The organism is Candidatus Hydrogenedentota bacterium (assembly GCA_018005585.1).
Classification (GTDB): Bacteria; Hydrogenedentota; Hydrogenedentia; order Hydrogenedentales; family JAGMZX01; genus JAGMZX01.
This window is the reverse complement of record JAGMZX010000035.1, coordinates 1-44,595: the sequence shown is the minus strand read 5'-3', so window position 1 is coordinate 44,595 and position 44,595 is coordinate 1. Positions and strand designations below refer to the sequence as shown.

Below are 44,595 nucleotides of genomic sequence, written 5' to 3'. Positions count from 1 at the left end.
AGGCGGTAGATACTGTCGTTGTCATTCTGGTAGTTCTTCGCGGCGTTGATGCCGCCCTGCGCCGCAATGCTGTGGGCGCGGCGGGGCGTGTCCTGGAAACAGAACGCTTTGACTTGATACCCGAGTTCCGAGAGCGATGCGGCGGCCGACGCGCCGGCCAGCCCCGTGCCCACGACGATGACGGTGTATTTGCGCTTGTTCGCCGGGTTGACCAGTCTGAGATGGTCCCTGTGGCGGGTCCATTTCTCCGCGATGGGTCCGCCGGGAATATGCGACTCGAGCATGGGGCAGCCTCCTATCCCAACAGGTGCGACCGCACCAGCACGTAAAGGGGAATCGAACTGAACGCGACAGCCACAAGAGCGCCGATGACCTTCGCCGCCAAGTCTGCTCTTTCCACGAAGCGGTCGTTTTCGGCGCCGAGCGTGATACACAGGCTTGAAATGGCGTGGCTCAGGTGAAATCCGACGCAACACATGAATACGACGTAGGCGATGGCGCGCAGCGGGTTCGCGAACCCGTTCCATACGACGCCGTACAGCCCCAGACTGGCGCCGTCGATGAGTGACTTGGGGCCTTCCTTGTCTGCAAAGGTGAAATCGAGCAGGTGTATGCATGCAAACACAAAGATGAGGGCGCCGGTAATAATCATGGTGCGTGTCGCGATGGTCTTGCGCGTGCGCCGCACCGTAACCGCGTACCGCTGCGCACGGGTGTAACGGTTCTTCCACCAGAGCGAGGCCGTAATGACCACGTGCAACGTGAAGATGGCAATGAGGCCGATGCGCGCCACCCAGAGCAACGCGCCCAGGTCGTGCAGTTTCTTCGAGTAGGCGTTGAAGGCGTCGGGTCCCGCATAGATAAGCAGATTGCCTGCGAGATGCATCAAGATGAAGCCGACGAGGCCGATGCCGGCCAGCGACAGCGCCAGTTCACGCAACACGGTGCTCCGCCACAGGCTGCTTCGTGAAATGCTCATGATCCGTTTAAGGCCTCCTCGCGCCCGAGTTTCAGTACCTGTCCCCCGGTGACTCGACAGAGGGCGAAAAGACCGGATAATAACAATACCGGCTTTGCGTGTCCACACCTGCCGCCCGGAATAAGGCTCGCCAGGGAAACTGCGGCGAGTCTTTCGCGTGTTTTTGGTTTCACGAGGCTCCCCGACCGTTCATGGGCCCGCGCACAAGGCCTGTGACCATCGTCAGACCTTTACGGGGCGCTCGTAAACGTAATTCTGGAACACAGACCGGAGGGCTTATATTTCCGCGCATGTGCCTGACGGCGTTTATCAACGCGCTGCGTCCGGCGCCGCACTCCCGGCGGGAAGGGCCGTGCGGTTCAAGATGGCCGCGTCAGAGCCTGGAAAACAAAATCATTTGGGTTCCGTGCCGGCGCAATCCCAACATTCTCGCGTGAAATGCGGTCCGATGCCCCGTCTTCCCCTGGTATGTACTCAAAACGGAGCGCGAGTCCCGTCTCCTTGTCGAAGCATGCGGTAATCTCGTTCGCCGCACGCCATGTGTCTTCTTGGGATGCTCCGCGGAAAGTCCACGCGGCGCATTCACGGCGATCCGGCCTGCCTTCAAGGCCCGTTGTCATCCAGTCCGATGCCAGGGTCTTCTTCGCCTTCGCTTTCGAACAAAGCGTCCCCCCGCAATTGCAGCCTGGTTCCGGAGGATGGGCCAGACAAGGCGGATTCCGAATCGGCTTCCGCGACCGGGGCGGTTGCCTCCAATTCCAGGACCTCCTCAGCAGGTGGGAGAGCGGCCTGTGCTTCGGGCATGGCCTCGGCTGTGGGCGCGGCCTCCGCGGGCGCAGCGGCGGCTTCGGGTTGTGGCGCAGTTTCGGGCGCGGCTTCCGCGGGCGGAGCGGCGGCCTCGGGTCGTGGCGCAGTTTCGGGCGCGGCTTCCGCGGGCGGAGCGGCGGCCTCGGGTTGTGGCGCAGGTTCGGGCGCGGCTTCCGCGGGCGGAGCGGCGGCCTCGGGTTGTGGCGCAGGTTCGGGCGCGGCTTCCGCGGGTGGAGCGGCGGCCTCGGGTTGTGGCGCAGGTTCGGGCGCGGCTTCCGCGGGCGGAGCGGTGGCCTCGGGTTGTGGCGCAGTCTCGGGAACCGTACCGGCAGGCCGGGCCTCCAGGAGGGGCACACCTTCGGGCGCATGGAAAACGAACTGGGCCGGGTTCACGTCGCGGTTGAGTCTCACATTGCTGTACCGCACGATGATGGGGTCGCCCGTTTGCGGCGTGATTTCCATGCGCACAGCCACGCCCGTTTCCCGGTCGATGAAGAGGCGCAAGTGCGATACGCCTTCGGTCGTATCCTTGGGCGTGCATTCCAGTACGTGGCAATTCTTGCCGTGGACACGCTGCTGTTCGCCAACCGTGACCGTGAAATCCGCCTTCACCTGATCCAGCAGGACCTTCCCGCCCGGCGGAGGAATGTCGTCTCCTGCGCCTGGTTGCGTCTTCAGAACGGTCGTCTCACCCGAGACCTCGTTGATCACGTAGAGGTCCTGGCCATCAAAGATACAGTCCATGGCCATTTCGATGGGCGCCGGTTCCGCCACGCGCATAGTCAATTGTTCGCGATACTTGACGACATGAGCTTCGACCAGCATGACGATGCTTCCGGTCGCGCTCGTGGCGCCGCCGTCCTTCGCGGAAGTCTCCAGAGCGACGTCAGCCGTGAGCGTCTTCACGTTGCTCCATGTCTTGAGGATGGCGGCTTCGGTCTCCTCGAAAGTGGCTGCGGGAACCGAGCCGCACCAGAGCGTCAGGCACAACGAACTCATGATGGCAAGCGTACTCAATCGATACATGACAGATTCCTTCATCACATCCGTGCCGCGCGGGCGCGCACCAGAAAGACGGCGCCACAGGATTCCCTACTCTGCCGGTGGCGGCGCGGGCGCTTCTTCCACGGGCGTATCTTCGGCGTCCGGTTCCGCTCCCGGTTCCGTCGCCGGTTCCGGTTCTTGTGTGAGGTCCATGATTTCGACGCCGTCCGGCGCCGTGAACACGAACAGATCCGCTTTCAGTTCCGGGTTGATGACAATATTCGAATACCGCAGGATTGCTGGTTCGGCGCTGCTCTCTTCGAACAACTCCATCTTGACCGGCGCGCCGGTCTCCTTGTCAAAATACAGCCGGATCTTGTTGCCCGGCGCGTCTTCGCCCATGCTTCCTTCGATGACGTGGCAGGTCTTCCCATCGACTTGCGCTTCCGCCAACACCTCGAAGTTCTCGAAGTCCCTCTTGATGAACTCGAGGAGCAGCTTCGCGCCGGGCGGCGGGAAGTCATGATGGTTGGCCAGGCGGGTTTTCACAACACTGGCCTCTCCCATGCCTTCATTGAGGATATCAAGAAACGCGCCGTCGCACACCATCGTCATCTTCATTTCCTGAACGCCATCGGGCAGTTCCGCTTTCGCTAAGACGTGTTGCAGGAACTGTGACGTGTCCCCTTCCACCAGCAGGGCCAGATCTCCCGCGATGGCAAGCTTTATGTTCCCGAGTTGCTCGTCCAGCGGCACATCCATCATGAAATCCGCCGTCATGCTCTTGACCTTGCTGAAGGCTTCGAGAATGCCCGATTCCGTCTCCTCGAAGGAAGCGGCGGTGGCGGGGGCTATACTGCACGAGAGAAGAAGGGATGCTGCAAAGCATAGGCGGAACGGCTTCATACAGGCTCCTCTGCGGGGAACGGACCTGTGGGTCCGCGTGTTACGCGCCGGGAGACGGAACACAGGCGCATTCCTTCCATGCGCCCGGCGCCGAAACCATAACTCTACCTTTCCGGCGGGAATAGAGTCAAAAAAACCGTTTCTGCCAGGCGCGGGTGCCCCGGCTGAGTTGTAAAGTGCGGCCGCGCTGGGTTAGGGTGTCTCGATCCTTCCGGGGTCGAAAGGGATGAGTCATGAAGACGTTATCGCGCCGCGATTTTATGCGCAGGGGGGTCCACGCATCTTCTGCCCTGGCCGCAAGCGCTGCCCTATCGGGCTGCCCCGCGGCACCGCCGTACGCGCCGGTGAACAGCCGTGCGCTGGTGGCTGCGATTACGGGTTTGGACCTTGCCCAGATGGCCCGGGATGCGGTCGACGCCTGCGGCGGCATCGCGAGTATCGTCAATCCCGGCGAGAGCGTTTTCATCAAGGCCAACTTCTGCGCCGCGGGCCTGGTCCGGCACAACTCGGTCACCGCCGGCGACTCGACGAAGCCGGAGATCATTCTCGCCGTTGCTGAGGAGTGTTTGAAGGCGGGCGCGTCGCGGGTGACCGTCGGCGACGCGGCGCAAGTGCCCATGTACTCGTGGGAGGAGCTGCAAACCCTCGACGGGTCCACGAACATGCGGGCCGCGGCCAACCAGTTGAACGCGCGCTATGGCGGGCGCCTGCGTCTCGCGTGCCTCAACTCGGAATCGCCCGCGTGGCGTCCGGTGCCCTCCTGCACGCGCCTCGGGCATATCAAGGTTTCCAGTCTGCTCCTCGACGCGGACCGCGTGATTTCGCTGCCCGTGCTCAAGACGCACCGCTGGACCCAAATAACGGCATCCATGAAGAACTTCGTCGGCGTGACGTCCGTCAACGACTACGGCTTCGGCGGACCCTGGCGTTTCCGGCTGCACAACGCGGGCATCGAACAGGCATTTCTCGATATCGTCAACGCGGTAAGACCCGACTTCACAATCATAGACTGTTCCATCGGCTGCGAAGGCAATGGTCCCCACGTCCTTCCCGGTTATTGGGGCACGACCGTCGACATGCGCGAACGGCTCGGCGCGTGGGTGCTTCTCGCCAGCACAGACCTCGCCGCGGCGGACGCCACCGCGGCGCGTCTTATCGGCCAGGAGGTCACCGAAACGCGCCACCTCGCGATGGCGTACCATCAAGGCATCGGCCAAATCTACAGGCAACTCATCGACATCACCGGCGCGCGTCTCGAAGATATCCAGGTCGAATGGACGCCCGCCGAACCGACCGACGGATTCTGGGACATCCTCATCCCAGGCATTCACATGCTCCTGGAAGGCTGACCACTGCTTCGAAGGGCTTTATCGCGTAACGTCGGCTATAATGACGCTCCGAATTGACGAGGCCGAATCACGGTATGAGGAATTGCCATGCCCAAGCCGACTGATATCCGCCCGAAGGCCGCCGCCTTGTACTTCCTGCCCGTCGAGACGCGCGTGCCGCTCAAGTTCGGGCCTGAAACACTGACCAGCGTCACCTGTGCGCGCGTGCGGCTGCGTGTCGAGGACGCGAAAGGGCATAGCGCCGAGGGCTGGGGCGAAACGCCGCTGAGCGTGCAGTGGGTCTGGCCGAGCAGCCTCTCGTACGGGGAACGCCACACCGCCCTCATGGAATTCACGCGCCGGCTTGTCAGGGAATGGGCTGTCTTTGACGTCGCGGGACATCCGATGGAAGTGGGCCACGCTTTCATCGAGGGGCGCCTCCGAGAGATGCTCGCCGCGTTCAACGCCGAGCGTGGCGGCGAACCCGTGCCGTGGCTCGCGGCGCTGGTGTGTTGCAGCGCTTTCGACATCGCATTGCACGACGCCTTCGGCCGATTGCGCCAAGTCTACATCTACGATGCCTACACCGACGAATACATGAGCAGGGATCTTGCCCATTTCTTCGGGCCCGCCGGCGACGCGGGCGCCAGTTTTTCCGGCCGTTATCCCGAGCATTTCCTGGTGCGCCCGCGCCCGGACCGCATGCCCGCATGGCACCTTGTCGGCGGCAAGGACTGGATCGACGAGAGCGAGCGCGACGGCTCGGAACCCGAGGACGGTTACCCCGTGCTGTTGCGCGACTGGATCCGCACCGACGGCTTGAAGTGCCTCAAGATCAAGTTGCGCGGCAATGACCGCGCCTGGGATTACGACCGGCTCGTCCGCGTTGGCCAGATCGCAATCGAAGAGAACGTGAACTGGCTTTCTGCCGACTTCAACTCGACCGTCTCCGAACCCGCTTACGTCGCCGATATTCTCGATCAATTGCTGATCGAGCAACCACGCATATACGGCATGATCCTCTACGTCGAGCAACCGTTCCCCTATGAACTCGAACAAAACCGCATCGATGTGCATAGCGTATCCGCGCGCAAGCCGCTGTTCATGGATGAGAGCGCGCACGACTGGCGGCTCGTGAGACTGGGCCGCGAACTCGGCTGGACGGGCGTCGCGCTGAAGACGTGCAAGACGCAGACCGGCGCGCTGCTGGCCCTGTGCTGGGCCAAGGTCCACGGCATGATGCTCATGGTGCAGGACCTCACCAATCCGATGCTCGCGCAGGTGCCCCATTGCCTGCTCGCCGCGCACGCGGGGACAATCATGGGCGTCGAAACCAACGCCATGCAGTTTTACCCGGAAGCTAGCCTGCCCGAGGCCAGAACACACCCCGGCATCTACCAGCGCCGCAATGGCCAGGTCGACATCAGCACAATCAAGGGGACCGGTTTTGCCTACGGCGGCATTGTCGCCGCGCGCGAGCTTCCAGCGCCCGCCGCGCAATCTGAATAGGCGCGGCGGCCGCACGCGGTCCATTGACTCAAGACCTCCGGCTTGCATATGCTTCATTCATCGCCTGACCGCATGCGGAAAAACACGGTTGCCTCAAACATGCGGGAATTCGCGGCGCATATGGCGGCTCAGTGAAACCGGAACACCGCAATCGCAAGTCCACGCCGCACGTGGTAAGGCACGTCGTGGCTGCGGCCCCTGATGACGGCACGCCCGTGCGATTCAGGTACGCGCTTCACGACCGGTTCAGAGCAGGGCCTCTCTCTTTTGTTTCAGTCATCATCGCGAACCTGATACCCGTGTCCGGCGTGTTCTTCTTTCACTGGGACGTAACCATGATCCTGGTGCTGTACTGGCTGGAAAACGCCGTCATTGGTTTGTTCCTGGCCGCAAAAATCGCCTTGGTCCGGCACGACCTCACACTGTTGCGGCGGATCTCGCAGGGAATATCCGGCGTATTCCCTTACGCGGTGTTTACCGTCATTCATCTTCTCTTCGTGGTGGCGCTATGCACCGCATTTCAGGCCCAGGCCGAGGGGAAAACCACGGTTCGCCTGCATTTCGAGCAGACAATACCCGTATTGAAGATCTTCGTGTCGCCACAGGTTCTGGCAACACTCGCCCTGATGGCGGGACACCAGTTCTTCAGTCTTGTCTACGATTTCGTGGGGCGGGGCGAGTTCCGCCGGACCACCGCGGAGGCGCTTGTGAAATCCACCGCCTTGCGCGTTGTGCCGCTTCACATGTGCATCGTATTCGGCGTCACGGTCAGCCCGGCGTTCGACCTGCCCAAGGGATTCCTTCTCGTGCTCATGGCGGCAAAGACCATAGCGGACTTGGCAGGCCATACCCTGGACCGCGCGCGGGGCGCGGACCCAGTTCCCGAATTCCCCCTCACGCGGGCCACGCGGGGCCGGGTCTTCCAGCGGGTCCATCGTACTCTTTTATACATAAGCATTCTCGCAGTGCTCGCGATCGTGATAAGCTGGACCGCCGGCCTTCGCGATTGGGGCATTCTTCATGTTATACCGCTCACCATCGCGTGCGGCATCTGCGGCGTGCTGGCGGCATCGTTGCCCACGCCCGGGGACGACACGGCGCGTTTCTTTGTTGGCGCGCTCAGCCTGCTGCGTTTTCCAGCCTTGTTCGTGTCCTGCGCCGGTGTGCTGTTGAGTCCGGCAGGGTTCGCCAACCTTTCCACATTCCGTGCGCTTGGCTCGCCGGACAGCCGCGTTACGGACGGTCTCGTGACGCATATGCGCGAGAGGCAGGAGAGGAGCGGGCACTATTACCATGTCACGTTCAGCTTCACGCCGGCAGGTGCGCCGCCTCAGGCGAATACCCGGCGTTACGAGGCCGGCGACGACCTGCGGTTTGAAAATGCAAGCGGCGTGACCATCGGCGGGCCGGTTCGGGTGCGTTATCTGCAGTCGAATCCTGCGGTTGCACGACTGGACTCGGAATTCGCATTTGGCCGTTCGCAGATGTACAAGCTCACGTATTCGGGGCTTGCACTGGTGCTCAACGGCGTGATAATTGTGCTCCAAATCGCGCGGTCCTCAAGAGTCGGCTGGCGATGCCGCACGAATTGATCCCGCACGCGGACAACCGCGCGTCTCCCGCGCGCCGACCTCATAGACGGCTATGCTTTCCTTCGGGCAGAAGGGCTCGAGCCGCGCGGCAAGACATCAGAACAACCGGCCGGGAGACTCGAACATGCGTTTCGCATTCCGCGCGATTTTGCCCGGCCTGATGCTCTTGACCGGCGTTGCCCATGCCGCGGAAGAGGGCGAAGCCCGCTGGTGGCCGGTCCAGACAGCGCCCAGCGCGGTTATACGCGTTGTCTTGCCCGCCGCGACGGCCGCGTGCGCAGACAATATGCCCCTGCACATGCTGACCGAATCCTTGGCCGGGCTTGCGGCCAAGGCCGTGAATGAGGGTCGTGGCGACGAGATGGTCTGGCTCGCCTGGAATAATCCGGACTACGAAGACTGGTACGCGCACACGCTCGCGCGGCTCAACCTCGAGGTGCGCGGCGTCCTATCGCCGTGGGAATTGGCCGAGCGGTTCGCGCACCAAGGCATCGTCAAGGGTTATATCCTGTACCGCCGCGACACTTCGGAGGGCGAGACCGCCCAGCACCGGCACGGCATGGACTTGTCCATCAACGTCGCCACGAGCCTGGCGGGCCTGCTGGACGGCGCGGTCGTGGAGGAGTGCCTCGAAAGCGAGGCCATGGCGCGCGGTCTTGCGCTGCTCTTCGACGCGCGCGGCAAGACGCAGCAGTGGGTTTTCGATGCGTACCGGGACCGGTTCAGCAGGCACATGGTCTGCACGCAGGACCCGAGATGCCCCCACACGCGCGATTTCGCCATCGCCCAACGGGCTATCGCCGTGTACGGTTTCGAGGAACCCGTGCCGTCGATTCTGGCGTGGCTCGAACCGTTATCGCCCGTGCTCGGCTGGAACGGCGGCGACGAATACAAGGCCACGCTCATGACCAGTCTCGAGGGCCATATCCAGAGCGCCACGAACTGGTGCCTGAACCTGCCCCTGCTGATGGCCGCCTCGGACCAGTCGGCTGTCCCGCGCCCTCGTCACGTCGATCCCGCGCGCATAGACTGGAGCGACCGGCGCCCCGCGGTCAGTTTCGTCATTACCGACGGTGACAATGTGCAATGGTACCTGGGCGGGTTCGCGCGCGCGCAGGGAGACAGCTGGTACGGCAACCCCGGGCGCGGCCGTTTCCCTTTTGGCTGGTCCTGTTGTTTCTCGCAACTGGTCCAGCTTTGCCCGGAGATGCTGGCCTATTGCGTGGGCACGCAGTCGCGCAACGACGCATTCATCGAATGGGGAGGCGGCTACTTCTACCCCGACAAATTCGCGTTGAACCGCTCGAATGCGGAAGAACTGCTCGCGCGGCACGCGCGGCGCACCTGGGCGCACATGCGGAAAACGGGGACGCGCATCATCGCGTTCAACTTCGGCGATTTCTCCGCGCCCGAGGCCCGGCGCGCCTGTGAAACATATGCGCGCGAGATGGACGGACTGCTCGGCATCCTCGCGTTCCAGTACTACCCGTACGAAGGTGGCGCGGGCACGGTCCTATGGGTGCAGGACGCGCGCGGCTGGGACGTGCCCGTCGTTTCCGCCCGATACGCCATCTGGGAGCATTCGAACCAACGGCCGCGCGCGGGCACGCCCGCGAAGATTGCGCGCGAGATTGGCGAGTCGGCCGCGCAGGCGGCGCGGGAAGGCCGCCAGCAGCTCGATTGGGTGATCACTCATGCGTGGTCGTTCTTCCGCCATGCGCCCGGGCCCGACGAAGACGCGGAGAACATGGACCAGACGGACGCAGCGAAATACGGCGGTGTTCGGGGATACGAGCCCGTGGGCTGGTGCGTGGACCGCCTGCCCACCGGTATCCGCGTCGTGCTCCCTGAGGAACTGATCTGGCGCATCCGCATGCAGCACAACCCCTCACAGACGCAGGCCGCGATCGCGCGGTGGGGGACGCGCGAAGAATCATGCGGCGTGACGGAATAAGGGGCGCGGGCAAAGCTGACCTCGCTCTTCAAATGGTATTTTCGTGTCGAACGCGCGATTCTGCTCGTCGCACGGGTCTTGGGACAGCCCCTAGTCTCCACACACAAAGATCGCCAGCTTCCAAGCCCCGCCGCGTTTCTGGAAAATCGCGCGACAGGCGATTGGCGAGCGCACGTACTTCCCGTATACGTACCCAGTCTCTCCTGTGGGCAAGCCCACGCGAACCCACCCATACGTCTTCTCGCCCGCGGACAAGGTGGCTTCGGGACTATCTCCCCAGTCGAGGACTCTCACAATGGTGTAGCTCTTCTTCGCGACCACGCGCGTGTTGGTGCCCGGGCCTTGCCGGACATTGACGTCTTTGCCCGTGATGACCGCAAACTCGAATGCGTCGAATTCATCCGGGAATTGGGTGGTCAGATAGGGAGCGTGGAATGCGCCATCGCGAAACGTGCCGCCCAGAGCAAGAATCTCCTTCAATTCTTCCCAAATGAAGGATTCATCGTGACCAGTGTCCGTCTTTCCCGTGAGTCCGTAGAAGGAGATGAATTCTGGCAGGCCGAGGACTCCAGCCAGTTCGTTGCTCACATCGTCGGCAAGGTGTTCAATCAAGGACGCACGGTCACGCTTGGCCACAGCGGCAATGAGTTGCTTCCGGAACTCGAGAAAATCCGGCTGGTGCGCCGCTTCATCGGCCGGCAAGACCTGCGCTTCCTTGAACGGTGGGTTTTCGGGAGCCTCGCCCGGAACGGCGGGCTGTCCGCTCGCCGCAGGCGCAACACACGCCAACAGAACAACGAGAAACATCTTCATGAGCTGTCGTCCTATGCTTCAGGCAAGGGCATGGCCCAACCGGTTTCGGGCTGCCTTTGCCAGACAATTACCGCGGGATGGCGAGACCTGCATGCCCCGCAGGCGGAACCCGTTCGATTCTGCATTGCCTGGAATGGAAGTCCGGCCCATTTCTATCGCGCGGGCATGAGTTACGGCCATGGTGTCTGGAGCCTATCGGGGAGAGTATCCCTGACGCAACGTCACACCTTGCACGACGGGGTTGCCATCCACGATCTCGCCACTGAGCGTGAATTGTTCGCCGGTGAGATTGGTCCCGACGATTGTCAAGAGGTTTCCATCCAAAGACCAACTGCACGACATGTCCGTCTTGTTTCGAAAGAAAGTGAGCCTGACCCTTTGGTTTGGGGCAAACTCAAACGTAGTCTGACCGTGGACAGGCAGCGCGCCATTCCATGTCGTGTCAGAAAGAACTTCCAGGGCCAGGCACTTTGGACACGGAAGGTAGCCGGTGGAGAGCAGCGGTTCTTTCGACGCATAACCTTTTACGTCTTTGGGAAGGTCGGGGCAGTTGGAAGCATGGAAAAAACTGTCAACGGGAGGATCGCCTATCCAGTACTGTGCGTCGTCCGGCGCGCTTCCGAAAATGATGCGTACGCTCACGAAGGCCACGAAACTGCAGACTACCAGCATACCCACGATAGCAATGACAGCGAACAGCTTTCCTTTAGGCGTGCCGCGAATCCCGGTGGCTTTCATCCATTCATTGATTGATATAGCCATGAGCAGATAGAGGGCGAAAAAGATGATGCAGCCAACGGCAAGCTGAGCAAGTCCCAGAACCAGGCAGGTAAGCAGGCCCACAGCAAATGCGCCAACAATGAGGGCACAACCATAGGCTTCTTGCGTTTGATCATTCATGCACGGTACTCCTCACCAAACCCTTTTCCCCCTTGCCGCGTTCTGGCGCCGTGTCTTGACCTCGCTGCATCATACAGTGGCAAAAGATGCCGCACAGCAGTCGAGAACTGTGCGCATAGGCACGTCGGGCGCTCTTGCTCCCGCACGGCTCATTCTCTCGTGCGTCAACGCGACCGGCAAGGCCCCCATTTGCTGCGCGCCTCGTTCCCCATATATGGCGAAAAGCGTACCACCCCGGCAATCTGATGTCAAAGTGACGTTTTGTTCGGTGACGTTTGTTCGGGCGATGGATGCCTGCAATCCCTGCCTTGCAGGCGGCTGGTTCAACGGTGAGTTTGAAGAGCAAGAGACTCGCAACGCGTTTTGTCACGGCGCGAGTTCGGGGATCAGGCGCTCGGCGTTGGCGTGGTAGAGTTTCTCGAGCACGGAGCGCGGCAGGGCGAGGCACGCCGCCTCGCTATCGCCCGGATTCCTCGTGCCGGATCCCGCGAAATACGCGTATTCGTTCCGGTATCGCGCCTCCGCGGCCCAGAGGTATGCGTCCCGCTTCTCCGCGGCGATGGGCCCCGGCGCAGGGAACTGGCAGGGGTCGATGTCGGTGCCGTACAGAATGCGGTCCTGGTGCTTGATGAAAAAGGCGCGGATCTTCTCCACCGGCTGGCGCATGAGGTCGGGCAAGCGGGCCGAAACATCGACGTACAAGTTGGGGTGGCGGTCCAGCCACGCTCCCACGCGGTCCACGTCGTGGGCCATGTTGCCCAGATGGGCCGCGACCACGGTCAGGTCGGGGTGCTTCTCCAATAACCGGTCCACCGCGGCCAGAATGTCCTCGTAATCCGGGGCATCCGCACGGTCGTACATGTGCCACTCCGGATTCGACGAGAAATAGCGGTAATGGGCGCTCTCGGGGTCGAGCGGGCGCCACGCGTCGACGGGGTCTCCGGCGTGCAGCAAGAGCGGCTTGCCGCGCGCGGCGAGATGCGCGCAGACCGGGTCCAACACCGGATCGTCGGGCAGCAGGTACCTTCCGTCGGTCCCCTTTAATTGCATGCCAACCTCTTTCCACAGCTTCACCATCACCGCGCCCTCCGCGAACGTCTGGTCCAGCCACGCCGTTACCTCGTCCGCGTAGCCCGGCTGGTCGCGCCGGGTCAGGTCGAAGGTCGAAGCGAAGGAATACACGCGCGGGTAGAACCGGTGCAGGTGGGCTGCTTGCGCCTCCAGCGGTGCGAGCGCCTCGGGCCGGTTCCCGTACAGGCAGATGTTGATCAGGCGCAGGTTGTTCCGCTCCAGCCACGCCGCGAACTCCGGCATGTCATCGAACGCGTGCGCATGCGCGTCAATCTTGGGAATCGCCTCGAACGGCGGCGCTTCTTCGCCGGCTGTTTCCTCGGCTGGCGTCTCGCCCTTCAGCCACTTGTCGAAGAAGGCCAAGGTTCCCTGCGTCACAATGCCGACCTGCACGAGGTCCAGGCCATGGACACCGCCTTCGAATGGCACGAATTCGTGTTTCACGCCCGCCGCTTCCAGCCGCGCCTGCAGAGTCGCGGCCTGATCGAACGGCACAATCGCGTCTTTGGTCCCGTGATAGGTCAGGACCGGCGGGTCGCCCGCGTCGATATAGGTCACGGGCGAGGCCTGCGCGATCCGCGGGTCATTCCGGTCCGCCGTGCCCGCGAAATCGGCAAGCATCTGCTCGGAACTCTTGCCAAACGCCGCCGCGGCCGCCGCCTCCGCTTCCGGCAGCACGCGCCACGTGCGCAGGTCCACCGGCCCGTATATGTTCACAACCGCCTGTACCTTGCTCGAGACACCCTCGTTGCCGCCGTCGCCCTCGAGCCCGTCCTTCGCGTCCATCAGCCCGGAAAGCAGCGCAAGGTGCCCGCCCGCGGAATCACCGACCGCGCCGATCTTTTCCGGGTTGATGTGCAGTTCCGCGGCCCGCGCGCGCAAATAGCGCACGGCGCATTTGACGTCCTCGATTTGCGCGGGCCAGGGGTGCGCGGGCGCGAAGCGGTATTCCACGGCCACCGCCAGGTATCCGTCGGCGGCGAACCGGCGCAGCACCATTTCGTAGTCGTTCTTGCTGCCGCTCATCCACGCGCCGCCGTGAATGCAGACCACGGCGGGCGCGGGCGTCTCCGCCCGGGCGGGACGCGCCATGTCCAGCTTCAGGTCTACGCCGTCCGCGCGGCCGTAGACGAGGTCCTTCTCGAACGTCGCCTCCGCGGGGACCTGGGCCGCCGCCATGACCGCGAGACCAATCACCGCGCACAAGACCAGAATGCCTGCCCTTTTCACAATGCCGCTCCTTCTTGTTACGCTGCGCGCACAGGCTGCGCGGACTCACCCGCGCAGCACCAGTTCGAGCCGGTCCCCGGCGCATACCGTCAACGGGGGCTCGAAACGCACCACCGTCTTTGTGTCCCGCACGTCCACGGCAACCGGCACGGGCGCGGCGCGCAGAGCCGCTTCCGCCGACTTCGTGGCGGCCGCTTCGGGCGCGGCCGCCTCGGCCGAGTGCAGGCACAGGGCGTAGCCGTCGCGCTGTTCGTAGCGCGTCCGTGGCCTGATGTCGTACTCCAGCGCGTAGGCCCGCCCTGCGGCGTTCTGCAGCCAGCCCGACACGGCCGCTTCAACCGCCTCGCCGCGGATATTCTCCACGGTGATGTGAAAGACCGTTGCGGGCAGGCCGGAATCTTCGGCGTTGAGCGGAATGAACGGCGAGAAAGCCTCCATCGTGACGCACACGGGACACGCCGCGTCTGAATACCGGATCGTAGCGACCGGGTATTCACCGGTAAACGTGACCTCGGCGAAATCGCGCCGGTCCAGAGTCTTGAACAGCGGCGCACCGTCAGACGCCCGCACCGTGATGCCGAATCCCTGCGCTACCGTCTTCGCGACGCCGCGATGGGCATAGGTCGCGAACGTGCTATCCACCCAGTTCGACGCCGCATCGTTGAAAATACCCCAGCCGCCCAGTGTCCCGTCGCCGCAGACATAGAGCTGGCCCGCGCCGATGCCGCCGCACGGCATCGCTATGTTTTCGAGCGCCGCGCCCGCGAATACTTCCTTGTCTCCCCGTGCGCGCAGCGCGGCGAGCCACTCCGGCGACAGGTGCTTTTCCGCCGGGATGAGCTCCCCGTGCGCCTTGCCCGCGCCCGGAGTTCCCTCCGCCCACGCGGCCAGCCGCGCCTCGCCGATCATGCCCGCAAGCATGCCCGCGGCCTTCAGGAATTGCCGCCGTCCCCACGCGGGTCGTTTCCCGCTGCCGCATGCGTCCCCGCCGCACCCGCACGCATCCTTTCCCATCACGGCCGGTCTCCCCGGTCATCGCGGGGCGACGCGATGGCAGTCCCAACCCGCCTTGAACCCCCGCGACGCCTCATTCCTGCCCGTCACGCGCAGTTCTATCACGTTCCCGGCTTTTTCTATGGAGATCGGCGCGGCGCTGTCCAGCTTTCTGCGGACCACTCCGTCCGCGTTGTAACCATCCCAGGCACATGTTTTCTCGCCGTTGACCCACAGTTCGCACTGGCCGTAGTCCGGCCCCGCCGTGTACCACACGTCGAGGAGGTAGTTGCCCGCATCGCTCGCCGATGTGGGCAGATTCGCGCGAAAAACCGCCGGCCCGTCCGCATCGAAATACAAGTGTTCGCCGCCGCTCCAGAAATTGCCGAAGTCCAGCGTCGATTGCGCCGTCACCTGCGCGTTCTGAAACGCGGGCGCCAGCGTTTCCGCCTCGATAGCCCAGTCCTCGGTGAAGGTGACGGCCTCCGTAAACATCCGGTCTCCGGCCTCTGGCAACGGGGGGAAGGGCGCGTGCGGCTCCGTCTGGTACCAGTACGCCACCGAGGCGAAATCGTCCTTGCGCGTGTTCCCGTGACCGTGCTCGATCGTCGCGCGAATCGACTGCGCAAACGGGACCGGGTCCTCGAGATGGTAGCGGTACACGTTCCAGAGTGCGTTCTGCGTGTTGCCGCCCTTGTTGAACGGCAGACCGAAATAGGGATTGCTGAAGGTCAGCGTGCCGGACTCTCCGTAGCACCATGCCCCGCAGAAATAGTCTTCCGAACCCGTCCCGTGCAGCGAGGGCGCGGTTGCCCCGTCCACGTAGAACATGTCGTCCCCCTCGCCCCACCAACCCCCAGCCCGGTTGTGCACCGAGAGATTGCACCCCACGAAATGCCCGCGGCCCGTTGCCTCCAGGAAGACGTAATTGATGCCCGGCTCGCAGGGAAACGCCTGCCGGTACTGCGCGTGAAAGCGCCCCTCGTCCGCCGGGGCCTCGCCATAACGATGGTAGTCCACGTAGTAATAAAACGCCAGGCAGGGGAGCGGCCCGTCATTTGTCACCGTGATGCGCGCGCCGTTCCCGAATGGCATGCGCCAAAAACAGTTCAGCCCGCGGTCCGTGCCAATCTGAATCGGCAGGCTGCTGTACTGGTAGTACGTCGCGTGGCCCAGCCCGAAGAAATCGCCGATTGGCGACTCGACCGAAGGCTGTTCCTCGCCGTCCCAGTACATGCGCAGCACGAGATTGCGCAGGTGATGCTCGTCTTTCGACGCAATCGTGAACCACAGATGGGTGACCGCGCCCGCGCCCGCGATGTCGGCGATAGTGCGCGTCTCGCCCGGCTGGATCGGCCAGTCGTGGCGGCCGTCGGCGTTCCCTCCCGTCGGGTCATAGCTCGAAACCCGCCCGGCGGTGTAATCCTTGAGCGCGGGCAGACCGGCCAGGATGCCCCCGTCTGCCGGCGCCGGCCCCGCAGGTACTGCCGTGGCCGCAATCGCCCCGAGCACCAATGCGGTCAAAACGCGCACGCACTGCATTGCCTTCCTCCCGTGGCGGAATCCAGTTTCCGGCCCTCGAAAAACGCCTTGCGAGCAGATACGACCGTCACCTCCCCTGCTCGGCGCGGGATAGACGCCCATACGGCGCGTGGCGCTTGCCGGACACAGCGGACGACTGGCGGCATGCCGCCAACTGTCCGCATCTCGACAATAGTACCATCATGGCGACCGGGTCGGCGCGGTTTGTCACCGTCTTGTGCGCGCGCTTGCGGCCGGACGGCCGCCGGGCAACGGAATGAATCAGCTCATGTCGTCGTCGCCGAACAGACCGACCACCCTGGCCAGCGGGCCGTTGCTCGGCGCATCGCCACGTTCGTCGTAGCGGATGTAATCCACGTGTCCGTCCATGTACAGCACATTCGCGCCGCCCGGAATGTGGTTGTACGCGCTGGCCACCGTCGACACGGCATCCCACATGATGTACACCTCGCTCTGCGCCTGCGCGCTTGCGGCCGCGTTGTTGATGTCGGTGATCAAGAAGCGCTCGATGCCTTCCCGCAGACGGTACAACGTATCGGACCCCGAATTGCCGCTGGGGGCCGGCACCGGCATGTCCTCGTCCACAAACGGCACGAAGCCCTCCCGGCCGCTGGACACCTGCGCCGCCATCTGCGCCGCGCCAGGGCCGGTTAACATCACGTACAGCGCCCAGTTCACGACCTGCTGCGACGCACCCGCCGGAATCGTCACCGTGCCTAGCGAGATGTCGGCCGCCGTCTTCGGGTCATCGTCATCCGCTTGGTCGAAGACCCACCCGACGTAGCCGTAGCTGCCGTCGACGGCGCGCATGCACCGCGTGCCGTGCCACGACATGTACCCGAAGCAATTGTCCGTCGGCTCTTCCGACAGGTTGCCGTCAGGGTCTGCAATCCGGTCTTCCGCGCCCGCATCGGACGGACAGAACGCGATGTTCGGGTCGGTCAAGTATTCCGGATAGACCGTGCGCACGGCCGGCCCCAGACTGAAGTCGGACTCCGAACCGCTGATGAATGTGCCTGCCCCGCCATACCAGGCGCCCGCCTGCATCGGCGGAAACCTCTCCCCCGGATCCTCGTTCGAATACATCTTGTACACGATGCCCCATTCCTTCAGGTTGTTCTGGCAGCTGGACCGGCGTGCCGCCTCCCGCGCCCTGGCCAGCGCCGGCAGCAGGATCGCCGCCAGAATGCCAATGATGGCAATAACCACGAGCAGCTCAATCAGTGTGAACCCTTTCCCTTTCATGACCCATCCTCCTCGGTGTGTTGTGCGCGGGACCCGCATGACCGCGTCATTGGCCTCACGCATTGCGGCCGGCTATCCGGCTGCCATGGAAGAGTGCGGCTACAAAGTAACACACTGGCGGCAGAAAGTCAACATATGTTAATTATTTACATTCCAATATTTTAGACAAATGTCGCATATTCTGATGACACCGAAAGCCGCGCACACACTTGGCCTGGACTATAGCGCGCCCTCTTTCGGCCACATTCCCCGCCCAGCCTTCAACAACGCCGCAGGCGCATCCCGGAAGCGCAGCATGCTTACAGCGCGCGCACGGACCCGCGCTCGGTCAACTCTGATGGAATCCATGTCGTGGTCGCGCCGCGCCCGGCCTCGTTCCGGATTGCGCGGACGAGCACCTCGCCTGCCCTCCGGCCCATCTCGGTGGGGAAGATGTTCACGCTGGTCAGCGGCGGCCCGAACAGGGCCGCGAATTCGATGCCGTCGTAGCCGACGACGCTCACGTCGGCCGGGATGTTCATTTTGAGTTCGTGGCAGGCGCGGAACACGCCCATGGCGACCATGTCGTTGAAGCACAGCACAGCCGTGGGCCGCGTGGCCGGGTCGCGCAGCATTTCCAGGGCGGCCACGTATCCATCGGCCGCGGTTTCGCCCGCATCGAGGATATTAGCCTCCGACAAGGGCATATCGTGCTGGACCAGGCTTTCCAGAAAGCCAATTTTCCGTTCCCGCGCGCCGTGCGAAAACGACGGGCCCGCAATGTGGCCAAGCCTCCGGTGGCCTTTCTCGATAACATAGTCCGCCGCGAGTTTCATGGCCGCGCGCTGGTCGAAACCGACGACGTGGGTTTCCAGACCGTCAATCGGCATTTCACATACGAGCGGCACCCCCTCTTCCACCACCTTGCGCGCATGCTCCGCTTGCGGCCCCTCCGCCCCGCGCAGAATGATGAACCCTGCGGGACGGTAGGCGTGAATACTCTCAAGCGTTGCGGGGTCTTCCTGGTCCTCCGGGCGCACATTGTGAAAGAGCAGGTGGAAGTCTTCCTTTCCCAGGATGTCCTGCAGGCCCTGGAAATACATCATGTGATACGGACTGCCGAGATTCGGCGCAAGCACCGCCACGATCCGCGACAACTCACCCAGCAGCGTCCGCGCAATCAGCCCGGAGTCGTATCGCTGTTCCCGAATGCACGCGAGCACCTTCGCGCGCGTCGCCTCGCGCACGCTCCGCTTCCCGTTCAACACCGCTGAAACAGTGGAACGCGACACCCCGCTCAGCCGGGCCAGGTCGCTGGTCGTGATCTTCCGTTTCTGCTTGCTGCCCGCTCCAGTCATACTGCGTCTTCTCCTGGCCCTTGCGGGGCCCGCCTCCATATTATCGCATAGCGAGCCTCAGATTTCAACAAATGTATAAATTATGGATTCTACAAATAAACAATCGTTTATTGCCTGGATAGGCGCGGCTACACGAAACAGACACGCATCGCCGGTCTTGAGCCGTACCGGGCCGCCGCTAGTGGCTGCCGAAATCGACGCAGCCTTCTGCGCAGCGAATCTCGATTTCTTCCAGGCACTTCACGCTGCGCCCCACGTACTTGTCACTGGGAAAGATGATACGGAAGCGGCCTTCGCTTTCCGAAAGGGCCTTCGCGTCCGCGTAAAGCGCCACGAGCGCGCGGCGGCCCGTTTCGGCCAGGGTCAGCTCGGTCCACGAGGCAATGACCTGATAGCCGTCCGTGCCCCTGAACACGACATACATGTTTTCCTTGCGGTATTCGCTCGCGTTCATGGCGGCGGCCGCCTTTTCGAGGATGGCCGACAGGCGCACGCCGCCGTAGTCGAATATGCAAATGTAGCCGGCTTTCTGCCCGACGCAGATGCACTGCCACTCGGTCTCCTGCGGCATCTTCCGCATTTCTTCGAGGGTGATGGCGATTTTCGAGCCGTCCAGGTCGATGATGGTCAGCGTTTCCGAGAGACGTTCCGGCGCGGCTTTCACCAGCCCCGGCGCGAGAAATAGCGCTGGGACCATTAGTCCCGCCAGCCCAAAGCCCAGAAAAAGTAACCGGAATCTGTGTCCTCTCATGATGGCGCTCCTTGCATGTTCGTTCCGTCGGGAAGCTATCCCAAAACGTGATTCCTGTCTCTCGCAGGGGCCAGGCATTCCCCGCCCCTGCGAACCGCAGGCAAAGCCGGCCTTGCTCCCGCAAGGGTATCTTCGCGTCGCATGCGCGCTCCCGCCCGTCACCGGGTACTGGGATCGCCACTAGATGGAAGCCGGGACGGTGGGATCGGTGGGACCGCCTTTGCCGAGTTTACCCGCGAGATACTCCGTGCAGGGGAAATCTGAGGGATAGCGGAGGTAGTCCACGTGGCCGTCCAGGAAGAGGCAGTTCATGCCGCCGGGCACATGGTTGAATTGATTGCCGTCGCCGCCGGGGTTTGCGCAGACAATGTCCCAGATGATGGGAAGCGTGCTCTGCGCCATCGCGCTTGCGCCCGGGTTGTTGATGTCCGTCACCTGGAATCGCTCGATGCCCTCGCGCAGGCGGTAAAGCGTGTAATCGCCGTCCTGGATATCGGCCGTCACGAAACTCTCGGGAAGGATCTTGTCCGAGTTTCGGGCGTCGCCCGAGGCGGATTTCCAAAGGCCCCAGTCTTCATCCTGACGCATGGCCCAGCCGAGGTACATATATGAGTAGTCGCGCAACTGCTGCGCCACTTCCGGAAAACGAAGGCGGACGAGTTCGTCGATAACCGTCTTCTTTTCGAGTCCCGCGGGGTCGGACGGACAGAAGATGATGTTGTAGTCCGGCATGTACTCGGGATAGACCGCGGGCCCCCAGAAGAAACTGTGCCCGGGCACGGGCGCGCCGCCCAATTCCGGGTAGTACCCCGGAAACTGCGTCGGGAAGAATTCGCCGGGCTCCTCGTTCGCGTACATCTTGAACGAGAGCCCGATCTCCTTGAGGTTGTTCTGACAGGACGAGCGCCGCGCGGCCTCGCGGGCGCGCGCCAGCGCGGGCAGCAGAATCGCCGCGAGAATGCCGATGATCGCGATAACGACCAGCAGTTCAATCAGTGTGAAGCCGTGTAATCTGGTGCGGTTCTGCCGAATCATTTCTGTACTCCTTCCGCTTTGTTGGTAATGATGCCCTTATCGCCGGGACCCGATGGCTCCCGGCGTATGCGCGCGCACTTTGTCGCACTCATCCTGTTATTCTCCTATGAATCGGGCAGCGCTGGCTTTGAAGGCTGCCCACACGCTCAACCCTTCGCGCAGCTCCATATGCTCGACCGAACCGGGCGTGACGAGCGCGGCCATCTCCACGCCCGCATCGATGTACACCTCGACGCCAAGCCGCACGGGCACGATTTCCCGGACCGTGCCTTGGACGCAATTGCGAGCGCTCGATTCCGGCCTGCCCGGCGAGAGCGTGATGTCCTCGCTGCGCACGAGCAACAGCCCCGGCCCGGGCGGCCCATCCGTGAGCACGTGGAAACGGAGTCCGTTGGTCACAAAGGCAGCTTCCCCCGGCTGGCCCGCGGCTGCGGCTTCGAGGCGGCCCTTGAAAACATTGCGAATGCCGACAAACCGGGCAACGAATTCCGATTTCGGGTGCTGAAAGACGTCCGAAGGCGCGCCGGCCTGGCGAATGGTTCCGTTTTCGACCACTGCGATTTGCGTCGCCAGCGCCAGCGCTTCCTCGTAATCGTGCGTCACGTGCAGGATGGTGCGGCCGCCACGGTGGATCGTGCGCAGCAGCGCCCGCATCTCCGCGCGCGCGTGCGCGTCGAGCGAAGACAACGGTTCATCGAGCAGCAGGCATTGCGGCCGTGTCGCGAGCGCCCGCGCAAGCGCGACACGCTGCGCCTCGCCGCCCGATAGCGTGCCGGGATACCGGTCGAGCAGTCCCTGCGTGCCGGTTTCCGCGGCCAATTCCGCGACGCGCTCACGGACCAGCGCGCGCGGCAACCGCCGCGCGTGGAGGCCGTACGCGATATTGCGGCGCACGGTCAGGTGCGGGAACAGCGCCCGGTCCTGATAGACCAGCCCGAATCCTCTGTGCCGTATGCGCGCGCGGGTGATGTCCGCGCCGCACAGGCGGATGCGGCCCCCCTGCACGGGCACCAGGCCGGCCAGCGCTTCGAGCAGAACCGTCTTGCCCGCGCCGGACGCGCCCAACAGCACGAAGTACGCGGCCTGCCCGACCGTGAACGAAACGTCACGGAGCGAAAACGCGCCCGCGCGGACGCAGAGTTGTTCAACGCGCAACATGGCCGGGCCGCCTTGCCAATAGCCGGATCACGAGAAAGAAGAGCAGGCACACGCCAAGGAACAGGGCCGCGACGGGCCGGGCATACTTCAGGCCGAAAGCGCCAAACCGCTCGTAAATCAGCACGGGCGTCACGATGGGGTGATAGGCCACGACGGCGACCGCGCCGAACTCGCTCAGGCCGCGCGCCCACATCAGCACGAGCCCCGACAGGATCGAGCGCCAAGCCAGCGGAACCGAAACCGTGGCAAAGACGCGCGCCGGAGACGCGCCCAGGTTCAACGCCGCTTTCTCGAATCGTTCCGGTACGGACGCGAACCCGTCGCGCGCCGCGTTGATCAGAAAAGGCAGGCTCACGAACGCCATCGCGGCCATGATCCCCGGCGCGCCGCCTACAAAGTGGATTCCCAGGCGTTCCGCCGCGCCGCCGACCGGGCTGTTCGCCGAGACGAACCCGAGAATGGCGATGCCCGCGGCGGAGTGGGGCACGACGATGGGCAGATCGATGACCGCGGAGACGAGACCCTTGAGCGGGAAGTTGCGCCGCGCGAGCAGATACGCGAACGGAATCGCCGCGACGGACAACACGAGCGTCGCCGCCAGGGACGTCCACAGCGTGAGCCAGATGCTCGCCCGGACTTCGGGGTCCGCGGCGGTCTGCTGCAGCGCGGTGAACGGGCTGCCGAGGACCATGCCCGCGAGCGGCGCGACCAGGAACAGAAGCACCAGGCCGCCGCAGAAGGCAAAGACCAGCGTCAATGGCTCGGTGCTTCGTATGGCGTCGCTGCGCGAATTCATGGCTTCAGGGCGAACCTCTTCAAGGCGCCGGGTATGCGGTCGTAGGACGCCGACGGCGACGGCACGACGCCCGGCTGCCCGTTGCGTTCCAGAATCGCGAGGCCCTTGCCGGCTTCCAGCAGGAACGTGACGAAAGCCAGCGCGGCTTCTGGATTCGGCGCGTTCTTCGGAATGGTCACGCCGTAGACCATCGGCTCGCCGTACTGCGTGACGAAGGCGCCTGGCGCATCCCCCGAGATCTCGACGGAAACCGAATGATAAAGCGCTGCAAGTTCCGGCCGTTTCAAATTGATCTCGTCGGGCAGCGCCAGCCAACGCAACCCGTGCTGCTCCGCAACCGACCGGTAAATGAATATGTAGTCGATTGCGCCCGTTTCAAGCAACGCAAGCAAGTCCGTCTCCTTGGGACGGACAAACCGCCGGTCCTTCGCCGTGAGCCGAACGGCAAGGTCCGGGATGCCGTAGTGGCGCGCGGCGAGTTTGGCCGTGAGAATGGCCCGGTAACCGCAGGGGTCCGTGTTTGGGTCGGACCGGCCGAAGGCGACGTCTTCGAGCAGGAGCACGTGATGCCAGTTGTCGCGCGTGACCTCGGCGGCATGGGCCGATTCGTCCGTGTACGCGATGACCATCTCGTTTCCCGCGACCTTGATGCACCACTCCGCGTGGTCCGGGATGAGCATGGCCTCAATCACGGCGTAGTCCGCCGAGGCGAGCACATCGCAGGCCCTGCCGAGGTCGGTCAGCTTGCGGGCGCATTCGCGGCTGCCCGCGGCCTCGCTGAGAATACGCACCGCCGGATGCTCCCGTTGAAACGCCTCGGCCACCTGCTTGAGCGGGACCGCGAGGCTCCCGGCATGGAAGACCATCAATTCGCCCGAGAGGGTGTCCCGCTGCGCCCCGGCGCTCATGCTCAACAGGACAGTCCCCGCGCAGAGGAGGGTCCGCCCGGCAGGCAAAAAGCTCATGACTGCATCCTTTTCATCCATCGGGCGAAGGACCGTTCCATGTTCCGCCCGCACTCGGCGCGCAATCGCGCGAATTCGGCCAGCCATACGCGGCCCGTTTCGCTGAGCCGGCTTTCGCCGCCTTCCGCGCCGCCGCGCCGCCGTTCGAGAAGAGTCAAGCCCAACGCCTCTTCCGCCTCGCGCAAGTCGCCCCACGCTTTTCGATAGCTGATGCCCAGCGCGCCGGCCGCGGCGCGGAGCGACCCGGCACGGTGAATCGCAGCGAGCAATTGCCACCTGCCTTCCCCGAAGACCCCTTCGCCGTCCAGCGTCAGCCACAATTTGAAACCGATTTGTATCCCGGAGGGCACGGTGCGTTTCGCGGGCGCCATCAGAAGCATCCCAATTGACAGCGCGTGATTTTCACGTGCTGTTCGTCGCAGGCGCGCCCCACCTCGGCCACGGGCACGGCCAGCCGCTCCGCAATCGCGAACGCTTCCGCGCACGGCAGCTCGGCTGACCCATCTCGCTCATGCGCGGCGGCCAGCACCGCCGCGGCCACTTCCTCCCGCATCGTCATGAATGCCTTCCCTCGTTATGTTTGGAGCTGCATATCGCCTGCCCGGCCGACCCGCGTCTGTAGCGGGGGCGGGTCAACCGATGCGCAGCCGTTTCTTCTTCCGTTCCGTGGGCACGCCGCAGGCGTCCCAGCCGCGAATCCTGTAGTATTGCCGCTTCATTTTGCCGAGCGGCACGCGCGTGCGCAAGTCGCCCTCGACTTGCGGTTCGTCGGTGAGCCGTTTGGGCAGGCTGTCGTCCGCCGCGGTAAGCCCCAGGCGAATATTGAGCAGCCGTTCAAGGTTGAAGCCGCGTTCGCCGATGTCCTTCAGTCTGCCGACGGTCATCTTCATGCCCGTGACGGCGCTCAGCGCCTTCGTATAGGGGAACAGCGGCAAGTGAATCGGCAGGAACTTGCCCGGCAGTCTGTTGAGCAGGTTTACGCTCGCGCCCGAATAGGGCAGAATCGCGTTGACGATCCGTCCGGCGAGGCTGTCCTGGTGCGAAATCAACCAGCCCGGATAGAATGAGAACAGCGGGAACAGACAGCACCCCGCCGCGGACACGCCTTCCATGAGATTCTGGTTCAGCACATTCAGCGCGGCTTTTGCGCGCGGGGTGTAAGGGTTCATGCCCAGCCCCAATCCTTCCATGAGCGCCATGTAACCCGCGTTCAGATGACAGCCGCCGCGGTTCGCCGTGGCGTAGCCGAGCCCCTGGCCCACCGCGCCGCGCGGCTCGTAGGCCGCAAGCTCCAACCCCTTCGCATTGATGGCGAATTCCGCGCCGCCGAAACGCTGCGCCAGGCGTTTTGTGCCCTCCGCAAGCAGGTCGCCGATGCCGCGCCGGTACGCGATGTCGTGCATCACGTCGGAGAGATTGTCTGTCTTCCCGAATTCAAGGCCGCAATCCCAAAGCCTCTTTTCCTGGAGTTCCATGGCAAAGCCGATGCTGCCGCCCGTGCTGATCGTGTCCATGCCCAGTTCGTCCAGTTCGTAATTCCACTTCAGGATGCGTTCGAGGTTGTTGTTCTCCAGGTTCGGGCCAAGCAGGCCCAGCGTTTCAAGTTCCGGGCCTTTCACGCGCTTGCCGTCCACCTCGACGAGCCGTCCGCATTTGATGATGCAGGTCGTGCAACCCACGTTCCGAATCAGGTGCTTTTCCGCCAGCGTCTGGCCGGAAAGCATTTCATAGTCCCGGAACTGGCCGTACTTGTAGTTGTGCGTGGCCAGTAACCGGCGTTGCTGCATGAGGCGCAACAGAAATCCCGTCCCGTATTTCGGCAAGGCCTCGCCCGTGAGCGGATGGCTCTTCAGCAGCTTCACCCAGCCGCGCACCACTTTCTTCAATCGTTCGCGGTTATGCACGGAGGCGCTCTTGCCGCCCGTCGCGGTAACGGCTTTGAGATTTTTTGCGCCCATGACCGCGCCCATGCCCGCGCGGCCCGCCGTGCGGTCGCCGCTGAACACGCAGGCGTAGCGCACCAGATGCTCGCCCGCGGGGCCGATGACGATCTTCCCGCGGCTCTCGCCCAGCGCCTCCTGCGTTTCGCCGGTCGTTTTGCCCCAGAGGTCCCCCGCATCGTGAAACACGACGTTGTCTTCCGTGATCTCAATCCAGACCGGCACGGACGCCTTTCCCGTGATCACCAGCGCGTCGTAGCCCGCCTTTTTCAGCCTGAGGCCAAAATCGCCGCCGCAGTTCGAGGACGCGCAGAAACCGGTCAAGGGCGAAACCGACGAGATGTTAAACCGGCTCGACGACGGCACGGATGTGCCCGTCAATGGTCCTGTCGAAACGACGAGCACGTTATCCTGCGCATAGGCGTCCGTGCCCGCAGCGATGTTGTCGTACAGAATCTTCGCGGCCATTATCTTGCCGCCCAGATACAACGTGCGGTCTTCATCCGTCCAGGGATACTCGTCCACTTCCCGCGTGCGAAGGTCGACCCGCAATACCTTCCCCGCATAACCGCCGTATTGACTGCACACGATACAGTTCCCCGATGATTCGACAAGTCCGCGCTCTGGCCGGTCCCTTGAGGAAACGTCCCGTTTCCCAAGCCCCACTCTAGCACAAATCGCTCGCCCGCCCAATGCCAGGGCGCGCCCGGCGGCGTTTGGAATACCCCGGCGCTGGCACGGGTCGTGTTAGACTTGACGCGTGCCCAGGACGGATGGCGGGGAGAAGAAGCAACCGGGAAATGATGCGTGATATGACGTTGTTTGCGAGTACTCTTTTGCTGTTGGCGCTTCCCGCGCAGGTTTGCGCTGAGACCCCCGGGACGCGTCCCGTCGTCGGCGCCATCCGTTGGGACGCGTGGCACGGGCCGGCGTCCGAAGTGGGCCTGACCGTGGAGCGAACGCTCGCCCCGGAACAATGGCACTATCGTGTGCCTTTTTTTGGCAAGGTGGTGGGCGATAACGCGGTCGAGGCGCGCGGCAATACCCAGCAGATCATGGACCGGGAAATCGCGTATGCGCACGCGGCGGGACTCGACTACTGGGCCTTCGTCGTCTATCCCGAGGACCACGCGCTGAGCCTTGGCCTGCGGAACTATCTGTCAAGCGCGCACAAATCGGACATCCGTTTCTGTCTGAACCTGCAAGGCGGATGGGAGGGCAGGGGCGGCGCGGCCGCGTGGCCCGGCAAGATGCAGCGCTACGTGGCCGCTTTCGGGGATCCGGCGTATCAAACCGTCCTGGAGAATCGCCCTCTGGTGTATCTCTACAGTGTGGGCGACCTGGTTGGCTCCGGCCGCTTCGAGACGTGGGCGGACGCGCGCGCCGCCTTTGACCAGCTGCGCGCCGCGGCGCAAGAGGCGGGAACCGGCAACCCGTACATCGTCGCGCAGGGGTGGTCGCCGGACCTCCTTAAAGAACAGCTTGAGACGCTCGGCTTGGACGCGATCGGCGCGTATGCGTCCAACGGCGGCGCCAAGGGGGCGCCCTATGCCGCGCTTGCCGCGCACACGGAGCGATGGTGGGACGCCTTTCGGGCAACGGGCTGCGAAGTGGCGCCGCTCGTCAGCGCGGGTTGGGACATGCGCCCGCGCGTGCAGACGCCCGTTCCGTGGGTTCGCGGAGGAGACATCGAGCAGTATTACGAAACGCCGCAGCCCCAGGAATTGGCCGGGCACCTCGAAAAAGCGCTGCAATGGTGCAGGCAACATCCCGGCGCCGCGAAGGCACAGGCCGTGCTCATCTACGCCTGGAACGAATTCGACGAGGGCGGCTGGTTATGCCCCACGTTGAGCGAGGGCACGGCCCGGCTGGACGCCATCAGCCAGGCGCTCAATGCCGCACCGTAACGTTTTCCATCTGGAATCCCTGCAGATGCGCGGCATCCATGCCTTCTTCGGCCGCTATCGAGAGGTTTTCCATGCGGATATCCTGCACCGGGGCCTCGGGCAGACCTTCGATGTTGATGGACTGCCGCGCGCCTTCCACGCTGATATTCCGGAACGAGATGTCGCGGAACAGCGGCGCTTTACCCTCCGTGGTGCCCATCCAGGCGCTGTAGGCGGTTGAAATCTGAATCGCTTCCGCGGCGATATTCCGCATGAGAATGTCTTCAAACCACAGCTTCTCGACCACGCCGCCGCGCCCGCGCGTCGATTTCAGGCGAATACCCAAGGCGGTGCCGTCATAAATGCAGGAATGGACGTAGACATTCCGGATGTCGCCGCTCATGTCGCTGCCGAATACCGCGCCGCCATGGCCGTGCGCGGTGCGGATGTAGCGGATCACCACGTTCTCCGTGGGCTTGCCCACGCGCCAGCCGTCCTCGTTCATGCCCGATTTCATGCAGACGCAATCGTCGCCGGTATTGAGAAGACAATGCTCGATGAGCACGTTGGCGCTCGAATCCACGTTGATGCCGTCGGTGTTCGGTCCGCCCTCGGTCATGACGCGGAGTCTACGCACCACGACATGGTCGCAATAGACCAGGTCGATCGTCCAGAAGGGTCCGGGTTCCGCAATCGTGAATCCTTCGAGCAGCACATGAGAACAGTGAATCGGACTGATGAATTGCGGGCGAAGGCCCGCTTCCACGGCGCCGTAAACGCGGTCTTCCGGCGGCACGCCCTTCAGTATCTGTTCCTTGTACATGAACATGGCGGTGTCCGACTGGCGTTCGGCCCAGGTCCACCAAGGGCGGCCGTTGCCCTCGAGCGCGCCCGGTCCCGTGATGGCGATGTTCTGACAATCCCTCGCATAAACGAGTGGGGAATAGTTGTAACATTCGAATCCGGCCCAGCGTGTGAACACCACGGGGAGATAGTCCCGCGGGTCGTCCGAAAACCGCAGCACCGCCCCTTCCGCAAGGTGCAGGTTGATGTTGCTCCGCAGATGAATGGCGCCGGTCAGCCAGAGCCCCGCCGGGCACAGCACAACTCCTCCGCCCGCCTCGGCGCATGCATCGATAGCCGCCTGGATCATCCGCGTGTTCTTTACCACGCCGCCCGGTTCCGCGCCAAAATCCGTGATCGGGAAAACCGCATCCGGGAATACGGGCCGGTCAAGCTGCGGCATTGCAAACGGGGCGTGAATCGGCGCAATGACATCGGGCGCTGCTTCCGGGCCGGCCAGGGCCTGCCAGTCTGCCGCCTGCGCATACCCCACGCCGCAGACCGTCACAAGAATAACAAGCCGCATAAATCTGTGCCCTCCCTGGAATCTGCCATTCACGTTCCGGCAATTCAGCCCGGGTTCCGGCGCATCTCGCCCGCAGCGCCTTGTCCGGGTTTGTCGGCGATATAGAAACCAAACCATTCATGGAAATGCCAGGCGTTCTCGATATGGAAACCAGCCGTCTCAAGGCCGCTGCAGAACATGGCGTGATCGAATGGGTCGTCTTCCGGGTGAACTACCAGGCGGCGAATCACGGGATTGAGAACAAGCCGCCGCAGCCCCTCCTGCGCGTAGAGACGGCCGCCGGGCTTCAATACGCGGAAGATCTCGCGCAGTGCATGCTGCCAATCGGGAATGTGATGTATCACCACGAAATCAAAAACGGCGTCGTATCTGTTGTCGGGTATGGGAATGGCCGTGGCATCGCCGCGCCAGAGGCGGACCGTGTCTTTGCGCGGGCGAAGCCGGCGCCTTGCGCGGCGGAGCATGGCCGGGTCGATGTCGAAAGCGTGTACCCGCGCCGCGCCGAAGATGTCCGTGATAGCCGCGGCGCCCACGCCCTGTCCGCAGCCTATTTCAAGGGCAAGCTCGCCCCGGACTTGCCCGCCCATTGCCAGGAGCCGCCGTGCTTCAAAATGGCGAAGCAGAAATGTGTCGAAGGGGCTGTTCACCAGCACGCGTTCGAGCCAGTTGAGGCGCATTGTCCCGCTCCCTCGCTTTCAGGATGAGGCATGGTACCACAGGCGCGCCTTGCTCGCGGTGTCTGTGCCCGTCTCTCCGCCGTTGCAGGGGAGGAATCCTTGTGAGCATCTGCGTGCGTCGCGCCGGTGCGAGAGGGAGGAGAACGCGACGGCCAGGTATTTGCGCCCGCCTGCAATGGGATTCCCGGGCCCCGCTCTTACGGCGTGTACGGCACTGTGCCGTTGGCGTCGACGTGATAACCCCAACGCCGGATGTAGATATCGCCGGCGAGGAATTCGTCGCGCCGTTCTTCGAGCACGTGGTCGAGTGCCGCGTTGAGTTCTCCTTGGACAGCGGCGAATGCCGGGTCGTCGCAGCGGTTCTGCTGCTGGCAGGGGTCGTCCTCGTTGTCGTAGAGCAGCCACGGCCCCTGCAAGTCGCGCACGTAGGTGTAGCGTTCGGTGCGCAGGCCGCGGTACTCGCGTCCGCCCTTGGCGCGCGTCCATTCGCCGAAGGGCGCATAGCAGGCGATGAGCGCCCCGGGCCCGCCCGGCGGCGGCCCGCCATCCCAGTAAGCGGAAAAGTCGCTGCCTTCAGCCGTAGGCGGCGGCGCGACCCCGCACAGGGCCAGCAGCGTCGGCATGAGGTCCGGCGTGCTGACCGGATGGCTCCGTTCCCGGCGGGTGTGTCCCCATCGCGCCGGAAAACGCACGAGCAGCGGCACGCGCACCGCCTCGTCCCAGGGGCGCTGCTTTCGCTGTTCACCTTGGGAGCCCAGCATGTCGCCGTGGTCCGATGTGAACACGAAGATAGTGTCTTTCTCCAAGCCGGCCTCGCGCACCGTGTCCAGGAGGTCGCCCACGCATTGGTCGAGCGCGGTGCAGTGCGCATAGTAGCCCGCGAGGTCGCGCCGGGCCATCTGTTGCGCGGCTTCGGGCACATTGGGACGCAGCACGAGCGTCCCGGGCTCGTAGAGCGCCCGAAAAGGCTCTGGCGCGGTCTCGTAGGGGTTATGCGGCGGTCCCCAGGACACAAACAGGGCAAAGGGCCTTTCCCCGGTTTCTTCGCGGATATACCGCTGTGCTTCGCGCGTCTGCGCGATGGCGTCGTAACCCTCCCACTTCAGCGGTTCCCCCGTGCCGGCGAAGTACGCGGAGTTGTTGTAGTCGTGCGTGCATTCTTGCGCGCGCCAGAACTGGAACCCCTGGCGGCGCTCCGGCGGGATGAAGTTCGAGCGGCCGTGTCCGTCCAGGTGCCACTTCCCGATGTAGGCCGTCTGATAGCCCGCCGCGTTCAACGCCTGCGCGAACGACACCGCCTCCGTGTTCAGGCACACGTCGTTCAGAAACACGCCGTGCTTCAGCGGGTACCGGCCCGTCATCAGGCTCGCGCGATAAGGCGAACACACTGGGCATCCCGATACCGCATTGACGCAATTCACGCTCTCGGACGCGAGCCGGTCGAGGTGCGGCGTGCGTGCGTTCGGGTCCCCCGAATACCCCGTGGCCTGTGCGCGCCACTGGTCCGCGAACACGAACACGAGATTTGGAGGCACGCCGTCCTGCACGGGTTCAGCGGCGGAAAACGCGCCTGACGCCGCCCAGACTCCGGTGGCCGCCGCCCCGAGGAACGTGCGCCGGTTCACGCCACGGGAACCCTGATTATGACGGTCCGTCCCAATCTTCATATCGCTAAAAACCGCCACATTGGTCGATAAACGCCGCCATTTCGTCAAAAGTCGGCATGAAATTCGCGCAGCCGTGCCGCGTGACCACGATCGCGCCGCACGCCGTGCCCATGCGCCCGGCCCGGTACCAGCCTTCGCCGCGCAGGTAGCCGCAGAGAAACCCGGCAGCGAACGCGTCGCCCGCGCCGAGGATATTGTAGACCTCGACGGGGAATCCGGGGCAGTCGATGCGCTCGGGGAGACCGTCGGGGCGCGCAAGGTGGATGCGGAGTCCCTCCGCGCCGCGTTTCTGCAACAGCGCCTTTGGCCCAAGCGCGAGCAGGGCGGCGATGTTGGCCTCGATGTCGCCGCCCACCTTGGTATCGGAGACTTGTGAATGGGTCAGCTTGATCTGGGCGGGGTCCTGGAGCAGGGCGGCGTTGATCTCGTCTTCCGTGCCGAGGACGATGTCGACGAGGGGCAGCATGGCGCGGGCCATGACGCCGAACGCGCGCGGGTCGTGCCACTGGTCGGGCCGGAAATCGATATCAAAGACGACCTCGACGCCCGCCTGCCGGGCAAGTTCGGCGGCGAAGAAGGTGGCGCTTCTGCTGGGCTCGCGGCTGAGGTTTGTGCCGGCGAACTGGAATACGCGGCAATCGGCCAAAGGCGCGGCCAGCACGTCGTCGATGGTCAGCGCGATATCCGCGCAGTTCTCGCGGTAGTACACGAGCGGGAACTTGTCCGGCGGCTCGATGCCCAGGACCACCGCGCTGGTGCGGCGGTCGCCTTTCACCGGGATAAACTGCGTCTCGACGCCTTCCTTCCGCAGAAAATCGAGGATGAAATCGCCGACCGGGTCCGCGCCGACGGCGGTCAGCAGCGCGGGTTTCAATCCCAGCCGCCGCAACCCCACGCTGATGTTGGTGGGCGACCCGCCGACGTACGCGGCGAAGCTCCTGATTTCGGGAAACGGCGAGCCCACGTCGTTGCTGTAGAGGTCAATAGAAGACCGCCCCATATGCAGGCTGTCGTAGGAACGGGACATAACGCTTGGCTCCTTTTGCCGCCGGGCCTAATACAAGGGCAGCCGGTCATCCGCGCCGCGGTATGTGTGTTTGACCCAGCCATATCTTGGGTCGTCGCGGTTGGCCAGGCATTGGGCGCTGCCCGCCAGCACATTGAGATAATACGTTGTGTAGCCGGGCGGGCTCACGACGGGATGGTAGCCTTCCGGCACGAGGACGGCGCAGTCCTCGACCGGCATGAGCACGGCATCGATGGGCGCGCCCTGCTGATGCAGCGGGCAGCTCGCGTCGGTGTAGACGCGCTGAAACGCGTAGCCCCCGGGCAGATCGAACTTGTAGAAATAGACCTCTTCGAGGTCCGCTTCGACGAGAGCGCCGCGTTCATCCACGAGATGCACATCGTGTTTGTGCGGCGGATAGCTGCTCCAGTTCCCGCCAGGCGTATACACCTCCACGAGGACCAGCCGGTGCACGGGCGAGCCCGGGGGCAGCAGGTCGTTAATCTGGCGGCTCACGTTGTCGCCGCCGCGGATGGAAACGCGAACGTCCCCAGGCTGGATGAGCCACGGGTCGTTGTCCTGGTCCGTGGGCACCCATGCGGCGGCGAATTCCCCGGGCGTTTCCGCGGCGACGGTGAATTCGGTGCGGCGGGGGAGGTAGAGCGCGTGCGCGGCGCCCGCGAACGGGTTGGCCCGCCCGCCGAAGCGCCACGCGCCGCGGTTTGACGTGACCGCATAGGCACCGCTGAAATTCACGAGCGCGAGTTCGTGCTCGCCGGTGGCAAACGTCCATTTGGCGCCCGCGCCGAGCCGCCGTGCCTGAAAATGGATGAACTGCCAACCCGCGCGCGCGGGCGTGATGTTCAGGATCGCGTCCGGGTCGGCGGGGTCGGATTCCGGCCGCACCAGCAGCGTCGCCGTCGTGTACTGCATGTCTTGTATCCTCCCGTTACCGGCCTTTGCGGATGCGCCACGCGCGGAGGCCGCGGAACCGCGCCGCGCGGGGCGGCGCGCCCGCGAAGAAGCCGCCGCTGGCCGAGCGCACATCGTTCACGGTGATGAACGCCTCCGGATGCGTTTCGCGAACAATGGCCAGCACGTTGTCCAGGTTCTTCCGGCGAATCACGAGAATCGCGATGCGCACGTCGCCCTGCACGCCGCGCGCCGCGACCCTGGTCAGCCCGAATCCCGCGTACTGCAGCCGGTCCAGCATGTCCGCCGCGTCTTCCCGGGTTACGACCCAGAGGGAAAGCAGGCCCATGGCCAGCTTGTCTTCGATGATCAGGCCGACATAGTTTCCCGTGGCGTAGCCCAGCGCGTAGGCGAGGTAATTCTGCCATGACGTCAGGTTCTGCATGATCTGGCTGATGGCGAGCAGCCAGATGAGCACTTCGAAGAAGCCGCAGAGCGGGGCCAGCAGGCGCATCCCGCGCGACAGGAAGATGATGCGCATGGTGCCGATGGACACGTCCGCGATCCGCGCCAGAAAGATGAGCACGGGAAGCAGCCAATAGCTGTGCTGGCCGAGTAGTTCCGTCATGACTTCCGCGCCGGGGCCCCGTTCACGATGCCCCGCTCCTTCCCGCGCTGCCGAGCACGCGGCACGCCTCGACCACGCGCGCGGCCATGGCCTCGCGGCCCTTCTCGAGCCACGTGCTCGCGAGGTAGTCCTGTTTCACGCCGACCTCGCCGTCGATGCGCATGACGCCGTCGTAATGCTTGAACATGAAATCGGCCACGGCGCGCGAGAACGCATACTGCGTATCCGTGTGAACGTTCATCTTCACGACGCCGTATTCGATGGTCTGGCGGATTTCCGCGCCGGAGGTGCCGGACCCGCCGTGGAACACGAGCCACATCCGCGCGTCCGGGCCGTGCTTCGCCATTACCGCCTGCTGCCCCGCCCGGAGGATCTCGGGCCGCAATTGCACGTGACCCGGCTTGTAAACGCCGTGCACGTTGCCGAACGTCGCGGCCAGCATGAACCGCGCGCCTTCCACCTCGCTCAGCGTCTCGTAGACCTTCAGCATGTCCTCCGGCGTGGTGTACAACTGCTTGTTCGCCGCGCCGGCGCCGCGGATGCCGTCCTCCTCGCCGCCGACGACGCCGGCCTCGACTTCGAGGATGATTTCATTGTCGCGGCACAGTCTCAACAGTTCGACGGCGTGTTTGAGGTTTTCCTTCAACGGCAGACCGCTGCCGTCGTACATGTGGCTCTGAAACAAGTTCGGCTCGCCTCGCGCGCGGCGGCGCGCCGTCTCCGCGATGAGCGGGCGCAGGAATTCGTCGACCTTTTCCGTGGGGCAGTGGTCGGTGTGCACCGCGATGGGCACAGCGTATCGCGCGGCGATGCGGTGCGCGTGTTCCGCGAGCGAGACCGCGCCCAGCACGGCGTCATTTATCCGCCCCGAGGCGCAGCGGCCCGCGGCGAGGGAAACCTGCACGATTCCGGGGCTGTCCGCCGCCGCGAAACCCTCGATGGCGGCATTGAGCGTGTCGACCTGCAGCACGTTGATGGCGGGACAGGCGAAACGCCCGGTTAGTGCCCGGTCCAGCATCCCGCAATAGGCCGCATGGTCAACGACAGGCATCACATACTCCCTCGGATTCGGGCGCGCCGCGCCGCGCGCAACCGATGGCCGCGCGCAGGGACGCAGTCTAGCAAAGCAACGGCTTGAGCGCCAAGCGCGCGCGTACGAAGCGCGATGTGGGGAACCGCTTGCGCAGGACGGCGGATTGTGTCTACAGTGCGGGCGCCGGCCGTGGCTGGTCAGCGCGACAAAGGAGGGACAGCAAGATGCAGCGTGCGGTTTTTACCATGAAGCTGAAACCAGGATGCGCGGCGGAGTACCGGAAGCGGCATCGGGAAATCTGGCCGGAATTGCTGGAGGCGTTGCGGAATGCCGGGATGCGCTCCTACGGCATCTATCTCGAAGAACTGACAGGCACGCTCTTTGCCGTCCAGGAACTGGCGGACAACCACACCATGGCGGAACTGCCGCAACAGGAAATCATGCAGCGCTGGTGGGCGCACATGGCAGACCTCATCGATACGAACGCCGACAATTCGCCCCTGTGCCGGCCGCTGGAACCGGTGTTCCACATGGGCCATGAGCCGCCGCCGCAACGCGCCGAATAGCGCGCTTCGACCGCCTATGCTGGCGGGACGTTCTCGATCACGGTATTCACGGCGCCGTGCCGCAGGATGACCGTCTTGACCTCTCCCGGCGCGAACTCGAACGGGACCGCATTGTCCTTGGCTTCCACGTCGCGCAGGGTCGTCTGCTCGAGATGGTCCGTCTCGATGGCCCGCAGCAGCCGGAACGGCGTGGTCAGCACGCACGACGCCGCACGGCCCGAGGTCTCCACGAGCCGGACCACTATTTCCCCGTCCGACGTCCACTCCGCCTGCGGCATCTTGACCACGGACACCATGACGTCCGGGTGCGACACGCGGAAGAAGGACAATTCCGGCGGCAGCGCGTAATCGTTGCTGCGGGAAAGGTAGTCGCCGAGGCGCCCGTCGTGGTGCGGCTCCTGCGCCGCGATGAGCGGATTGTTCAGCGCGTACGCCTGGCGCACCGTGCCCGCGTCGCGCCAGGGTCCGGCATGGGGATACAGCGCGTACCGTAACCGGTGCGCGCCTTCGTCCATGCGCGGGTCCATGTCGTGCGCGCCGCGCAGTACGCCCATGCGCAGAGATGCGCCCTCCAGGTAGAACTCGTACCGGCCGTCGTTCAGCAGGCTCACGCCGCAGTCTGTGTTCGAGAGGTCGACCCAATTGTGCGCGCAGCGGCGTGTTCCATCGCTCGCGGCCTCCTCGAAACCGTACGGCAGTTCGACGGCCCCCGCGCCGCCGTTCACCACCGTTGGAAAACGCACGAGGAGCGTGGCGTCCCTGTCGTGCCAGTCCGCATTGAAGACGAATTCGACCCGGGGCGCGCCCGCGCAAAGGACCACATCCACGTCGAAGGTCGAATCTTCGGAATGGAATGCACGGCGCAGCACGGCCCGTACCGGCCCCGTTTCCACGAGCCGTGGCGCGCCCGCCGCCTCGAGTTCTTTCTCGCTGCCGTCGAAAACGGCCATCCAGGAAGAACTCACGTTGCCCTCGCGCATCAGGCTGAACACGTTGCCCTCCCCGCTCAGCATCTCGCGGTTCGCGGTCTTGTCGAATATGCCGGCCACCGTGCCGGTCTCCGTGAGGTTTACGCGCAAGTACTCGTTTTCGAGCGCCGTGACGGACGCACGGAGCGCCGTCTCGAACGCGGGGGTCTGGCCGGGATATGCCCGAACCGTCTTGTACCCGAGGGACGGCGCCTGCTCAACCAGAAGGAGAATGCGCCACTGCCTGCGCTCCGCGTCCAAGCCCAGCACTTGATACGGCATTTCGACGCCGTCTTTGTCGCGGAGCGCAAGCGTGTCCACGGGCTCCACACAGCGGATAACCGCCTCGACGACATCGGTTCTGTCCCAGGAGAGGGGATTGAAAACAACCAGCGGAATCCCGTCGCCGCGCGTGTCGATGCGCCCGGCAATGTGCTCGATACCCTGGTCCAGCAGCGCCTGGCCTTCCGCGAGCACCCACGTCAGTTCCGCGCGCGCATCGTCGCACGCCCGGCCATTGCTTGTGCCCGCGATGATGTCGTGAAACTGGTTGAACAGAAGGCGTTTCCAAACCTCGGCGAAATCGACACGCGGATAACTGGGCTTGCACTGGTAGCACGCACCCAGGGCCGCGAATTTCTCCGCCGTCAGCAGCAGGTGCTCGCATTGGCGGTTCAACTGTTTGAGCCCGGCCTGACTGAGGAACGGCATGCCTTCCAGGGCGCCCAGCGAGCCGCGATGCACGGGAAATGCGCCGCCGTGCGGGTCGACGTGTTCCCGGAAATACGTCTCCGGCCTGCCGTAGCTGACCGCGGGGCCGTTGGCCGTCCGTTCCAGCGCGCGCTTCCGTTCCACGTCCTTCATGCGCGGCCCGCCGCCATGGTCCCCCGTGCCGAAGAGCACCATTGCGTTCTGCACGCCGCATGCGTGCTTGAACCAGTCCTCCATCCCGCGCAGCACCCGCGGCGTCAGCTTGCCTAGTTCAAAATCGTACGGCAGGGGCAGCGAATAGGCCAGGATGCGCGTGCCGTCCCTGCTTTCCCACCAGAAGACCGGCATGTCCGGCGGCGCCCCCCGCATGAGGACGTAGTACTTGATGCCGCACCGGCCCAAAATGGCCGGAAGCGTGCCCGCGTGACCGCAGAACGAATCCGGCACCCACATCACGGCGTCGGGCGGCAAGCCGAATTCCTGGCGCAGGAACTGCGCGCCGGCGAGCCGCTGCCGGATGAACGATTCGCCCGACGGGAAGATCACGTCCGGCTCCGACCACATGCCGGCGACCGGTGCCCAGAGGCCCCCGGCTATCTCTGCCTTGATCTCGCGGTACAGGTCCGGATAGGCGCGCATGACCGCGTCGTAGAGCGCCATCTGGCTCTGCACGAAAGTCAGGCCGGGTTCCTGCCGCATCACCTCCAGGACGCCCAGGAACGTGTCCCGCGTGATCCACGACACCGTCTCGTTCCAGCGCCAGCGGTAGGCAAGGTCGATGTGCGCGTGCCCCACGAACGTCAGGCCGCGCGCGATCGCGGGAGTCCCGGTTTCCCCGCCGCCGTTCTCCTCGGCCGGCGGCGGTTCGGGGGGGGCGCTGGCCGCGGCCGTCAGCGCCAACAGCAGTGTGAAGGGGAATGCTACGCGCATGCCATCGTCTCCCGTGCGAGAAACGCAAGCATATACCGGGTCTCAGCGGGATTCCAGGGACGGCAGCGGCCAAGGACGATTACCAAGGAAACGACGGAGAGAACCCAAGGGAGCGTTCAAGGACAAGCAGCTTGGTTCACGCCGCCGGTGTCCTTTTCGTCTTCTGCGCCGTCCAGTTCTTGTGCTCGGCTTGACGCGTCCCGGTATGCAATCCGGCGGAGACAGTGCCTAACCATGGGAACCAACACACAGAGAAAGGGAAGACTGCCGTGTTTGAGCCGATAAACCCGCCCCGGCCCGGTCACGAATCTCGGTGTCACCCAGCCGCGCGACGGCCGTCTCAAGATGATCGTGAACGAAGGCGAGGCGACCGCCGGGCCGGGGTATTTCGCGAAGGCGGGTGCTCGCGCCTTCCTTCCGGGCGGGAAGCGGCCGCGGCCCCAAGCCGGAATTGCGTTGCCCCGGCGCGTTCAGGCAGGATGCGCGGCGGCCGGCAGGCCAGTCGATGGCCGGCAGAGACCTGCCGCAAGGTGGAGCATCCGTGGTTCAGCTTCGCGTCCTTATCACCGCGTACAATCGCGCCGACTTCCTGAACCGGTGTATTGCGTCCGCGCTGCGCGACGCAAACGAGATGCTCGATATCCGCGTGCTTGTGATGGACAACGGCTCTACGGACGAAACGTCTGAAGTGGCCGCGTCGTTTGGCGAGCGCGTGCAGGTGCAACGCACTCCCGATAACCGTCACATTGTCGAGGTGCTGAATCGCGGCATGACGACGCTCCTGGCTGATGGCGCCGCGACGCATGTGCTCGTGATGAACGACGACACGGAACTTGCCCCTGGGTCGGCCGAGTGTCTTGTAGCCGCTTCCGATGCGCGTCCCTGCAGCTTGTTTACGCCGCTGCAACTCAATTTCCGCGAGCCGGGCAGGATAGACAATAACGCCTACAAACACATACTGCGGGCGCGCGAGCTTATCGAAGACGCGGTACTCGGCCGGCCGCTGCGCCAGACCTACCCGTTGCCCACCATTATCGGCGCGGCCATTTTTGCGCGCCGGGACGTCTGGGAACTGGTGGGCGAATTTGATCCCCTGTTCTGGTTCTACGGTATCGACGACGACCTGTGCGCACGCGCGCGCTGGCTGGGTTGTGAGATTCTGCTTGCCCCCGGAGCGTATCTGTATCACGCGCATGGCAAACTCAGCGAGCCGCCCGGGCCGCGGGACACGCGCGCCGTCTTTCACCGCTGGCGGAATGAAACGCAGGCGCGGTATCTTTTTCTGCTCAAGGATCCGCACCACGGCCTCTCCCGCAATGTGTTGCGCATGCTGGCCGCCGCAACCGGGACGAGCCTCGCCTGCGCCATGGCGCCGTGGCCCCGAGGCGCGTGGCATGCCTTGAACATCGCCGCGCACTGCCTCGCCCGGCTGCCGCGTATCGCGGCAACGCGCCGCCGTCACTTCGATCCCGCGCGCCGTCGCGCGCAAGACGAGTGAAGGGACCCTTTCCAGGAGAACCGTCATGAAGATGATGCGGAAAATTGTGCAAATCGACGAGCGCCTGTGTAATGGCTGCGGGAAATGCGTGCCCTCGTGCGCGGAGGGTGCGCTCGTGATTGAAAACGGAAAAGCGCGGCTGGTGGCGGACCGTTGTTGCGACGGGCTCGGCGCGTGTCTCGGCGAGTGTCCCACCGGCGCGATTCAGGTCATCGAGCGTGAAGCCGAACCCTTCGACGAAACGCTCGCGCCCGCGCCGGCTGCCGCGCCGCGCGGCCACGCCTGCCCCGGCGCGCAATCGCGCGTACTGGCAGGGACGCCCGCGGCGGCGCCGGCTTCCGTTGAAAAGAAGCCGTCGGCGCTGGGCAACTGGCCGGTCCAGATTCGTCTTGTCCCGCCGGGCGCCCCGTGGCTGCAAGGCGCGCATCTGCTCGTGGCGGCGGATTGCGTGCCCGTGGCGAGCCCCGCGTTTCACGATACGCTGCTCGCGGGCAAAGTCGTCGTGCTTGGCTGCCCCAAGTTCGACCCCGCGGGCGAATACGCGCACAAGTTCGGCGAGATCTTCTCCGGGTCTGAAATAGCGCGCGTGACGGTCGCGGTTATGGAAGTGCCCTGCTGTCAGGGGCTGCCGCGCATCGTGCAGGCCGGCATGGCGATGGCGGGAAAGGCCGTGCCGATGAACGTGGCGGTCATCGGATTCGACGGCGCCGTTCGCGAGACGCGGCAGGCCGGGGGCCCGCCTTGACGCATCGGGGGCGGGCTTGGTATTAGTAACGAAGTCAACAGGGGGCCTCGCGGGAAAACCGGTCATACGGGAGCGGTCGGAGGCATGAAAAGAAACGCTGTGATCGGAGCGGCGCTGGTTTCGTGTGTCGTGACGGGCGCGCTCATGGGCGTTGGGGGCTACACGTTCCTATATGCCAAGGGCGCCTCGTATCTGACCAACGACCCGGCCGCCTGCGCCAATTGCCATATCATGCGCGACCATTATGACGCGTGGCGCAAGTCGAGCCATCACGCGGTGGCCGTCTGCAACGATTGCCACACGCCCCACAACTTCTTCGGAAAGTACTATACGAAGGCGCGTAACGGCTATCACCACTCCATGGCCTTCACGACGGGCTGGTTCCATGAGCCCATCCAGATCACGCCGGTGAACAAGGCCATCACGGAGGAAGCGTGCCGGTATTGTCATCAAGACATTGTCGAGGCGATGGACTCGAGCCTGGCGCACGCGGAGCAGGTGTCCTGCATCGCGTGCCATCGTTCGGTCGGCCATATGGAATTGGACTAAACCGGAATTCAGCCGGAGGAGAAGCATCGTGAATGGAAGTCATACTGCGCCGGAAGGCAGCGGCCCGGCGGGCACGCCCCGAAAGCTTCTGCCCGCGCTTGTTGTGACCATCGTCGTGACGGCTCTGGTCGTCTTCGGGGTGACCGCCCTGTTGGTCAACATCTTCGAAAGGCAACAGGAAGCGCGCAACCCCTTCTTCCGCGTCGTCGAATTGACCGACGAGACGGAAGACCCCACAGTCTGGGGCAAGAATTTCCCGCAGCAATATGACATGTACCGGCGCACCGTCGACATGGTGCGGACCCGCTTCGGCGGCAGCGAGGCGTTGCCGCGCACGCCGGACCAGGCGGACCCGCGGTCGGTCGTATCGCAATCCCGAATCGAGGAGGACCCGCGTCTCAAGCGCATGTGGGCCGGCTACGCCTTCGCGATCGATTTCCGGGAGGAACGCGGCCACGCGTACATGCTCGAGGACCAGTCTTTCACGCAACGGCACCAGAAACCGCAGCCGGGCGCGTGCCTGCACTGCCACGCTTCGGTTTATCTGCCCTACAAGCGCCTCGGCGACGGCGACCTAATCCGCGGCTTCGAGCGCATGAACGCGATGCCCTACGCGGAAGCGCGCAAGCTGGTCGAGCACCCCGTGTCCTGCATCGATTGCCACGATCCGGACACCATGCAGTTACGCGTGACGCGGCCCGGCTTCATCGAGGGCATCCGTGCGTGGAAGGCGTCGCAGGGCGTGCCCGATTACGACGTGAACGCGTCGGCCACGCGCCAGGAGATGCGGGCTTTCGTATGCGGCCAATGCCATGTCGAATACTACTTCAAGGGCGACGAAAAGCGCCTGACCTACCCGTGGTTCGGCGGCTTGCTCGCGGACCAGATTCTGGCGTATTACGACGAGACCGGTTTCCAGGACTGGCAACACGCCGAAACTGGCGCGCCCATGCTCAAGGCGCAACACCCCGAGTTCGAAATGTGGAACCAAGGCATCCACGCGCGTTCCGGCGTCGCGTGCGCCGATTGTCACATGCCCTACACCCGCGTGGGGGCGATGAAGGTCAGCGACCACCACGTGCGCAGCCCGTTACTGAATATCAACCACGCGTGTCAGACCTGCCACAAGCTGTCCGAGGACGAACTGCGCGCGCGCGCCGAAAATATCCAGTCGAAGACATTTGAAATGCGGAATATGGCAATGGACGCGCTCATCGCGCTTATCGACGCGATCAAGGCCGGTCAGGACGCGGGGTTGCCCGAGGCGCAGCTCGCGCAGGCGCGCGATTATCAGCGCAGGGCCTCGTTCTTAATCGATTTTGTTGAGGCGGAAAACTCGACCGGTTTCCATGCGCCGCAGGAGGCCGCGCGCGTGCTGTTCCTGGCCATGGACCATCTGCGGCACGGGCAAATCGCGCTGACCTCGTCGTCCGCGGTTGCCGTGCGGCCGGCGCAAGAGCCTGCCGCCGCGCCCGAGGCCATGGCGCCGCCCGCGGCCAGTGCGCCCGAAATGCCTGTACCCCAGGCCGAGGCTCCGGCCGGGGCGGCATCCTAGGTCATGCCCGTCTTCACTTCGACTGCGCCGTATTACGATGCGCTCGCGAGCAAGGCGGGCCGCATTGAACGGGAACGCCCGCTGCTTCTGCGCTTGCTGAGGGAAGCGCCGGGCGGCAACGTGCTGGAGCTCGCGTGCGGAACGGGGTTGCATGCGCTGCTGCTCGCCGAAGCGGGCGCGACGGTCCTGGCAACCGACCTCAGCGCGGACATGATCGATTACGCGCGCCGCGTTCGCCCGCATCCTCATATCACGTATCGTGTGGGCGACATGCGGCGGATTGAAGGCGGGCCCTGCGATTGGGCGTTGTGTCTGGGCAATTCGTTGTCGCTCATTGCAACCGAGGCGGACCTCGATACGGTGTTTTCGGGGTTGCGCGCTGCGCTGTGCCCGAACGCATTGTGCTTCGTGCAGTTGCTGAATTACGCCGCGCCTTCGGCGCAGCAGCCCCGCCACCGCATCGAGCGCGCCACCGTGGACGGCGCGCCGGTCATCGCCGTGAAAAACCTGGTTCCCGACGGCGCACACACGCTGCTGAACCTCAGCTTCTTTGTCGGGGCGGGCTCGGGCCGGACGAGCGTCAGCGAGACGGCGGTGCTTCGCAACTGGACCGCGGACGAAATCAGCGGCGTGGCGGCGGGTCAAGGGTTCAGCGTGCGTGAGACGTTTGGCTCGTTTGACGGAAGCCCCTACGACCCGGCCAATGCGCCGGATCTCTTGATATTGTTCGTCAGGAAGGCGGCGTAAGAGGGAATAATCCGGTCGGGCCGCACGACCGCCCCGCGCCCGCCCAGGCACTCGCCGTCGAACGTGAGCACCTGCACGCGCGCCGCCAGCAGCGGAATATCATTACACAGCGCATTCTGACTGAGCGGGTTTCCGCGAAGATATAGAACGTCCCCTGCGCCAATACCTGGATTCGACACAAGCGCGCTTACCTCATTGATCTGGTTCTGCGCCAGCGCGACCGTGCTCAGGTCATTCAATCCTGCCAGCGGCGAAAGGTCGGTAATCTGGTTATAGCTCAGGTATAGATGCGTAAGCGCCGTCAGGCCGGAAAGGGCCGTCACGTCGGCGATTTCCTGGTCGGACAAGTAGAGATGGGTGAGCTTGGTCAGCCCGGCCAGAGGCGCGATATCGCTGATGGTCCCGCCAAAGAAATAGCTGGCCGTGATATTGAGATAACGTAACTGGATCAGCGGCGCGAGCGCGTCCACCTCGGCGACGCGATTGGATGACAGATCGAGCCGCTCGAGCTGAACCATTCCGGAAAGAGCGTCGATATTCGTGATGCTGTTCGAGTCGAGGTACAATTCGCGCAAGAAAACGAGCGGCGCCAGCGGGCTGATATCCGTGACCCGGTTGGCGCCGGCATTCAAATACTCCAGACCGAGAAGCGGCGCCAGTGCCTGCACGTCGCTGAATGCGCAGCCCCGGAGATCGAGGAGGTAAAGAGTGGCCGTCGGCGGCAGAGGTGAAATGTCGTCTACCTGATTGAATGCAAGCGTCAACTCGAACAGCGATGACATGCCGCTGAGCGCGCCAATCTGCTTTATCCGGTTCTGGGTGAGATATAACCGCGTGAGCCCGGTCAGGCCGGTCAATGGAGTAATGTCCGCTATCTGATTCTTGGAGAGGTCCAGATATTCCAGGCTCAGGGCGCCGGTCAACGCGCCGATGTCCGTAATCGTGTTTTCGCGCGCCTCAACGCGGAGCAACGCCGCCGCTGACGGCAACTCATCCAGCGTGGTCAATACGTTTTGAGAGACGTCCAGCGCAACCAGCGCGGTCAGGCCGCTCAGTGCGGTTAGACTGCTGACTCCGCACTTGCGCAGAACCAACTCCTCCAAACCGGTGAGGGCCGCAACCGGGGTCAGGTCGGGCAAGGTGTTTTCGGAAAGGTCCAGCCAGAGGAGATTCGGCAACGCCTCTAATGGCGAGATATCCGTAATCGCATTGCGCGCGAGGTGGAGTGCCTGGAGTGACGGCGCAGCGGGCAAACCGTCCAGCGTCGTCAGCTCATTACCGTCGGCATTGAGTTCCTCCAGGTAAAGCAAGCC

Annotated in this window: 39 protein-coding genes; 11 read left to right on the top strand and 28 right to left on the bottom strand. The window is 64.1% G+C overall.

All coding sequences use genetic code 11. From position 1 onward, the window contains the following. The 4 genes from KA184_08255 to KA184_08240 all read right to left on the bottom strand — a co-directional run. Positions 1-284: FAD-binding protein (locus tag KA184_08255; GenBank protein ID MBP8129562.1), on the bottom strand; the 284-nt coding region annotated here is incomplete at its 3' end. An 11-nt stretch (positions 285-295) separates the two neighbouring features. Continuing rightward, complete coding sequence (locus KA184_08250) at positions 296-979, bottom strand: succinate dehydrogenase cytochrome b subunit (GenBank protein MBP8129561.1); 684 nt, start codon at positions 977-979, stop codon at positions 296-298. A gap of 603 nt (positions 980-1,582) precedes the next feature. After that, positions 1,583-2,812, bottom strand: coding sequence for an outer membrane lipoprotein carrier protein LolA (locus tag KA184_08245; GenBank protein MBP8129560.1), 1,230 nt, complete (start codon positions 2,810-2,812; stop codon positions 1,583-1,585). Between the two features lie 66 nt (positions 2,813-2,878). Then, on the bottom strand, positions 2,879-3,676 hold the full coding sequence (locus KA184_08240; GenBank protein MBP8129559.1) for an outer membrane lipoprotein carrier protein LolA: 798 nt from the start codon (positions 3,674-3,676) through the stop codon (positions 2,879-2,881). Between the two features lie 233 nt (positions 3,677-3,909). Here KA184_08240 and KA184_08235 point away from each other — a divergent pair, with 233 nt between their 5' ends. From KA184_08235 to KA184_08220, 4 genes are all read left to right on the top strand, one after another. Then, on the top strand, positions 3,910-5,025 hold the full coding sequence (locus KA184_08235; protein ID MBP8129558.1) for a DUF362 domain-containing protein: 1,116 nt from the start codon (positions 3,910-3,912) through the stop codon (positions 5,023-5,025). Between the two features lie 87 nt (positions 5,026-5,112). Continuing rightward, positions 5,113-6,513, top strand: coding sequence for a mandelate racemase/muconate lactonizing enzyme family protein (locus KA184_08230; protein MBP8129557.1), 1,401 nt, complete (start codon positions 5,113-5,115; stop codon positions 6,511-6,513). A 131-nt stretch (positions 6,514-6,644) separates the two neighbouring features. Next, complete coding sequence (locus KA184_08225; GenBank protein MBP8129556.1) at positions 6,645-8,105, top strand: DUF3592 domain-containing protein; 1,461 nt, start codon at positions 6,645-6,647, stop codon at positions 8,103-8,105. A gap of 124 nt (positions 8,106-8,229) precedes the next feature. Next, on the top strand, positions 8,230-10,059 hold the full coding sequence (locus KA184_08220) for a hypothetical protein (protein MBP8129555.1): 1,830 nt from the start codon (positions 8,230-8,232) through the stop codon (positions 10,057-10,059). Positions 10,060-10,149: 90 nt separating this feature from the next. Here the strand turns inward: KA184_08220 and KA184_08215 are convergent, their stop codons facing one another. The 15 genes from KA184_08215 to KA184_08145 all read right to left on the bottom strand — a co-directional run bounded on the left by KA184_08215 (position 10,150) and on the right by KA184_08145 (position 26,423). Continuing rightward, the gene (locus KA184_08215; protein MBP8129554.1) at positions 10,150-10,872 is read right to left on the bottom strand and encodes an SH3 domain-containing protein; all 723 of its coding nucleotides are present in this window, start codon (positions 10,870-10,872) and stop codon (positions 10,150-10,152) included. A 192-nt stretch (positions 10,873-11,064) separates the two neighbouring features. Next, positions 11,065-11,772: a hypothetical protein gene (locus tag KA184_08210; GenBank protein ID MBP8129553.1), complete on the bottom strand. Its 708-nt coding sequence runs from the start codon at positions 11,770-11,772 to the stop codon at positions 11,065-11,067. 366 nt (positions 11,773-12,138) lie between these two features. After that, positions 12,139-14,073: an alpha/beta hydrolase fold domain-containing protein gene (locus KA184_08205; protein ID MBP8129552.1), complete on the bottom strand. Its 1,935-nt coding sequence runs from the start codon at positions 14,071-14,073 to the stop codon at positions 12,139-12,141. Positions 14,074-14,118: 45 nt separating this feature from the next. Continuing rightward, the gene (locus KA184_08200) at positions 14,119-15,090 is read right to left on the bottom strand and encodes a hypothetical protein (GenBank protein ID MBP8129551.1); all 972 of its coding nucleotides are present in this window, start codon (positions 15,088-15,090) and stop codon (positions 14,119-14,121) included. A gap of 15 nt (positions 15,091-15,105) precedes the next feature. Then, entirely contained in the window at positions 15,106-16,608 is a 1,503-nt protein-coding gene (locus tag KA184_08195; GenBank protein MBP8129550.1) for a DUF2961 domain-containing protein, read from the bottom strand. 261 nt (positions 16,609-16,869) lie between these two features. After that, positions 16,870-17,853: a prepilin-type N-terminal cleavage/methylation domain-containing protein gene (locus KA184_08190; protein ID MBP8129549.1), complete on the bottom strand. Its 984-nt coding sequence runs from the start codon at positions 17,851-17,853 to the stop codon at positions 16,870-16,872. A gap of 299 nt (positions 17,854-18,152) precedes the next feature. Continuing rightward, positions 18,153-19,190, bottom strand: coding sequence for a LacI family DNA-binding transcriptional regulator (locus KA184_08185; GenBank protein ID MBP8129548.1), 1,038 nt, complete (start codon positions 19,188-19,190; stop codon positions 18,153-18,155). Positions 19,191-19,368: 178 nt separating this feature from the next. Then, positions 19,369-19,941 carry a molybdopterin-dependent oxidoreductase gene (locus KA184_08180; GenBank protein MBP8129547.1) on the bottom strand — a complete coding sequence of 191 codons (573 nt, stop codon included), beginning with the start codon at positions 19,939-19,941 and terminating at the stop codon, positions 19,369-19,371. 180 nt (positions 19,942-20,121) lie between these two features. Beyond that, the gene (locus KA184_08175; GenBank protein ID MBP8129546.1) at positions 20,122-20,976 is read right to left on the bottom strand and encodes a DUF1559 domain-containing protein; all 855 of its coding nucleotides are present in this window, start codon (positions 20,974-20,976) and stop codon (positions 20,122-20,124) included. A 96-nt stretch (positions 20,977-21,072) separates the two neighbouring features. Continuing rightward, positions 21,073-22,134 carry an ABC transporter ATP-binding protein gene (locus KA184_08170; protein ID MBP8129545.1) on the bottom strand — a complete coding sequence of 354 codons (1,062 nt, stop codon included), beginning with the start codon at positions 22,132-22,134 and terminating at the stop codon, positions 21,073-21,075. After that, positions 22,121-22,930, bottom strand: coding sequence for an ABC transporter permease (locus KA184_08165; protein ID MBP8129544.1), 810 nt, complete (start codon positions 22,928-22,930; stop codon positions 22,121-22,123). Before KA184_08165 ends, KA184_08170 begins: the two co-directional genes overlap by 14 nt. Beyond that, entirely contained in the window at positions 22,927-23,838 is a 912-nt protein-coding gene (locus KA184_08160) for an extracellular solute-binding protein (protein ID MBP8129543.1), read from the bottom strand. The genes KA184_08165 and KA184_08160 overlap by 4 nt, the downstream gene beginning before the upstream one ends. 53 nt (positions 23,839-23,891) lie before the next feature. Further along, the gene (locus tag KA184_08155; protein MBP8129542.1) at positions 23,892-24,266 is read right to left on the bottom strand and encodes a LysR family transcriptional regulator; all 375 of its coding nucleotides are present in this window, start codon (positions 24,264-24,266) and stop codon (positions 23,892-23,894) included. Continuing rightward, positions 24,266-24,448 carry a hypothetical protein gene (locus KA184_08150; protein MBP8129541.1) on the bottom strand — a complete coding sequence of 61 codons (183 nt, stop codon included), beginning with the start codon at positions 24,446-24,448 and terminating at the stop codon, positions 24,266-24,268. The genes KA184_08155 and KA184_08150 overlap by 1 nt, the downstream gene beginning before the upstream one ends. 79 nt (positions 24,449-24,527) lie before the next feature. Next, on the bottom strand, positions 24,528-26,423 hold the full coding sequence (locus KA184_08145; GenBank protein MBP8129540.1) for an aldehyde ferredoxin oxidoreductase family protein: 1,896 nt from the start codon (positions 26,421-26,423) through the stop codon (positions 24,528-24,530). Positions 26,424-26,647: 224 nt separating this feature from the next. Here KA184_08145 and KA184_08140 point away from each other — a divergent pair, with 224 nt between their 5' ends. Further along, positions 26,648-27,742 carry a hypothetical protein gene (locus KA184_08140; GenBank protein ID MBP8129539.1) on the top strand — a complete coding sequence of 365 codons (1,095 nt, stop codon included), beginning with the start codon at positions 26,648-26,650 and terminating at the stop codon, positions 27,740-27,742. Here the strand turns inward: KA184_08140 and KA184_08135 are convergent. From KA184_08135 to fbaA, 7 genes are all read right to left on the bottom strand, one after another. Further along, a complete protein-coding gene (locus tag KA184_08135; GenBank protein ID MBP8129538.1) occupies positions 27,726-29,090 on the bottom strand; it encodes a glycoside hydrolase family 28 protein in 1,365 nt (454 codons plus the stop codon). The genes KA184_08140 and KA184_08135 overlap by 17 nt on opposite strands. 44 nt (positions 29,091-29,134) lie before the next feature. Beyond that, entirely contained in the window at positions 29,135-29,767 is a 633-nt protein-coding gene (locus tag KA184_08130; protein ID MBP8129537.1) for a methyltransferase domain-containing protein, read from the bottom strand. Positions 29,768-29,964: 197 nt separating this feature from the next. Further along, the gene (locus tag KA184_08125) at positions 29,965-31,434 is read right to left on the bottom strand and encodes a sulfatase (protein ID MBP8129536.1); all 1,470 of its coding nucleotides are present in this window, start codon (positions 31,432-31,434) and stop codon (positions 29,965-29,967) included. A 4-nt stretch (positions 31,435-31,438) separates the two neighbouring features. Then, positions 31,439-32,461 (bottom strand): 5-dehydro-2-deoxygluconokinase, encoded by a 1,023-nt coding sequence (gene iolC, locus KA184_08120; protein MBP8129535.1) that lies wholly within the window; start codon positions 32,459-32,461, stop codon positions 31,439-31,441. Positions 32,462-32,488: 27 nt separating this feature from the next. Further along, positions 32,489-33,373, bottom strand: a complete 885-nt coding sequence (gene iolB, locus KA184_08115; protein ID MBP8129534.1) for a 5-deoxy-glucuronate isomerase — start codon at positions 33,371-33,373, stop codon at positions 32,489-32,491. A 16-nt stretch (positions 33,374-33,389) separates the two neighbouring features. After that, positions 33,390-33,980, bottom strand: a complete 591-nt coding sequence (locus tag KA184_08110; protein ID MBP8129533.1) for a DUF2179 domain-containing protein — start codon at positions 33,978-33,980, stop codon at positions 33,390-33,392. A gap of 22 nt (positions 33,981-34,002) precedes the next feature. After that, complete coding sequence (gene fbaA / locus KA184_08105; GenBank protein MBP8129532.1) at positions 34,003-35,031, bottom strand: class II fructose-bisphosphate aldolase; 1,029 nt, start codon at positions 35,029-35,031, stop codon at positions 34,003-34,005. A 206-nt stretch (positions 35,032-35,237) separates the two neighbouring features. On the opposite strand from fbaA, the gene rhaM reads away from it, so the two are divergent. Then, the gene (gene rhaM, locus KA184_08100; protein ID MBP8129531.1) at positions 35,238-35,579 is read left to right on the top strand and encodes an L-rhamnose mutarotase; all 342 of its coding nucleotides are present in this window, start codon (positions 35,238-35,240) and stop codon (positions 35,577-35,579) included. A gap of 14 nt (positions 35,580-35,593) precedes the next feature. On the opposite strand, the gene KA184_08095 is transcribed toward rhaM, so the two are convergent. Further along, positions 35,594-38,188: an alpha-mannosidase gene (locus tag KA184_08095; GenBank protein ID MBP8129530.1), complete on the bottom strand. Its 2,595-nt coding sequence runs from the start codon at positions 38,186-38,188 to the stop codon at positions 35,594-35,596. Between the two features lie 541 nt (positions 38,189-38,729). Here KA184_08095 and KA184_08090 point away from each other — a divergent pair. The 5 genes from KA184_08090 (at position 38,730) to KA184_08070 (ending at position 43,282) form a co-directional block, all read left to right on the top strand. Continuing rightward, on the top strand, positions 38,730-39,686 hold the full coding sequence (locus KA184_08090; protein MBP8129529.1) for a glycosyltransferase family 2 protein: 957 nt from the start codon (positions 38,730-38,732) through the stop codon (positions 39,684-39,686). Between the two features lie 25 nt (positions 39,687-39,711). Beyond that, the gene (locus KA184_08085) at positions 39,712-40,431 is read left to right on the top strand and encodes a 4Fe-4S ferredoxin (protein MBP8129528.1); all 720 of its coding nucleotides are present in this window, start codon (positions 39,712-39,714) and stop codon (positions 40,429-40,431) included. A gap of 84 nt (positions 40,432-40,515) precedes the next feature. Then, positions 40,516-40,980: a cytochrome c nitrite reductase small subunit gene (gene nrfH / locus KA184_08080; protein MBP8129527.1), complete on the top strand. Its 465-nt coding sequence runs from the start codon at positions 40,516-40,518 to the stop codon at positions 40,978-40,980. 88 nt (positions 40,981-41,068) lie between these two features. Further along, on the top strand, positions 41,069-42,535 hold the full coding sequence (locus KA184_08075; protein ID MBP8129526.1) for an ammonia-forming cytochrome c nitrite reductase subunit c552: 1,467 nt from the start codon (positions 41,069-41,071) through the stop codon (positions 42,533-42,535). A 3-nt stretch (positions 42,536-42,538) separates the two neighbouring features. Next, on the top strand, positions 42,539-43,282 hold the full coding sequence (locus KA184_08070; GenBank protein ID MBP8129525.1) for a class I SAM-dependent methyltransferase: 744 nt from the start codon (positions 42,539-42,541) through the stop codon (positions 43,280-43,282). Here KA184_08070 and KA184_08065 read toward each other — a convergent pair. Next, positions 43,225-44,595, bottom strand: a 1,371-nt coding sequence (locus KA184_08065; protein MBP8129524.1) for a leucine-rich repeat domain-containing protein, incomplete at its 5' end; no start/stop codon positions are given. The genes KA184_08070 and KA184_08065 overlap by 58 nt on opposite strands.

What these genes read in the sequence shown, in the direction of transcription:
- KA184_08230 (MBP8129557.1), top strand. Translation starts at nt 5,113, where the DNA reads ATGCCCAAGCCGACTGATATCCGCCCGAAGGCCGCCGCCTTGTACTTC.
- KA184_08160 (MBP8129543.1), bottom strand. Translation starts at nt 23,838, where the DNA reads ATGAGCGCCGGGGCGCAGCGGGACACCCTCTCGGGCGAATTGATGGTC.
- KA184_08135 (MBP8129538.1), bottom strand. Translation starts at nt 29,090, where the DNA reads ATGCGGCTTGTTATTCTTGTGACGGTCTGCGGCGTGGGGTATGCGCAG.
- KA184_08110 (MBP8129533.1), bottom strand. Translation starts at nt 33,980, where the DNA reads ATGACGGAACTACTCGGCCAGCACAGCTATTGGCTGCTTCCCGTGCTC.
- KA184_08240 (MBP8129559.1), bottom strand. Translation starts at nt 3,676, where the DNA reads ATGAAGCCGTTCCGCCTATGCTTTGCAGCATCCCTTCTTCTCTCGTGC.
- rhaM (MBP8129531.1), top strand. Translation starts at nt 35,238, where the DNA reads ATGCAGCGTGCGGTTTTTACCATGAAGCTGAAACCAGGATGCGCGGCG.
- KA184_08170 (MBP8129545.1), bottom strand. Translation starts at nt 22,134, where the DNA reads ATGTTGCGCGTTGAACAACTCTGCGTCCGCGCGGGCGCGTTTTCGCTC.
- KA184_08180 (MBP8129547.1), bottom strand. Translation starts at nt 19,941, where the DNA reads ATGAGAGGACACAGATTCCGGTTACTTTTTCTGGGCTTTGGGCTGGCG.
- KA184_08155 (MBP8129542.1), bottom strand. Translation starts at nt 24,266, where the DNA reads ATGGCGCCCGCGAAACGCACCGTGCCCTCCGGGATACAAATCGGTTTC.
- KA184_08165 (MBP8129544.1), bottom strand. Translation starts at nt 22,930, where the DNA reads ATGAATTCGCGCAGCGACGCCATACGAAGCACCGAGCCATTGACGCTG.
- KA184_08250 (MBP8129561.1), bottom strand. Translation starts at nt 979, where the DNA reads ATGAGCATTTCACGAAGCAGCCTGTGGCGGAGCACCGTGTTGCGTGAA.
- KA184_08175 (MBP8129546.1), bottom strand. Translation starts at nt 20,976, where the DNA reads ATGATTCGGCAGAACCGCACCAGATTACACGGCTTCACACTGATTGAA.
- KA184_08185 (MBP8129548.1), bottom strand. Translation starts at nt 19,190, where the DNA reads ATGACTGGAGCGGGCAGCAAGCAGAAACGGAAGATCACGACCAGCGAC.
- KA184_08150 (MBP8129541.1), bottom strand. Translation starts at nt 24,448, where the DNA reads ATGCGGGAGGAAGTGGCCGCGGCGGTGCTGGCCGCCGCGCATGAGCGA.
- KA184_08125 (MBP8129536.1), bottom strand. Translation starts at nt 31,434, where the DNA reads ATGAAGATTGGGACGGACCGTCATAATCAGGGTTCCCGTGGCGTGAAC.
- KA184_08195 (MBP8129550.1), bottom strand. Translation starts at nt 16,608, where the DNA reads ATGCAGTGCGTGCGCGTTTTGACCGCATTGGTGCTCGGGGCGATTGCG.
- KA184_08095 (MBP8129530.1), bottom strand. Translation starts at nt 38,188, where the DNA reads ATGCGCGTAGCATTCCCCTTCACACTGCTGTTGGCGCTGACGGCCGCG.
- KA184_08245 (MBP8129560.1), bottom strand. Translation starts at nt 2,812, where the DNA reads ATGTATCGATTGAGTACGCTTGCCATCATGAGTTCGTTGTGCCTGACG.
- KA184_08140 (MBP8129539.1), top strand. Translation starts at nt 26,648, where the DNA reads ATGACGTTGTTTGCGAGTACTCTTTTGCTGTTGGCGCTTCCCGCGCAG.
- iolB (MBP8129534.1), bottom strand. Translation starts at nt 33,373, where the DNA reads ATGCAGTACACGACGGCGACGCTGCTGGTGCGGCCGGAATCCGACCCC.
- KA184_08215 (MBP8129554.1), bottom strand. Translation starts at nt 10,872, where the DNA reads ATGAAGATGTTTCTCGTTGTTCTGTTGGCGTGTGTTGCGCCTGCGGCG.
- fbaA (MBP8129532.1), bottom strand. Translation starts at nt 35,031, where the DNA reads ATGCCTGTCGTTGACCATGCGGCCTATTGCGGGATGCTGGACCGGGCA.
- KA184_08210 (MBP8129553.1), bottom strand. Translation starts at nt 11,772, where the DNA reads ATGAATGATCAAACGCAAGAAGCCTATGGTTGTGCCCTCATTGTTGGC.
- KA184_08220 (MBP8129555.1), top strand. Translation starts at nt 8,230, where the DNA reads ATGCGTTTCGCATTCCGCGCGATTTTGCCCGGCCTGATGCTCTTGACC.
- KA184_08070 (MBP8129525.1), top strand. Translation starts at nt 42,539, where the DNA reads ATGCCCGTCTTCACTTCGACTGCGCCGTATTACGATGCGCTCGCGAGC.
- KA184_08085 (MBP8129528.1), top strand. Translation starts at nt 39,712, where the DNA reads ATGAAGATGATGCGGAAAATTGTGCAAATCGACGAGCGCCTGTGTAAT.
- KA184_08130 (MBP8129537.1), bottom strand. Translation starts at nt 29,767, where the DNA reads ATGCGCCTCAACTGGCTCGAACGCGTGCTGGTGAACAGCCCCTTCGAC.
- KA184_08235 (MBP8129558.1), top strand. Translation starts at nt 3,910, where the DNA reads ATGAAGACGTTATCGCGCCGCGATTTTATGCGCAGGGGGGTCCACGCA.
- iolC (MBP8129535.1), bottom strand. Translation starts at nt 32,461, where the DNA reads ATGTCCCGTTCCTACGACAGCCTGCATATGGGGCGGTCTTCTATTGAC.
- nrfH (MBP8129527.1), top strand. Translation starts at nt 40,516, where the DNA reads ATGAAAAGAAACGCTGTGATCGGAGCGGCGCTGGTTTCGTGTGTCGTG.
- KA184_08190 (MBP8129549.1), bottom strand. Translation starts at nt 17,853, where the DNA reads ATGAAAGGGAAAGGGTTCACACTGATTGAGCTGCTCGTGGTTATTGCC.